General features: G+C 63.8%; 51 protein-coding genes and 1 pseudogene (1 of these 52 cut by a window edge). 28 read left to right on the top strand and 24 right to left on the bottom strand.

The window, feature by feature from the left end:
• Nucleotides 1-1,514 carry the 5' portion of a primosomal protein N' gene (locus NKI32_RS11835; RefSeq protein ID WP_353002679.1) on the bottom strand. The gene continues 670 nt to the left of window position 1, outside the view, so the window shows 1,514 of its 2,184 coding nt (coding positions 1-1,514); its start codon is at nt 1,512-1,514; its stop codon lies off the left edge, out of view.
• A 90-nt stretch (nt 1,515-1,604) separates the two neighbouring features.
• Between NKI32_RS11835 and fsa the strand changes: the two genes are divergently transcribed.
• Entirely contained in the window at nt 1,605-2,261 is a 657-nt protein-coding gene (fsa, locus tag NKI32_RS11830) for a fructose-6-phosphate aldolase (RefSeq protein ID WP_023688874.1), read from the top strand.
• Nucleotides 2,262-2,344: 83 nt separating this feature from the next.
• On the opposite strand, the gene NKI32_RS11825 is transcribed toward fsa, so the two are convergent.
• Together NKI32_RS11825 and leuS are read right to left on the bottom strand one after the other, a co-directional pair.
• Nucleotides 2,345-2,941, bottom strand: coding sequence for an LPS assembly lipoprotein LptE (locus NKI32_RS11825; RefSeq protein WP_023698237.1), 597 nt, complete (start codon nt 2,939-2,941; stop codon nt 2,345-2,347).
• Nucleotides 2,928-5,555, bottom strand: a complete 2,628-nt coding sequence (gene leuS, locus NKI32_RS11820; protein ID WP_023827097.1) for a leucine--tRNA ligase — start codon at nt 5,553-5,555, stop codon at nt 2,928-2,930. The genes NKI32_RS11825 and leuS overlap by 14 nt, the downstream gene beginning before the upstream one ends.
• Nucleotides 5,556-5,703: 148 nt before the next feature.
• Between leuS and NKI32_RS11815 the strand changes: the two genes are divergently transcribed.
• From NKI32_RS11815 to NKI32_RS11800, 4 genes are all read left to right on the top strand, one after another.
• Nucleotides 5,704-6,366 (top strand): YggS family pyridoxal phosphate-dependent enzyme, encoded by a 663-nt coding sequence (locus tag NKI32_RS11815; protein ID WP_353002678.1) that lies wholly within the window; start codon nt 5,704-5,706, stop codon nt 6,364-6,366.
• An 89-nt stretch (nt 6,367-6,455) separates the two neighbouring features.
• On the top strand, nt 6,456-6,710 hold the full coding sequence (locus NKI32_RS11810) for a type II toxin-antitoxin system Phd/YefM family antitoxin (protein WP_023684084.1): 255 nt from the start codon (nt 6,456-6,458) through the stop codon (nt 6,708-6,710).
• Nucleotides 6,710-7,111 (top strand): type II toxin-antitoxin system VapC family toxin, encoded by a 402-nt coding sequence (locus NKI32_RS11805; RefSeq protein ID WP_023684083.1) that lies wholly within the window; start codon nt 6,710-6,712, stop codon nt 7,109-7,111. The genes NKI32_RS11810 and NKI32_RS11805 overlap by 1 nt, the downstream gene beginning before the upstream one ends.
• A gap of 134 nt (nt 7,112-7,245) precedes the next feature.
• Nucleotides 7,246-8,295: an aldo/keto reductase gene (locus NKI32_RS11800; RefSeq protein WP_023668653.1), complete on the top strand. Its 1,050-nt coding sequence runs from the start codon at nt 7,246-7,248 to the stop codon at nt 8,293-8,295.
• A 51-nt stretch (nt 8,296-8,346) separates the two neighbouring features.
• Here NKI32_RS11800 and NKI32_RS11795 read toward each other — a convergent pair whose 3' ends face one another.
• Complete coding sequence (locus NKI32_RS11795; protein ID WP_353002677.1) at nt 8,347-9,255, bottom strand: LysR family transcriptional regulator; 909 nt, start codon at nt 9,253-9,255, stop codon at nt 8,347-8,349.
• 127 nt (nt 9,256-9,382) lie between these two features.
• On the opposite strand from NKI32_RS11795, the gene NKI32_RS11790 reads away from it, so the two are divergent.
• Nucleotides 9,383-10,564 (top strand): MFS transporter, encoded by a 1,182-nt coding sequence (locus NKI32_RS11790; RefSeq protein ID WP_353002676.1) that lies wholly within the window; start codon nt 9,383-9,385, stop codon nt 10,562-10,564.
• A gap of 44 nt (nt 10,565-10,608) precedes the next feature.
• On the top strand, nt 10,609-11,643 hold the full coding sequence (locus NKI32_RS11785; RefSeq protein ID WP_352519143.1) for an aldo/keto reductase: 1,035 nt from the start codon (nt 10,609-10,611) through the stop codon (nt 11,641-11,643).
• A 59-nt stretch (nt 11,644-11,702) separates the two neighbouring features.
• On the opposite strand, the gene NKI32_RS11780 is transcribed toward NKI32_RS11785, so the two are convergent.
• Nucleotides 11,703-11,975, bottom strand: coding sequence for an usg protein (locus tag NKI32_RS11780; RefSeq protein ID WP_023668649.1), 273 nt, complete (start codon nt 11,973-11,975; stop codon nt 11,703-11,705).
• A gap of 305 nt (nt 11,976-12,280) precedes the next feature.
• Between NKI32_RS11780 and acs the strand changes: the two genes are divergently transcribed.
• The gene (gene acs / locus NKI32_RS11775; RefSeq protein ID WP_352747332.1) at nt 12,281-14,236 is read left to right on the top strand and encodes an acetate--CoA ligase; all 1,956 of its coding nucleotides are present in this window, start codon (nt 12,281-12,283) and stop codon (nt 14,234-14,236) included.
• Nucleotides 14,237-14,245: 9 nt separating this feature from the next.
• Nucleotides 14,246-14,983, top strand: coding sequence for an MOSC domain-containing protein (locus tag NKI32_RS11770; RefSeq protein ID WP_023742201.1), 738 nt, complete (start codon nt 14,246-14,248; stop codon nt 14,981-14,983).
• Nucleotides 14,984-15,049: 66 nt separating this feature from the next.
• On the opposite strand, the gene NKI32_RS11765 is transcribed toward NKI32_RS11770, so the two are convergent.
• Nucleotides 15,050-16,318: a class I SAM-dependent methyltransferase gene (locus NKI32_RS11765; protein WP_023742200.1), complete on the bottom strand. Its 1,269-nt coding sequence runs from the start codon at nt 16,316-16,318 to the stop codon at nt 15,050-15,052.
• 387 nt (nt 16,319-16,705) lie between these two features.
• A complete protein-coding gene (locus NKI32_RS11760) occupies nt 16,706-17,575 on the bottom strand; it encodes a transglutaminase-like domain-containing protein (protein WP_023693194.1) in 870 nt (289 codons plus the stop codon).
• 180 nt (nt 17,576-17,755) lie between these two features.
• Here NKI32_RS11760 and NKI32_RS11755 point away from each other — a divergent pair, with 180 nt between their 5' ends.
• Complete coding sequence (locus NKI32_RS11755; RefSeq protein ID WP_023668644.1) at nt 17,756-18,421, top strand: HAD-IA family hydrolase; 666 nt, start codon at nt 17,756-17,758, stop codon at nt 18,419-18,421.
• A 118-nt stretch (nt 18,422-18,539) separates the two neighbouring features.
• Here the strand turns inward: NKI32_RS11755 and NKI32_RS11750 are convergent, their stop codons facing one another.
• The gene (locus NKI32_RS11750; RefSeq protein WP_353002675.1) at nt 18,540-18,746 is read right to left on the bottom strand and encodes a DUF1674 domain-containing protein; all 207 of its coding nucleotides are present in this window, start codon (nt 18,744-18,746) and stop codon (nt 18,540-18,542) included.
• A 105-nt stretch (nt 18,747-18,851) separates the two neighbouring features.
• Here NKI32_RS11750 and htpX point away from each other — a divergent pair, with 105 nt between their 5' ends.
• Both htpX and NKI32_RS11740 read left to right on the top strand, forming a co-directional pair.
• The gene (htpX, locus tag NKI32_RS11745; protein ID WP_023688861.1) at nt 18,852-19,877 is read left to right on the top strand and encodes a zinc metalloprotease HtpX; all 1,026 of its coding nucleotides are present in this window, start codon (nt 18,852-18,854) and stop codon (nt 19,875-19,877) included.
• Nucleotides 19,868-21,253, top strand: a complete 1,386-nt coding sequence (locus NKI32_RS11740) for an RsmB/NOP family class I SAM-dependent RNA methyltransferase (RefSeq protein WP_023688860.1) — start codon at nt 19,868-19,870, stop codon at nt 21,251-21,253. Before htpX ends, NKI32_RS11740 begins: the two co-directional genes overlap by 10 nt.
• A gap of 19 nt (nt 21,254-21,272) precedes the next feature.
• On the opposite strand, the gene NKI32_RS11735 is transcribed toward NKI32_RS11740, so the two are convergent.
• Complete coding sequence (locus NKI32_RS11735) at nt 21,273-22,211, bottom strand: phytanoyl-CoA dioxygenase family protein (protein WP_023668640.1); 939 nt, start codon at nt 22,209-22,211, stop codon at nt 21,273-21,275.
• Between the two features lie 78 nt (nt 22,212-22,289).
• Between NKI32_RS11735 and NKI32_RS11730 the strand changes: the two genes are divergently transcribed.
• The 3 genes from NKI32_RS11730 (at nt 22,290) to purH (ending at nt 26,808) form a co-directional block, all read left to right on the top strand.
• A complete protein-coding gene (locus tag NKI32_RS11730) occupies nt 22,290-23,144 on the top strand; it encodes a helix-turn-helix transcriptional regulator (protein WP_502897940.1) in 855 nt (284 codons plus the stop codon).
• A 216-nt stretch (nt 23,145-23,360) separates the two neighbouring features.
• Nucleotides 23,361-25,085, top strand: coding sequence for a heparinase II/III family protein (locus tag NKI32_RS11725; protein WP_023704963.1), 1,725 nt, complete (start codon nt 23,361-23,363; stop codon nt 25,083-25,085).
• 106 nt (nt 25,086-25,191) lie between these two features.
• The gene (purH, locus tag NKI32_RS11720; RefSeq protein WP_023704964.1) at nt 25,192-26,808 is read left to right on the top strand and encodes a bifunctional phosphoribosylaminoimidazolecarboxamide formyltransferase/IMP cyclohydrolase; all 1,617 of its coding nucleotides are present in this window, start codon (nt 25,192-25,194) and stop codon (nt 26,806-26,808) included.
• 44 nt (nt 26,809-26,852) lie between these two features.
• On the opposite strand, the gene NKI32_RS11715 is transcribed toward purH, so the two are convergent.
• The gene (locus NKI32_RS11715; RefSeq protein WP_352596782.1) at nt 26,853-28,232 is read right to left on the bottom strand and encodes an MFS transporter; all 1,380 of its coding nucleotides are present in this window, start codon (nt 28,230-28,232) and stop codon (nt 26,853-26,855) included.
• Nucleotides 28,233-28,495: 263 nt separating this feature from the next.
• Nucleotides 28,496-33,286, bottom strand: coding sequence for an NAD-glutamate dehydrogenase (locus tag NKI32_RS11710; protein ID WP_352666480.1), 4,791 nt, complete (start codon nt 33,284-33,286; stop codon nt 28,496-28,498).
• Nucleotides 33,287-33,417: 131 nt separating this feature from the next.
• Between NKI32_RS11710 and NKI32_RS11705 the strand changes: the two genes are divergently transcribed.
• Together NKI32_RS11705 and NKI32_RS11700 are read left to right on the top strand one after the other, a co-directional pair.
• On the top strand, nt 33,418-33,981 hold the full coding sequence (locus NKI32_RS11705) for a peroxidase-related enzyme (RefSeq protein ID WP_023736824.1): 564 nt from the start codon (nt 33,418-33,420) through the stop codon (nt 33,979-33,981).
• 3 nt (nt 33,982-33,984) lie between these two features.
• Nucleotides 33,985-34,425: a hypothetical protein gene (locus NKI32_RS11700; protein ID WP_023736823.1), complete on the top strand. Its 441-nt coding sequence runs from the start codon at nt 33,985-33,987 to the stop codon at nt 34,423-34,425.
• 25 nt (nt 34,426-34,450) lie between these two features.
• Here the strand turns inward: NKI32_RS11700 and NKI32_RS11695 are convergent, their stop codons facing one another.
• The gene (locus tag NKI32_RS11695) at nt 34,451-35,065 is read right to left on the bottom strand and encodes a LysE family translocator (protein ID WP_023818262.1); all 615 of its coding nucleotides are present in this window, start codon (nt 35,063-35,065) and stop codon (nt 34,451-34,453) included.
• A gap of 141 nt (nt 35,066-35,206) precedes the next feature.
• Here NKI32_RS11695 and NKI32_RS11690 point away from each other — a divergent pair, with 141 nt between their 5' ends.
• Together NKI32_RS11690 and NKI32_RS11685 are read left to right on the top strand one after the other, a co-directional pair.
• Nucleotides 35,207-36,241, top strand: coding sequence for an L-idonate 5-dehydrogenase (locus tag NKI32_RS11690; protein WP_353002672.1), 1,035 nt, complete (start codon nt 35,207-35,209; stop codon nt 36,239-36,241).
• A gap of 340 nt (nt 36,242-36,581) precedes the next feature.
• A complete protein-coding gene (locus NKI32_RS11685) occupies nt 36,582-37,211 on the top strand; it encodes a DUF1062 domain-containing protein (RefSeq protein ID WP_023807703.1) in 630 nt (209 codons plus the stop codon).
• A gap of 55 nt (nt 37,212-37,266) precedes the next feature.
• Here NKI32_RS11685 and typA read toward each other — a convergent pair whose 3' ends face one another.
• Complete coding sequence (gene typA / locus NKI32_RS11680) at nt 37,267-39,096, bottom strand: translational GTPase TypA (protein WP_023681424.1); 1,830 nt, start codon at nt 39,094-39,096, stop codon at nt 37,267-37,269.
• A 197-nt stretch (nt 39,097-39,293) separates the two neighbouring features.
• Here typA and NKI32_RS11675 point away from each other — a divergent pair, with 197 nt between their 5' ends.
• Nucleotides 39,294-39,572 carry a hypothetical protein gene (locus tag NKI32_RS11675; protein ID WP_023753187.1) on the top strand — a complete coding sequence of 93 codons (279 nt, stop codon included), beginning with the start codon at nt 39,294-39,296 and terminating at the stop codon, nt 39,570-39,572.
• 100 nt (nt 39,573-39,672) lie between these two features.
• On the opposite strand, the gene NKI32_RS11670 is transcribed toward NKI32_RS11675, so the two are convergent.
• Nucleotides 39,673-40,956, bottom strand: a complete 1,284-nt coding sequence (locus tag NKI32_RS11670; protein ID WP_023835196.1) for an MFS transporter — start codon at nt 40,954-40,956, stop codon at nt 39,673-39,675.
• 73 nt (nt 40,957-41,029) lie between these two features.
• Between NKI32_RS11670 and NKI32_RS11665 the strand changes: the two genes are divergently transcribed.
• A complete protein-coding gene (locus tag NKI32_RS11665) occupies nt 41,030-41,647 on the top strand; it encodes a TetR/AcrR family transcriptional regulator (protein ID WP_023668625.1) in 618 nt (205 codons plus the stop codon).
• A 255-nt stretch (nt 41,648-41,902) separates the two neighbouring features.
• The gene (locus tag NKI32_RS11660; RefSeq protein ID WP_023824316.1) at nt 41,903-42,499 is read left to right on the top strand and encodes a hypothetical protein; all 597 of its coding nucleotides are present in this window, start codon (nt 41,903-41,905) and stop codon (nt 42,497-42,499) included.
• 227 nt (nt 42,500-42,726) lie between these two features.
• Here the strand turns inward: NKI32_RS11660 and ppa are convergent, their stop codons facing one another.
• The 7 genes and pseudogenes from ppa to NKI32_RS11625 form a co-directional block, all read right to left on the bottom strand.
• A complete protein-coding gene (ppa, locus tag NKI32_RS11655; protein WP_023668623.1) occupies nt 42,727-43,260 on the bottom strand; it encodes an inorganic diphosphatase in 534 nt (177 codons plus the stop codon).
• 123 nt (nt 43,261-43,383) lie between these two features.
• Nucleotides 43,384-43,890 carry a GNAT family N-acetyltransferase gene (locus NKI32_RS11650; RefSeq protein WP_023688843.1) on the bottom strand — a complete coding sequence of 169 codons (507 nt, stop codon included), beginning with the start codon at nt 43,888-43,890 and terminating at the stop codon, nt 43,384-43,386.
• A 168-nt stretch (nt 43,891-44,058) separates the two neighbouring features.
• Nucleotides 44,059-44,697 carry a TPM domain-containing protein gene (locus tag NKI32_RS11645; RefSeq protein WP_023668621.1) on the bottom strand — a complete coding sequence of 213 codons (639 nt, stop codon included), beginning with the start codon at nt 44,695-44,697 and terminating at the stop codon, nt 44,059-44,061.
• 6 nt (nt 44,698-44,703) lie between these two features.
• Nucleotides 44,704-45,594, bottom strand: a complete 891-nt coding sequence (locus tag NKI32_RS11640) for a TPM domain-containing protein (RefSeq protein WP_353002670.1) — start codon at nt 45,592-45,594, stop codon at nt 44,704-44,706.
• A 35-nt stretch (nt 45,595-45,629) separates the two neighbouring features.
• A pseudogene (locus tag NKI32_RS11635) lies at nt 45,630-46,085 on the bottom strand (TPM domain-containing protein); the annotation flags it as partial.
• Between the two features lie 49 nt (nt 46,086-46,134).
• Nucleotides 46,135-46,905: a TPM domain-containing protein gene (locus NKI32_RS11630; protein ID WP_198020358.1), complete on the bottom strand. Its 771-nt coding sequence runs from the start codon at nt 46,903-46,905 to the stop codon at nt 46,135-46,137.
• Nucleotides 46,906-47,144: 239 nt separating this feature from the next.
• Nucleotides 47,145-47,777 (bottom strand): LemA family protein, encoded by a 633-nt coding sequence (locus NKI32_RS11625; protein WP_023681434.1) that lies wholly within the window; start codon nt 47,775-47,777, stop codon nt 47,145-47,147.
• A gap of 150 nt (nt 47,778-47,927) precedes the next feature.
• Here NKI32_RS11625 and NKI32_RS11620 point away from each other — a divergent pair, with 150 nt between their 5' ends.
• From NKI32_RS11620 to NKI32_RS11595, 6 genes are all read left to right on the top strand, one after another.
• Nucleotides 47,928-48,179: a hypothetical protein gene (locus NKI32_RS11620; RefSeq protein WP_023698736.1), complete on the top strand. Its 252-nt coding sequence runs from the start codon at nt 47,928-47,930 to the stop codon at nt 48,177-48,179.
• A gap of 132 nt (nt 48,180-48,311) precedes the next feature.
• A complete protein-coding gene (gene pdxY, locus NKI32_RS11615; protein WP_352445039.1) occupies nt 48,312-49,196 on the top strand; it encodes a pyridoxal kinase PdxY in 885 nt (294 codons plus the stop codon).
• On the top strand, nt 49,193-49,957 hold the full coding sequence (locus NKI32_RS11610) for a DUF429 domain-containing protein (RefSeq protein WP_353002669.1): 765 nt from the start codon (nt 49,193-49,195) through the stop codon (nt 49,955-49,957). The genes pdxY and NKI32_RS11610 overlap by 4 nt, the downstream gene beginning before the upstream one ends.
• Before the next feature lie 149 nt (nt 49,958-50,106).
• Nucleotides 50,107-50,751 (top strand): carbonic anhydrase, encoded by a 645-nt coding sequence (locus NKI32_RS11605; protein WP_023681438.1) that lies wholly within the window; start codon nt 50,107-50,109, stop codon nt 50,749-50,751.
• Nucleotides 50,752-50,818: 67 nt separating this feature from the next.
• Nucleotides 50,819-51,232 carry a hypothetical protein gene (locus NKI32_RS11600; protein WP_023688839.1) on the top strand — a complete coding sequence of 138 codons (414 nt, stop codon included), beginning with the start codon at nt 50,819-50,821 and terminating at the stop codon, nt 51,230-51,232.
• An 88-nt stretch (nt 51,233-51,320) separates the two neighbouring features.
• Nucleotides 51,321-53,375: a M3 family metallopeptidase gene (locus NKI32_RS11595; RefSeq protein WP_353002667.1), complete on the top strand. Its 2,055-nt coding sequence runs from the start codon at nt 51,321-51,323 to the stop codon at nt 53,373-53,375.
• A 31-nt stretch (nt 53,376-53,406) separates the two neighbouring features.
• Here the strand turns inward: NKI32_RS11595 and NKI32_RS11590 are convergent, their stop codons facing one another.
• Genes NKI32_RS11590 through NKI32_RS11580 form a run of 3 tightly spaced genes read right to left on the bottom strand, consistent with a single transcriptional unit; the run spans nt 53,407 to nt 56,598 of the window.
• Nucleotides 53,407-54,882, bottom strand: a complete 1,476-nt coding sequence (locus NKI32_RS11590; protein ID WP_023688837.1) for a M81 family metallopeptidase — start codon at nt 54,880-54,882, stop codon at nt 53,407-53,409.
• A 25-nt stretch (nt 54,883-54,907) separates the two neighbouring features.
• Complete coding sequence (locus NKI32_RS11585; RefSeq protein ID WP_023668609.1) at nt 54,908-55,732, bottom strand: carbohydrate ABC transporter permease; 825 nt, start codon at nt 55,730-55,732, stop codon at nt 54,908-54,910.
• Nucleotides 55,729-56,598, bottom strand: coding sequence for a carbohydrate ABC transporter permease (locus NKI32_RS11580; RefSeq protein WP_023726098.1), 870 nt, complete (start codon nt 56,596-56,598; stop codon nt 55,729-55,731). The genes NKI32_RS11585 and NKI32_RS11580 overlap by 4 nt, the downstream gene beginning before the upstream one ends.
• Nucleotides 56,599-56,875 lie beyond the last annotated feature (277 nt).

Below are 56,875 nucleotides of genomic sequence, written 5' to 3'. Positions count from 1 at the left end.
GAGTCGGGGAAATGCGCCACGACTTCTTCAGCTATCCGCTCGACGCCGGGCCCGCAGGCGACCAGATGGTCGAGCGTGCCGCATTCCGGACAAGCCTCCGGCCGCTTCTCATTGTGCCCGCAATGATGGCAGACGAGTTGGCCGCGAAAGCGGTGCTCGACCAGCCAGGCCGAACAAACCGGGCAGCCGAAGCGGTGGCCGCAGACACGGCACAGCGTCAGCGGCGCGTAGCCGCGCCGGTTGAGGAACAGCAGCGACTGTTCCTTCTTCTCCAGCGTACGTTGCATCTCACCGATCAGCAGCGGCGACAGAAACCCCCCGCGCGCCGGCGGCGCGCGGCGCATGTCGATCGATTTGAGATGCGGAAGCGCCGCCTCCGCGAAGCGGGCAGAGAGAACCGCTCTATCGTATTTACCTTGGCTCGCATTGACCCGGCTTTCGACCGACGGCGTCGCCGACGCCAGCACCACCGGGAAGCCGCTGATATGGCCGCGCACCACCGCCATGTCGCGGGCATTGTAGAAGACACGGTCCTCCTGCTTGTAGGCGGGGTCGTGTTCCTCGTCGACGACGATCAGCCCGAGCTCGCGGAACGGCAGGAACAGCGCCGAGCGTGCGCCGGCGACGACGCGCACGCCGCCTTCCGCCACCTGTCGCCAGACCTTTTCGCGCATTCGGGGCGGCAGGTCGGAATGCCATTCCGCCGGCTTGGCGCCGAAGCGCTGCTGAAAGCGTTCGAGGAAGGCATGCGTCAGCGCGATCTCCGGCAAAAGGATCAACACCTGCTTGCCCCGGTCGAGGGCTGCCGCCACCGCCTCGAAATAAACTTCCGTCTTGCCCGAGCCGGTGACGCCGTCGAGCAGCGTGACGTTGAAAGCAGCGGCCGCGACATTGGCGCGCAGCATGGCGGCCGCGTATGCCTGGTCCGGCATCAGCTCCGGCATGGCGTAGGAGGGATCGGGCGCGGCGACCACCGGTCGAGGCGGGATCATCGCCGTCTCGAACACGCCTTGCGCCTTGAGTCCCTCGATAACCGTCGACGACACGCCCGCCGCATGCGCCAGGCCGGATCGCGTCCAGGCAAGCCCCCCTTCCGCCGTCTCCAGCACGCGCGTCCTGGCATCCGTCATCCGGTCCGGCATGACGAGGGTTCGCTGCAGGCCCTCGATCCACGGTTCTGGATCGAACGCCTCCGGCGCGCGCAACAGCATGCGCGCCACCATGCCGGGCGGCGACAGCGTGTACTGCGCCAGCCAGTCGACAAAGCGGCGCATGCCGCGGTCGATCGGCGGGCAGTCGAAGACCTGTTCGATCGGGCGCAGCTTTTTGGCGTCGATATTCTCGACCGCACCATCCCAGACGATGCCGGCAACCTGGCGCGGACCGAGCGGCACGCGCACGATCGAGCCCGGCACCACGCGCATGCCGGCGGGCACAGCGTAGGTGTAGGGCCGTTCGGCGGGCATCGGCACCAGCACCGGCGCGGCTGCGACAAAGGGCGAATCTTCGATCATCGGGCGTGACCTTGCCCCGACTTTGGTCTAGATCAAAGGGCAACCCCGAATGTGCATGGCATGCACATGGAAATCTTTCAGGAGACCCCCATGAAATTTTTTGTCGACACCGCTGACATCAAGGACATCAAGGAACTGAACGACCTGGGGCTGCTCGACGGCGTGACCACCAATCCCTCGCTGATCCTGAAATCCGGCGGCAAGATCGCCGAGGTCACCAAGCAAATCTGCGACATCGTCAAGGGCCCGGTTTCGGCCGAGGTTGTTGCGGTCGAATACAAGGACATGATGGCCGAGGCCAACATCCTGGCCAAGATCGCCGACAATGTCTGCATCAAGGTGCCGCTGACGCTCGACGGCCTGCGCGCCTGCAAGACGATCCGCACCGAGATGAACCGCATGGTCAATGTAACGCTGTGCTTCTCGGCCAACCAGGCGCTGCTGGCGGCCAAGGCCGGCGCCTCGTTCATCTCGCCCTTCGTCGGCCGCGTCGACGATACCGGCGCGGACGGCATGGAACTGATCCAGGAGATCCGGCAGATCTACGACAATTACGATTTCGACACCGAGATCCTCGTCGCTTCGGTTCGCACCGTGAACCACGTCAAGCAGGCAGCCCTGATCGGCGCCGATGTCGTTACCGCGCCGGCCGCGACGCTGAAGGCGCTGGTCAAGCACCCGTTGACCGACAAGGGCCTGGATCAGTTCGCTGCCGACTGGGCCAAGACCGGCCAGAAGATCGGCTGAGATCGGGTTCGATACAAAAAGGCCGGGAAACCGGCCTTTTTATTGCGGACTGCTAAAGTCGAGTTGGCAAGGCTAGGAAACGCTCAGGCCTTCTTGCCGTGCCTGACCAAATCCTGGGCGACCGACAGGCTCACCATTTCAGCCAGTTCGCGTGCGGCGCGGTTCTCGGCGTCGAGCTGCGCCCGGTAGGAGGCGAACTCCTGCGTCGGCTTGTCGAAAGATGATGGGATCGACCGCTTGCCGGTTGCGATCACCACGCCGGTCCTGGCATCGGTCAGCACATAGTTTGCGGTCAGCGTCACCGTGCCTGCCGTCGGCTCGTCTTCGTCGGTCTGAATCTGCACCACCGCGGCCGATTCGACCAGTTCGGTGACACCGAGATCGAGCATGTAGACCGGTGCCGTCGTCTCGCCGGCACCCTGGCCGAAGGCGAAGATCAGATTGTTGCGGACCTGCTGGGCATAGCGGGTCTTGACCGGCTTGACCGCGATCGAGGCGAGCTCCGCCGACGCGCTGACAGTCGAGCCTGCCGTCAGCGGCGCGCTCGAATAGAGCGGCCTGACCGTGCAGGCCGAAACCAGCGTCATCGAGGCCACCAGCCCGCAGAGCGCGGTGCGGCGCAGCACATGCGTCGTCTTTCCGAAGTCAAGCCCCGTCTTTTTGAAATCAGGCAACGACATTGACGATCCTCTGCGGCACGATGATCACCTTGCGGGGCGCCTTACCTTCCAGCGCTTTCTGCACGAAGTCGAGAGCCAGAACCGCTTTTTCGACCGCACCTTGGTCCGCGTCGCGGGCAATTGTCAAATCGCCGCGCTTCTTGCCGTTGACCTGAACCGGCAGCACGATCTCGTTGTCGACCACCAGCGCCGGGTCGTAGACCGGCCATGGCCGTTCGGCGACCAGATCGGTGCCGCCGAGCGTGTGCCAGCACTCTTCGGCCAGATGCGGCATGACCGGCGCGACCACATGCACAAGGATCTCCACCGCCTCGCGGCAGGCGCCTTTCAGCGCCGCATCGGCCTTGCCCTCGGCAACGTCGTTGAGCGGCGCGGTCAAGGCATTGGCAAGTTCGTAGATGCGGGCGATGGCCCGGTTGAAGCCGAGCTTCTCGATATCCTCGCCGATCGCTTTCAGGATCTTGTGCGCGGCCTTGGAAACGGCACCGGCCTCGCCATCCTGCGCCGCCTGTGGCTTGACGCCATCGAGCGTCTCGGCGGCGATCGACACCAGGCGCCAGACACGCTGGATGAAACGGTGCGCGCCGGCGGCGCCATCGTCCGTCCACTCGACGTCGCGCTCGGGCGGCGAATCCGACAGCATGAACCAGCGTGCGGTGTCGGCGCCGTAGCCGTCGGTGATGTCTTCCGGGCTTACCGTATTCTTCTTCGACTTCGACATCTTTTCGAGTGAGCCGATCGCCGCCTCTTCGCCGGTGGCGATCTCGATGGCGCGGCGCTTGCCGCCGACATCCTCGATCCTGACCTCAGCCGGCGACAGCCAGCGGCCATTGTTCGACGCACCGCCGACGCGGTAGGTCTCATGCACCACCATGCCTTGCGTGAACAGGCCCTTGAATGGCTCGGCCAGGTCGAGATGCCCGGTCGCACGCATGGCGCGGGTGAAGAAGCGCGAATAGAGCAGATGGAGGATCGCGTGCTCGATGCCGCCAATATACTGGTCGACGGCCAGCCAGTCATCGGCAGCCTTGGGCTCCGTCGGCTCATTGGCCCAGGGCGCGGTGAAGCGCGCGAAATACCAGGACGAATCGACGAACGTGTCCATCGTGTCGGTCTCGCGGCGCGCATCCTTGCCGCATTGCGGGCACTTCACATGCCGCCAGGTCGGGTGGCGGTCGAGCGGATTGCCGGGACGGTCGAACTCGATGTCGTCGGGCAGCTTGACCGGCAGGTCGGCCTTCGGCACCGGCACGACGCCGCAATCCTCGCAATGGATCATCGGGATCGGGCAGCCCCAGTAGCGCTGACGCGAAATGCCCCAGTCGCGCAAGCGGAAGTTCACCTTGCGCTCCGCCATTGGCCGCCCGCCTATGGTCTTCTGCTCCAGGAGCTTTGCCACCTCGTCGAACGCCTGCTCCGGCTTCAGGCCGTCGAGGAAACGCGAATTGATCATCACGCCGTCATCGACATAGGCCTCTTCCGTGACATGGAAGGTCTTGGCGTCGGCATCTTCCGGCATCACCACCGGGATCACCGGCAGGCCGTATCTGTTGGCGAAATCGAGGTCGCGCTGGTCGCCCGACGGGCAGCCGAATATGGCGCCGGTGCCGTATTCCATCAAAACGAAATTCGCGACGTAGACCGGCAGGGTCCACGAGTCGTCGAACGGATGCACGACGCGGATGCCGGTGTCGAAACCTTTCTTCTCGGCCGTCTCCAGTGCGGCCACCGACGTGCCCATATGCCTGATTTCGTCGATGAACTTGGCCAGATCGAGATTGGTCTCGGCGGCCTTCCTGGCCAGCGGATGGTCGGCGGCAACCGCCATGAACGACGCGCCGAAAATGGTGTCGGGCCTGGTCGTGTAGACCTCCAGTTCCTTCGCATCGCCAACCGGAGCGGCCAGCGGCCAGCGGATCAGCAGCCCTTCCGAGCGGCCGATCCAGTTCTGCTGCATCAGCTTGACCTTTTCCGGCCACTCGCCGAGACCATTCAGCGAGTCCAGCAGGTCCTGCGCGTAGTCGGTGATCTTGAAGAACCACTGCGTCAGCTCGCGCTGTTCGACCAGCGCGCCCGAGCGCCAGCCACGGCCGTCGATGACCTGCTCGTTGGCGAGCACCGTCATGTCCTCCGGGTCCCAGTTGACCTTGGAGGATTTGCGCGTCACCAGCCCCTTTTCGACGAAGTCGAGGAACAGCATCTGCTGGCGGTGGTAATAGTCGACGTCGCAGGTGGCGAACTCACGCGCCCAGTCCAGCGACAGGCCCATCATCTTGAGCTGCTCGCGCATGGCGGCGATGTTGGCGTAGGTCCATTCCTTGGGATGGACCTTGTTCTGCATCGCCGCGTTTTCGGCCGGCATGCCGAAAGCGTCCCAGCCCATCGGGTGCAGCACGTTGAAGCCCTTGGCCCGCTTGTAGCGCGCCACCACATCGCCCATCGTGTAGTTGCGGGTGTGGCCGATATGGATCTTCCCCGAGGGATAGGGGAACATCTCCAGCACGTAGTATTTCGGCTTTGGATCGTTGTTATGCGCTTCGAACAGCTTCTTTTCGGCCCAGGCCTTCTGCCATTTGGGCTCTGACGCGCGCGGATTGTATCGTTCGGTTGCCATCGGATGATTTTCACTTAAAAGCAGGCGCAGACCGCCGGACAAGGCCCGGTGGCCAAGGTAAATGTCGTCGCGGTGTTCACCATGGATTGCCGGACCCGTCAACTGCGGCGAGCCGGCCAAGACGATTAAAGACAGGCAGGATATGGACATGGCCAGCGCCGTCGAACAGTTTTTCGCCGTCAAGACGAGGATCGCTGCCGCCGAGCGCGAGGCCGGCCGCGACGCCGGTTCGGTGACGCTGGTTGCGGTGTCGAAGACTTTTAAGGCCGACGTCATCCGCCCGGTCATCGAGGCTGGCCAGCGCGTCTTCGGCGAAAACCGCGTGCAGGAAGCGCAAGGCAAATGGCCGGCCTTGAAAGCCGAATTCCCCGACATCGAGCTTCATCTCATCGGCCCGCTGCAGTCGAACAAGGCGAAGGAAGCCGTTGCGCTCGCCGACGTCATCGAGACGGTCGACCGCGAGAAGATCGCCGCCGAGCTCGCCAAGGAGATCGTGCGCCAGGGCCGCGCACCAAAGCTTTATGTCCAGGTCAATACCGGTTCGGAGCCGCAAAAGGCCGGCATCGACCCGCGCGACGCCGTCGCCTTCGTCGCCCGCTGCCGCGATGTCCATGGCCTCGCCATCGAAGGCCTGATGTGCATCCCGCCGGCCGACGAAAACCCCGGCCCGCATTTCGCCCTGCTGGAAAAGCTCGGCAAGGAGGCCGGGGTCGCAAAACTGTCGATGGGCATGTCCGGCGACTTCGAGACCGCCATAGCCTTCGGCGCCACCAGCGTCCGCGTCGGCTCGGCGATTTTCGGCGGCCGATAAACCTCGGTGATCTCGCCGCCCTAACAGTAGCATTGTTGCTGCATCGCTGCAGCGATGCTATATCTAGCCAAGCTAGCTAGGTACCTTCCATGAACTGGCATCTGCAGGACGCAAAAAACAATCTCTCGAAGCTGGTTCAGCAGGCTCGTGAAAAGGGCCCGCAGACCATCACCTTGCGTGGAAAGCCCGCTGCTGTCGTGTTGGCCGCTGAAGAATACGAAAGGCTCGTCGGCTCTAAGCCCTCACTTGCGGAATACCTTCTTTCCGGTCCCGAATGGGACGACGACTTCGTCGAAGAGGTCAATCGCCGCTCCAAGGGGCCCGGCCGAGACGTGGACCTCTGATGTTTCTTCTGGACACGAACGTCGTGTCGGATGCGCGAAAGCGAGGGGGGCCAGTGGCGGATTGGATAATCAAGCAAGAGCGCCAGTCTCTGTTTCTAAGCGTCATCACGCTCGGTGAAATCGCACGCGGAATCGAAATGAAGCGGCGAAACGACCCCGACACTGCAAACCATTTAGCAACGTGGTTCCACGGTCTGCGCCACAGCTACGAAAACCGAATTCTCGGCATAGACGAGAACATCGCTGCCCAATGGGGTCGCATCTCCGCGATCCGCACGCGCGGCGACGCAGATGGGCTTATAGCCGCGACGGCGCTCTTCCACGATCTCATACTGGTCACACGCAACGTCGCCGATTTCGACGATACTGCCGTCACAATGTTCAACCCTTGGGAAGCCTGACCCGCCTGTGTTGATCCGGTGTTGGGTCGGCCGCAGGTTGAGCCAGAGCCGGTCCATCATTGTGCCACCACTGGAAACGAAACGCACCGTTCCTATTTGCTTGGCGTCATCACCAATCTGCTGGAGCCGCCACCATGCGCTACAATCAACTCGGAAATACGGGGATGTTCGTCTCCGAACTGTGCCTCGGCACCATGACCTTCGGCGCCGCGGGCGAGAATGCCCAATGGGGCCTGATCGCCAGCCTCGACCAGAAGGGCGTCAACGACATCGTTGCCCGTTCCATCGCCGCCGGCGTCAATTTCTTCGACACGGCCGACGTCTATTCATTCGGCCAGTCCGAACGCCTGCTTGGCCAGTCGCTCAAGGATCTTGGCGTCAAGCGCTCGGACGTCGTCATTGCCACCAAGGTGCATGGCGCCATGGGCCAGGGCCCGAACGAGCGCGGCTCTTCGCGCGGCCACATCATGGATTCGGTCGAGGGCAGCCTGGAGCGGCTGCAGCTAGACCATATCGATCTCTACCAGCTGCACGGCACCGACACCGTGACGCCAGTCGACGAGACGCTGCGGGCGCTCGACGATCTCGTTGCCAGCGGTAAGGTCCGCTATGTCGGCGTCTCCAACTGGGCGGCCTGGCGCATCGCCAAGGCGCTGGGCGTTGCCGAGCGCAAGGGATTTTCCCGCTTCGAGACCATCCAGTCCTATTACTCGATCGCCGGCCGCGACCTCGAGCGCGAGATCGTGCCGCTCATCAACGAGGAAAAGCTCGGCCTGATGGTCTGGTCGCCAATGGCCGGCGGCCTGCTGTCGGGCAAATACGGCCCCGGCGCGCCCGGCAATGGCGAAGGCCGCCGCGCCGCCTTCAACTTCCCGCCGGTCGATGAGGACCGCGCCTGGGCGGCTGTCGCCGTGATGCGCGAGATCGCCCAGAAGCACGGCGTCAGCGTCGCCACGGTGGCGCTCGGCTATGTCCTGGCCAAACCTTTCGTCATGAGCGTCATCATCGGCGCCAGCCGCATGGAGCAGCTCGAGCAGAACCTTGCCGCGGCCGAGGTGAAGCTCGACGCCGACGATCTCGCCAGACTGGATGAGGTCAGCGCGCTGCCGGCCGAATATCCCGGCTGGATGCTGGAGCGTCAGGGCGCCGGTCGCCGCCCGGCGCCGTTCACCCCGAAGAAATAGTCACTGCTGTCGCCTGATGCTTGGGGGGTCATCTGGCTCCCCAACGTCTTTTCAGCTCATCCGCACGCTCTCGACCAGAAAGTCGAGAAACGCCCGCACCCGTGCGGGCAAATGCCGGCCCTGGCCGACATAGACGGCGTGGGTAGGCTCCTCGTCGCCCGGATTGATATCCTCCAGCAGCGCCGTCAGCCGCCCCGCCGCGATGTCATCGGCCACATGCCAGTGTGCCAGCCGGGCGATGCCGGCGCCGCCGACCGCCATCAACCGCATCGACTCGCCATCGCCGACCAGCGTGTTTCCCACGATGGGAACCGTGATGGCATTGTCAGCTGCGTCGACAAACTGCCAGCCATCGACATGCCGGACAAAGCCGAAAGCCATGCGATTGTGCCGGCTGAGATCGGCTGGAATCAGCGGTGTGCCATGTGTCTTGAGATAGGACGGTGCGGCAACGACCGTCATCCGGGTTTGCCCGAGCTTGCGCGCCACCAGCCGCGATTCGCCGAGCGGCCCGGCGCGGATGGCGACGTCGGCACGCTCAGCCATCAAATCGATGACGCTGTCGGTCAGCACCAGATCGACCGAAATCTCGGGATAGCGTTCGAGGAAATCAGGCAGCAGCGGGATCAGCCGATGCACCCCGAAGGGCACATAGGAGTTGACGCGCAGCCGTCCGCGCGGCGCGGCACCCACGGCCGCCTCGCGTTCGGCCGCCGCCATATCGGCCAAGATGCGCACCCCGCTGTCATAGAACGCCGTCCCTTCCGGCGTCAGCTGCAGCTTGCGCGTCGAGCGGGTGACCAGCCGCGCGCCGAGCCTTGCCTCCAGTCGCGCGATCAGCTTGCTCACCGCCGACGGTGTCATACGCAGCGAACGAGCCGCAGCCGAGAAGCTGCTCGCCTCGACGACGCGGACGAACACTTCGATCTCGCCGGAACGGTTGATGTCGGGTCTGGCCATCTGTGAATCTATTTCACAGGAAATATGCCCAAGGCAAGTCTGGTTCACAAGGCATGGCAACACGATCTCTGCGGTCGGGGCGCGGGTCTGGATAGCGCGCTCATTCGAGTTCGAACTGGAAACCGCCATGCCTCTTGCTCTCTACGCCCTCGCTGCCGGCGCCTTCGGCATCGGCGTCACCGAATTCGTCATCATGGGGCTGCTGATCGATGTCAGCAAAGATCTCGGAGTCTCGATCTCGGCCGCCGGCCAGTTGATTTCGGGCTACGCGTTGGGCGTCGTCATCGGCGCGCCGCTTTTGACCATCGCCACCGGCAACTGGCCCCGCAAGACCGTCCTTCTGGCCCTTATGGCGATCTTCACGCTCGGCAACCTCGCCTGTGCGATCGCCCCCGACTACTGGACGCTGATGGGCGCCCGCATCATCACCGCCTTTGCCCATGGCACTTTCTTTGGCGTCGGCTCGGTGGTCGCCACCGGCCTGGTCGCGCCCAACAAGAAAGCCTCGGCGATCGCGCTGATGTTCACCGGACTGACTATCGCCAACATCCTCGGCGTGCCCTTCGGCACCTGGCTAGGCCAGGCCTTCGGCTGGCGCGCCACCTTCTGGGCGGTAACCCTGGTCGGCTTGGCAGCCTTTGCCGTCATCCTGCTTCTGGTGCCGCGCAGCAAGGAAGCGCCCGAGAAGACCAATCTGCGCGCCGACCTCGCCGTGCTGCGCCGCACGCCGGTGATGCTCGGCCTCGCCACCACCGTGCTCGGCTATGCCGGCGTCTTCGCCGTCTTCGCCTACATCGCCCCGCTGCTCACCGAGATCACCGGTTTTGGGGAAGCCGCCGTGTCGCCGATCCTGCTCGTTTTCGGCGGCGGTCTTATCGCCGGCAATCTGCTTGGCGGCAAGGTCGCCGACCGCTGGTTGGTGCCGGCGGTGCTCGGCAGCCTCGTGGTGCTGGCGTTGGTGCTGGCCACAATGACCTTCGCCGTCCACAGCCAAATCCTGGCCGTCATCTATGTCGGCCTGCTTGGTGCCGCCGCCTTCGCCACCGTGGCGCCGCTGCAGATGTGGGTGCTGGACAAGGCGCAAGGCGCGGGCCAGAGCCTCGCCTCGTCCTTCAACATCGCCGCCTTCAACCTCGGCAATGCCGCCGGCGCTTGGCTTGGCGGCGCGGTGATTGCCCATGGCCTCGGCCTCGGCTCACTAACTTGGATCGCCGCTTTGCTGCCGGTCGCGGCTCTTGGCGTCGCTGCCCTGGCGCTGCGCCTCGATCGCGCCCCCAGAATCGGGGCGCCGGTCTGCGCCCAGTCATGAGCATCACTCGCAAATCCGTCTTCGACATCATCAAGGAGCATAAAATGGATTATCGACGTCTCGGCGCATCGGGCCTGAAAGTGCCCGCACTCTCTTTCGGCGCCGGCACTTTCGGCGGCTCCGGGCCGCTGTTCGGGGCGTGGGGCAACAGCGACGCCAAGGAAGCGCGGCGGCTGATCGACATCTGCCTCGAGGCCGGCGTCAATCTGTTCGACACCGCCGATGTCTATTCGAACGGCGCCTCCGAGGAAGTGCTTGGCGAAGCCATCAAAGGCCGCCGCGACGCGGTGCTGATCTCGACCAAGACTTCGCTGCCGATGGGCGACAGACCGGCCGACTACGGCTCGTCGCGCTCGCGGCTGATCAAAGCCGTCGACGCCGCCCTGAAGCGCATGGGCACCGATTACATCGACCTGTTGCAGCTGCACGCCTTCGATGCAGGCACGCCGATCGAGGAGGTGTTGTCGACGCTGGACGACCTCGTGCGCGCCGGCAAGCTGCGCTATGTCGGCGTCTCCAACTTCTCCGGCTGGCAACTGATGAAGTCGCTGGCCGAGGCCGACAAGCATGGCTACCCGCGCTATGCTGCGCACCAGGTCTACTACTCGCTGGTCGGCCGCGACTATGAGTGGGAGCTGATGCCGCTCGGTATCGACCAGGGCATCGGCGCGCTGGTGTGGAGCCCGCTCGGCTGGGGCCGCCTGACCGGCAAGATCCGCCGCGGCCAGCCCCTGCCGGAAACGAGCCGGCTGCACGACACCGCCGATTTCGGCCCGCCGGTCGCGGACGAACATCTCTACCGGGTCATGGATGCGCTTGATGCGATGGCTGAAGAGACCGGCAAGACCGTGCCGCAGATCGCCATCAACTGGCTCTTGCAGCGCCCGACCGTGTCCTCGGTCATCATCGGCGCCCGCAACGAGGAACAGCTGCGCCAGAACCTCGGCGCCGTCGGCTGGGCGTTGACGCCGGAGCAGGTCAAAAAGCTCGACGCCGCAAGCGAAGTGACCGCGCCCTACCCGTACTTCCCCTATCGCCGCCAGGAAGGTTTCGCCCGGCTGAACCCGCCTGCGGTGTGATCGCCGACGTTGAAGCTGCCAATCTCCCCCCTCGCGGGGGAGATCAGCTATACTGCCGCTCAGTGCAGCACGAACTCCCCATCCACCTTCCGCCATTCGTTCGGCGCGATCAGCTTCTGGTGCGTGTAGCTGATCGAATGCAGCGGCCCGTCGAGCCTGGCCTTCCAGAACTCGATGAACTTGATCAGCACCGGAAACTTCGGCGCCAGATCGTAATCCTGCCAGATGAAGCTCTGCAGCAGATGCGGGTGGTCGGGAAAATGGTATAGAATCTTGGCCGTGGTCAGGCCATACCCCTTGAGCATCAGGTCCATTTCGGAATGATCGCGCATGACAGCCCCTTGGCCTAGTTGATTCTCCATTCCTCCCAACACCGAATTGTGCGCGCCGTTCCTTAACTGTCTATTATTTTCCTGATCCCAGTCGGGTTTTATGCACGAAAACATGCAGTTAGCAGCGACCGCTGCCGAGTGCTGATACAACCGAAACGGGAGCTGCGGCATCCCGCCACGCGAATCCAACGTCTAATGTTGCCGTCAGCGCGGAACTGTTAATAATGCCGCCGAATTCGCGGCTGCGTCGCCGTGATCCTGGCTGTGGTCAAGCCGGCGGGGTGGTTTGGGAGGAAAGTGAAGACATGTCCGAGGTGAAGATCCACCGCGTCCAGCCGGCGTGGAAGAAGAATGCGCTGATCGACAATGACACCTACCTCAAATGGTATGCTGACAGCGTGAAGAATCCGGACAAGTTCTGGGGCAAGCACGGCAAGCGCATCGACTGGTTCAAGCCGTTCAGCAAGGTCAAGAACACCTCCTTCGAGGGCAAGGTCTCGATCAAATGGTTCGAGGACGGCGAAACCAACGTCTCCTACAACTGCATCGACCGCCATTTGAAGAAGCGCGGCAACCAGACAGCCATCATCTGGGAAGGCGACAATCCCTACGACGACAAGAAGATCACCTATAACGAGCTCTACGAGCATGTCTGCCGGCTCGCCAATGTGATGAAGAAGCACGGCGTCAGGAAGGGCGACCGCGTCACCATCTACATGCCGATGATCCCGGAAGCGGCCTACGCGATGCTGGCTTGCACCCGCATCGGCGCCATTCACTCGATCGTCTTCGGCGGCTTTTCACCGGACGCCTTGGCCGGCCGCATCGATGACTGCAAGTCGACCTTCGTCATCACGGCCGACGAGGGCTTGCGCGGCGGCAAGCCGATCCCGCTGAAGGAAAACACCGACAGAGCGATCGAAATCGCCGCCAAGGCCGGCACCAAGGTCGAAAAAGTGGTCGTCGTTCGCCGCACCGGCGGCAAGACCGGCTGGGTCCAGGGACGCGACATCTGGTACCATGACGAGATCGCCACGGTGAAAGGCGACTGCAAGCCGGAGAAGATGAAGGCCGAGGATCCGCTGTTCATCCTCTATACCTCAGGCTCGACCGGCAAGCCGAAGGGCGTGCTGCACACCACCGCCGGCTATCTCGTCTATGTCTCGATGACCCACCAATATGTCTTCGACTACCATGATGGCGATATCTACTGGTGCACCGCCGATGTCGGTTGGGTCACCGGCCACAGCTATATCGTCTATGGCCCGCTCGCCAACGGCGCCACCACGCTGATGTTCGAGGGCGTGCCGAACTACCCCTCGCAGTCGCGCTTCTGGGAAGTCATCGACAAGCACAAGGTCAACATCTTCTACACTGCGCCGACGGCACTGCGCGCGCTGATGGGCGCCGGCGACGAACCGGTGAAGAAGACCTCGCGCAAGTCGCTGCGCGTGCTGGGCTCGGTCGGCGAACCGATCAATCCGGAAGCATGGGAGTGGTATTTCAACGTCGTCGGCAACGGCAAGGTGCCGATCGTCGACACCTGGTGGCAGACCGAGACCGGCGGCATCCTGATCACGCCGCTGCCCGGCGCCACCGACCTCAAGGCCGGTTCGGCGACGCGGCCCTTCTTCGGCATCAAACCGCAACTGGTCGACGGCGAAGGCAAGGTGCTGGAAGGGGCGGCCGACGGCAATCTCTGCATCGCCGATTCCTGGCCCGGCCAGATGCGCACGGTCTATGGCGATCACGACCGCTTCGTGCAGACCTATTTCTCCACCTACAAGGGCAAATACTTCACCGGAGACGGCTGTCGCCGCGACGCCGACGGCTATTACTGGATCACCGGCCGCGTCGACGACGTCATCAACGTTTCCGGCCACCGCATGGGAACGGCCGAGGTCGAATCGGCGCTCGTCAGCCACGAGAAAGTGTCGGAAGCAGCTGTCGTCGGCTATCCCCACGACATCAAGGGCCAGGGCATCTACAGCTACGTTACCTTGATGAAAGGCGTGGAGCCGAGCGAGGAACTGCGCAAGGAGCTCGTGGCCCATGTCCGCAAGGAGATCGGCGCCATCGCCTCGCCCGACAAGCTGCAATTCGCGCCCGGACTGCCGAAAACCCGCTCCGGCAAGATCATGCGCCGTATCCTGCGCAAGATCGCCGAGGACGATTTTTCCGCGCTCGGCGATACCTCGACACTGGCCGATCCGGCCGTGGTCGATGATCTGATCGCCAACCGCCAGAACAAGAAGGGCTGAGGGGATTTGATGGCTGCACTGGGCGCAGTCACGGAGCTCTGGCGTTACCCTGCAAGTTCGCTTGCCGGCGAACGCCAGGACGCCATTTCGGTCGGCCTTGAAACCATCGACGGCGACCGGCTGTTCGGCCTTGTCGATGTCTCGGACAATGAGATCGCGCGGCCCGACCGCGACGCCAAGTGGCACAAGGTGCCGCGCATCCGCACCCGGCTGAGCATGGACCGCAAGCTGGAGATCGCCGTTCCCGACGGCGACTGGCTGGTAGCGCCGGGCGCTGAATGCGACAGCGCCGTCTCGACCTATCTCGGCTTCGCCGCCTCGATCCGGCCGTTCAGCCAGGACAACGCCCCCGGCTACACCGGCCCGCTCACCGCGGCGCGCTACCGCAAAGCGCCGATCCATCTCTTGACCACCGCATCGCTGGCGCGGCTCAAGGCGCTGCACCCTGAAGGCATTCCCGATCCGCGCCGCTTCCGCCCCAACATAGTCGTCGACATGGCGGCGGTCGAAGGCTCGTTTCCCGAGACCGAATGGATTGGCCGCAAGCTCGCCATCGGCGATCTGCTGGTGACCGTCTCGGAGCCGTGCCGCCGCTGCGGCTTCACCATCATCAGCCAGGACGGCTTCGACCACGATCCCGGCATCCTGCGCAATCTGGTCCGCCACAACGCGCACAATCTTGGCGTCTATTGCACTGTGTACAGGCCGGCGCGCGTCGAGATCGGCGCGCCGATGCGGTTCGTGTAGGCCCCTACCGCGAGGCAGCAAATCGCAGACCTTGGAAAGCGTGGGGTTCGGCCCCGAATCCTATCCCTACCGATACAGATCCGCCCGTGTCGGCGGTAGCCCGCTCGGGCCGCGTGCGCGTTTGGTGACGACGGTCTGAAAAATCTGCGCCGAGGCGCGCTCGAAGGTGATCGAGCAGCCGGTGAGATAAAGCAGCCACAGCCGTGCCTTGGCCTCGCCGACTTCGGCGACCGCCTCGTCGAAGCGAGCCTGCAGCCGCTCGGCCCACAGCCGGCAGGTGCGCGCATAGTGCTCGCGCAGATTCTCGACGTCGTAGACCAGGAAACCATGCGCCTCCAGATTGCCCAGCGTCATGCCGATCGTGTCGAGTTCGCCGCCTGGGAAAATGTATTTGAGCAGCGCCTTGAACTCCGGCCCCTTGCGCAAGGTTTTCTTCAAGTCGCCCTTGCTGCGCCTGGTGATGGCGTGGTGCAGATAGATGCCGCCGGGCTTCAGCAAGCGATCGATGGTCTTGAAATAGGTGGCGTGGTTGGCGAGGCCGAGATGCTCGAACATGCCGATCGACGATATCTTGTCGAAGGAGCCTTTGAGTTCCGCATAGGATTTGATCTCGATGGTGATGCGGTCCTGCAGCCCTTCGGCGCGGATGCGCTCGCGGGCGAGATCGGTCTGCGCCTGCGACAGCGACACGCCATGGCCGACGACGCCATAATTTTTGGCCGCATGGATCAGCATGGCGCCCCAGCCGCAGCCGATGTCGAGCAGCTTTTCGCCCGGCTTCAGCCGCAGCTTGCGGCAGATATGGTCGAGCTTGTCGGCCTGCGCCTGGTCGATGCCATCGGCGAAATCCTTAAAGTAGCCGCAGCTGTAGACCATGCGCTCGTCGAGGAAGAGCCGGTAAAAGGCGTTCGAAATGTCGTAGTGATGCTGGATCGCCTCTTGGCTCGACCCGCTGACATAGGGGTTGCGACCCGACAGATCGGTGCGTGCACTCATCTGCTTGCGTGACAGGAGCACCGCCGGCAGGTCGCGCAGGATCGCCAGCTTCGGCAGCGACTTGAGCTTGGTCCTGAGCTTGCCTTGCGACGGCAGTGCATAAAAATCGAAAATCGTCCCGTCTTCGATGTCTATCGTCTTGGAAATCCACATCTCGATCAGCGTCGACAGTGATGGCCGCTTTACCACCTGCCAGACGATGTCCTGGTCGTTGATGGTGAGCACGGGCCCGGTGGCGGGACCGATCCGCTCGCCGGTCCACAGCTTGACCGCAAAACCCGGCTTCAGCGTTTCGATCACCGTTCGCACGATGCGCGCGGCCTTCTCGGCTGCCTCCATGGCCATCCTCCCGAGTCCTGACAATCCACCTTGCATGGATTTTGCCCGCCCTCGCGGCTCTTCGCAACCCGGCGCAAAAGGCGGCTCGCCAGCTATTTCAAATCGGCATCTTGTTTTTTGCTGCAACGCACCCCATCATCTGTACGTGTTCAACAAATCGAAAGGAGGTGATCCGATGTCGAGTGATTTCGTTTTCCAGAACGTGGCCTCAGCGGATTGCACTTTCGGGAAGCAGTCTTCCCGTTAAGGCGCGATAAGCGCGGCGGGTGACCTCGGTCGCCGCCATTGGCCGCGCCACGGACGGAAACACGGAAGGCCGCCGGCTTCGTCAAGAAGCGGCGGCCTTTTCCATTTCCGGATTGTGTGTCGAAGCGGATCAGAATCCGGTCACGCCAGCATCCGCGCGCTCACCGTCTTGTCGACGCCGTGATAGGGCGGGTTGAACAGATTGCCTTCCTGCTCGTAGGTCCAGACCTTGAACAGCGAAAGTTGGTGCGGGCCGAAGCTGTGCAGCAGCGGGACATCCGTGGCATCACGACCGCGCGCGATGACCACGCGGCCTATCCTCGGACGATTATGACGCGGGTCGAACGTGTACCATTTGCCGTCGAGGAACACTTCCATCCAGGCCGAAAAATCCATCGGCGCCGGGTCGGCCGGTACGCCGATGTCGCCGAGATAACCGTTCACATAGCGGGCCGGGATGTTCATGCAGCGGCAGAGCGTGATCGCCAGATGGGCGAAGTCGCGGCATACACCAACCTGCTCCTCATGCGCTTGGGCTGCGGTGCGCGTCGACCGCGCATAGCCATAGCCGAAGGACAGCCGGTTGTGGACATAGTCGACGATCGCCTGCACCCGCGCCCAGCCGGAGGGAACATGGCCGAAAAGCTGCCAGGCCAGACTGCTCAGATGATCGGTCTCGCAATAGCGGCTGCCGAGGAGGTAGCCGAGCACATCGTCCGGCAGTTCCGCCACCGGCACTTCCCTGGCCAGCGTGTTGACCGCGTCAGGCTCCCCGCTGTCCTCGACGGCTGCGTCATAGAGAATGCGGAAACTGCCGGCGGGTGCGGTGAAGCGGCGGCAGGTATTGCCGAACAGATCGTGATAAACCTTGCTCGGCACTGAAGGCGACGTCAGCACGCGCGTCTGCCGTTTGATGTCGGCCTGACGATCCCTGTGGATATCAAGCAGCGAGATGACCGGCGTGGCGCCGACGCATTCAATGGCGATTTCGTAGCCGAGCCGGATCAGCACAATGATTGCCCCTTCGATCCCGTGGAAAACAGTATGCTCAAAACGCCAGAGGCGGGACCATGGTTCCCTGGAACTATCGAAAAGGCTCTCCCGCGGCTTCCCAGGCAGCCGTGGCGACGTTACGGTCGCACGACATGTTTCGACCCTCCCGAAACGATCCCTAACCCCGTGGAAAATCTGATGTTTGCAGGCAGAAAATTCGCCGCGTTCCTGTTCGATATGGATGGCACGGTGCTCAATTCGATCGCCTCGGCCGAGCGCGTCTGGGCGGCGTGGGCGCTTAAGCACGGTCTCGACGTCGAAGCCTTCCTGCCGACGATCCATGGCGTGCGGGCGGTCGAGACCATCACCAGGCTGGCGCTTCCCGGCGTCGACCCTGTTCATGAGGCGTTTGTGCTGTTGCAGGCCGAGTCGGACGATGTCGAAGGCGTGCTGCCGATCGCCGGCGCAGTACGGTTTCTCAACGCGCTGCCGGCCGAGCGCTGGGCGATCGTCACCTCCGCGCCGCGCCCGTTGGCGCTGCTGCGCATGCGGGCCGCCGGCATCCCGGTTCCCGCCTTGGTGGTCGCGGCCGAGGATGTGTCGCACGGCAAACCGGCGCCCGACTGTTTCCTGCTGGCGGCAAAACGGCTCGGCGTCGACATCGGCGACTGTCTGGTCTTCGAGGACGCACCGGCCGGTATCGCGGCGGCGGAAGCAGCGGGCGCGTCGGTGATGGTGATCAGCGCCACTCACCAGCATCCAATGACGACTCAGCACAACTCGATTGGCGGCTACGAAACCGTCTCCATCGCCATCGATGACAGCGGCTGGATGACGCTGGGGGCACAGCGCAGCGCGGCCTGAGGAACTGGAGGACTGGAGGACTGGAGGACTGGAGGACTGGAGGACTGGAGAACTGCTATGCGCCTTTTTCTTCAACTCTTCAGTTCACCAGTTCCCCAGTTCTTCCGTTCCTGAACCCCTAGAAATCGCTAGCCAGTCCCTTCAGTTCCCAGTCGCCGTAGCGGCCGGGTTCCTTGCCGCCGCGGCCGCCGATTTCCTTCGGCAACGCAGCTTCCTTCTGGCGATACGCTTCACGGCGCGCCTCGGCTTCAGCCAGCGCTCGGCTGGCCGCCGGCGTCAGGTCCTTCTCCCGGTCGGCATCGGCTTTGCTGGGTTGGTCGGTCATGCGATAGTCCGGGCGGATTGAAACGAAGGGCGGCGTTTCCCATCATATAGCCATGAGTTCACCCCGATCGACCTTTTTTTGCCACGGCCGCACAGGGAGCAGATGATGAGCACGCTACGCACCACCATGCTTCTGGCCGCGATGACGGCGCTGTTCATGGGCGTCGGCTTTCTGATCGGCGGCACCGGCGGCATGATGATCGCCTTCCTGGTCGCCGCGGGCACCAATCTGTTCAGCTACTGGAATGCCGACAAGATGGTGCTGTCGATGAACCGCGCCGTCGAGGTCAACGCGAAGAACGCGCCCGAATTCCACGCCATCGTCGAGGCGTTGGCCAAGCAGGCCGGCCTGCCGATGCCCAAGACTTATCTGATCGACAATCCGCAGCCGAACGCCTTCGCCACCGGCCGCAATCCCGAGAACGCCGCGGTCGCGGCCTCGACCGGGCTGCTGGAGCGCCTGTCGCATGAGGAGGTGGCGGCAGTCATGGCGCATGAGCTGGCCCACATCCAGCATCGAGACACGCTGACCATGACCATTGTCGCGACACTCGCCGGCGCCATCTCGATGCTCGGCAATTTCGCCTTCTTCTTCGGCGGCAGCCGCGACAACAACAACCCGTTCGGCTTTGTCGGCGTGCTGGTGGCGATGCTGGTCGCACCCTTCGCCGCCATGATCGTGCAGATGGCGGTCAGCCGCACGCGCGAATACGAGGCCGACCGGCGCGGCGCCGAAATCGTTGGAAATCCGCTTTGGCTGGCATCGGCGCTTGACAAGATCGCCCGCGGCGCCGAACGCATCCGCAACCAGGATGCCGAACGCAATCCCGCGACCGCGCATCTCTTCATCATCAATCCCCTTCACGGCGAGCGCATGGACAGCCTGTTTTCGACCCACCCGAATACCGACAACCGCATCGCCGCGCTGCAGGCGATGGCGCGCGACATGGCAGGCCGCCAGCCGGCGCCGCGCCAAGCGCCGACGCCCGGGCAAACAGAAGAATTCCCGGCCGATGCCGTGCAAGGCCCGTGGGGCAAGGCAGCACGCCCCACTCCGCCGACCAGACCGGCCAAGCCGAAAGCCAATCCGTGGGGCCGCAATCCGACCGGACCCAAAGGTCCGTGGTCGTGAGCGGCGCCAGATCCCGGCCCGCACATTCAGGCGATCGCGAAAACAGCTCGGACGAATTCGTCGCCGGCCTCGCCGCGCGCAAGGCAGCGGCGCGGCTGCTGGCCGCCGTTATCGACGCCAAGACGCCGCTCGACGGGCTGACGGACCACGAGAACGGCCATCCGCAATACAAGGTGCTCGACCTGCGCGACCGCGGCCTGGTGCGCGCCATACTGGTGACCGCGCTGCGCTACCGCATGACCATTGCCGGGCTCCTCGCCCGCCGCCTTGAAAAGCCGCTGCCACCCAACGCCACAGCTTTGTCGCACATCCTGCATGTTGCGGCGGCGCAGATCCTGTTCCTCGACATCCCCGACAGCGCCGCCGTCGATTTGGCTGTGACCCACGCCAAGTCGGACCCACGCACGCAGCGCTTTTCCGGCCTCGTTAATGGCGTGCTGCGCACTTTGGTGCGCGCCAAGGAGACCGAACTGCCGGCAGCTCTTGCCGCCACCGACGAGGCGCCAAAATGGTTCTCCGACCGGCTGAAGGCCGCCTATGGCGCCGAGATGACCAGACAGATCCTGGCGGCGCATCGCGTTGAGGCGCCGGTCGATTTCACGGTCAAGGCCGATCCCGAATTGTGGGCCGAAAAGTTCGGCGGCATCGTGCTGCCGACCGGCACGGTGCGAGTGGAAAAGCTCAGCGCCTCCGTCACCGAACTGCCGGGCTTCAGCGAAGGCGCATGGTGGGTCCAGGACGCCGCCGCCAGTTTTCCGGCGCGGCTGTTCGGCGATGTCAAAGGATTACGCGTCGCCGACCTCTGCGCCGCCCCCGGCGGCAAGACCGCTCAGCTTATCCTTGCCGGCGCCAAAGTCACCGCCTTGGACACCTCGAAGAACCGGCTGGCGCGGCTGACGCAGAACCTCGAACGGCTTGGGCTGTCCGCCGAGATCGTGCAGGCCGATCTGCTGAAATACCAGCCGGCGGAGCTTTTCGACGCCGTCCTGCTCGACGCGCCCTGCTCTTCCACCGGCACGGTTCGGCGCCACCCGGACGTGCCATGGACCAAGACGGTAGCCGACGTCGAAAAGCTAGCCGATCTGCAAGCAAAGCTGCTCGCCCGCGCCGTCACTTTGGTCAAACCGGGCGGCCGGATTGTTTTTTCCAACTGTTCGCTGGACCCGATCGAAGGCGAGGATCTGTATCGCGCCTTTCTGGCCGGCAACAAGACCGTCGCCGACGATCCGCTGCAGCCCGGCGAAATCGCTGGCATCGACGCCTTCCTGACCCCGCAAGGCACGCTGCGCACCACACCCGCCGATCTTGACCTTGGTTCGCCAGGGGTTTCCGGCCTGGACGGCTTCTTCGCCGCCCGCATGCGACGTCTGGCCTGACTCCGACGCGACGACATGCCTAAAGCATGTCGTTCAGACTCCAGTGCTTCCCCCACCTTGCATCGATCTCATCATCGACATTCTGGTAGCGGATATCGGTGGAGAGCCGGATACGCCCCTCCGCACTCTGGTTGGTCGTCGAGGCGTGGATCATATAGGGCGAGTGGAGGACGACATCGCCGGCCTCGAAGTCCGCGATCAGCCAGCGTGTATCGAACCGCTCCGCCATGTCGGGCAGGTCCTTCGACACCCAGCCGCCCTCGCTCATGTTCCTGTTGTAGGCGCTGATGCGCTCCTGCGGGCTCAGCCCGGCATTTTCCCTGGCGAACCGGGCCTCCATGTCGAGGCCGATGGCGTGCGATCCCTCGAGATAGACCAGGCCGCCCATGTCGACGGGAACGTCGCCGATCGGGATCCAGGCCGTGACGATGCGGCTGGTGCCGCCGCGCAGATAAACGAGGTCGTAATGCGCCGGCGTCGCCACAGTGGTGCCCGGTTGGGTGAAACGCATGATCTTGCGCTTGTGCAAATAGGACAGCCCGCCGACGAACGCATCCATCAGCCGGGCCATCAGGGGCTGTGCGCAGAACCCTTCATAGGCGGTGGAGCGAACCAGCGCCATCAACCGGCGATCGGCGAGCTGACGGTCGAACGTGCCGGCGGCCGCCGCTAGGCCAAGCGCGGGATCGGACCCGGGCTGCAGCAAGCCGGTGTCGGCCAGATACGAAAACACCCAGCCGCGAAAATCGATGACGTCGCGGCGCGGCAGCATACTTTTCAGCCAGACATAGCCTTGCTCGGCAAGGAGGCCGCGAATGGCATCGATGCCGACCCCGGCGTCGGTTGGCACGAGATGACCCAACCGGTTCGGCGCCATCGATAATGTCTTGCCGTTGGCGTTCAGATCGATTGACGCAACAGGAATCCGTCGTTGCGTGCCACCTGTTGAGCTTGACATTTCAGCCACCTGCGATTTTCCATCCTTAGCTGGAAATGGCATACTGTTCGCACGCTCGCCCATGGACGGAACGAAGCCATGGACTTTTCGCTCATGAACGATCACCCTTACGCGCTCTACAGATCCGCACCGGCCGCGGCCGGCGGCCTGTCGGTTACAGGGATTGGTCGGCATCGCGTCACGCAGGCGATCCAAGCGCGCAAATTGCCGGAATTCGCCGTGGTGCTGATTGAGGATGGTCAAGGCTGGCTTGAAACCAGGACAGCCGGCATGCAGACGATCCGAGCGCCGGCCCTGTTCTGGCTGTTTCCCGGGAGGATGCATTCCTACGGGCCGGATGCATCGGGATGGCTCGAACGCTGGGCGCTCTTCGACGGCGCCTTGATACGCGATTTCACCCGGCTGCGGCTGATCGCCGAGGACGCCCCTGTCGTCCCCTTGCGCGACCTCGGCAAAATGCAGCGGCTGTTCGACAGGCTGCATGGTGAGCTGTCGCTCGATACGATGCTGAGCCAGGCAGAAGCCGCCGCCACGATGCATCGCATCGTCGTGCGTGCTGCCCGCCAGGCAATGGATTGGAACAACCGTCAACGAAATCCCGGCTTCCAGCATGCCGACATGCAGCCCATCATCGACGAATTGCGCCGCTGCGCGTGCGACCCGGTCGATCTCGATGCCTTCGCCGCGAAATTCTCGATGTCGCCGGCAACCTTGCGGCGCAGATTTGCGCGGGCAGCCGGCATGTCGCCCAAGGCCTTCCAACTGCGCACGAGGCTCGACCGCGCCAAACAGATGCTGGCCGCCTCCGATTCGCCCATCGAGTCCATTGCGGCCGCCGTCGGCATCCACGACGCCTTCTATTTCTCCCGTCTGTTTCGCGACCGGGAAAACTGTTCGCCCAGCGAATTTCGGTCTCGCCACAACCGCAAGTGAGTGCCGGATTGCCGGGCATAAACCCGCGAAGCGCTTGACTTTTTTCGGGGCGGGTCGGTGGCCGGCAGCGTGAGGCGCTTCACGTCGGCGGAATTCGACTTCGCACAAGTTCTTGAATCATATAAGCTTCGCTGGGGTACCGGAACATGATGCCGAAAAGTGTGACGCGGTTTTCGGGCGACAGCATGCTCTATCTCCAGGCGACGAGGAGGGGTTTTGGCACTGGCTGCCGGCAGCACGACACGTCTGTGGACGCTTGTCGCTAAGGAGTTTTGGCGCAAGACGCGCCGGCGCCTTCGCGCAGGGCCAGTCTATCGCTGGCGCTATTCCGGGCGCACGCCCGAACGCGTCCTGATTGCACCGCCCGACCTCAGGCTCGCCGATCCGCAGATCGCGCTCGAGATCTACTATGGCCGCTATCCGCTGTCGGGACACCTCGTCGAGACCGGCGGCAAATCGCCATTCCAGATCGATGTCGCCAATCGCGGCTGGGTGAAGACGCTGCACGGCTTTCGTTGGCTGCGCCATATGCGCGCCGCCGGCACCGAGCTGGCCGCCGCCAATGCACGCGCGCTTGTCTCCGACTGGGTCGCCATGCATGGCAACCAGATTTCCGGCATAGCCTGGGAGCCCGGCACCACCGCCAAGCGCGTCATTGCCTGGTTGCAACACTCGTCGGTTGTCCTACAAGGGGCCGAATTTCCGTTCTATCGCGCCTTCCTGAAATCGCTCGCCGTGCAGATCCGCTATCTCCGCTCGATGGCGCGCGAAATGCCGGACGGCAAGGACAGGCTGCGCGCTCGCATCGCGCTTGCCTTCGCCGCGCTGTCGCTGCCGGCGCCGGCCTCCGCACTGCGCGGCGCCACCCGCAACCTGGCGGAAGAACTCGACCGCCAGATCCTTCCCGATGGCGGCCATATTTCGCGCAACCCGATGGCGGTGCTCGAACTGCTCGCCGATCTCCTGCCGCTGCGTCAGACCTATGCCAATCAGGCCGAAACGCCACCGGCAGCCCTGATGGGCGCCATCGACCGCATGCTGCCGGCGCTCCGTTTCTTCCGCCATCAGGATGGCAGCCTGGCCCGCTTCAACGGCATGGGCGCGACCATCCACGACCGCATTGCCACCATCTTGCGCCACGACGACACCGCCGGCGCGCCGCTGCTGCACGCGCCGCATTCCGGCTATGAGCGGCTGTGTATGGGCGGCGTTACGGTGATTGCCGATACCGGCCCGTCGCCGGCCGTCGATGTGTCCAACGCCGCGCATGCCGGGTGCCTGGCCTTCGAACTCTCGTCCGGCCGCCAGCATTATATCGTCAATGCCGGCATCGACACCTATGGCGCCGCCGAGTTCCGGCCGCTGGCCCGTGCCACCGCGGCGCATTCGACCGCCACCATCAACGACACTTCGTCGGCGCGGTTTTCCCATTCGCTGCGCGTCAACGACCTGCTCGGCTCACCCTTGCTCGGCGGCCCGCAGCATGTGCCTTGCAAGCGCATCGACCAGAAGGGCACGCAAGGCTTCATCGCCCGCCATGACGGCTATATGCAGCGCTTTGGCTTCCTGCATGAGCGCGAGCTGAAACTGTCGAGCGAGGGCAATGTGCTCGCCGGCAGGGATCGCTTCCTCCGCCCGGGCGGTGCGGCGATCCGCAACAATGGCCGCGACTTCGTCGTGGTGCGCTTCCACATCCACCCTGATATCAACCTTTTGCAGGACGAGCATGACCGCCTGGTGCTGACCGCCGACCAGGCCGACACCTGGGTGTTCACCTGCACCGAAGTGGTGCCGGAGGTCGAGGAATCGATCTATTTCGCCGGCCTTGGCGGCCCGCGCCGCAGCCGCCAGATCGTGCTCGCCTTCAAGGCCTCGGAGATCGCCGAGGTGCATTGGCAGCTCACGCGCACCGGCATCGCCGGCTATCCCGAGAACAGCTGAGCGTCGTTGCCGGCGCCGGCTTGATCGAGCTTCCGGCTTGATTTCCTGACCTCATGTGCTACGGCCCGGCAACGCTCTCCAATCAGCCCTGAAAGGCCGCCAGCCCATGGCCGTCGCCGCCAAGAACATTCCGGCACCCGACCTCGTTCCGGTCCGCCGCGCCCTGCTTTCCGTCTTCGACAAGACCGGCCTGATCGACTTCGCCAAAGGGCTGGTCGCGGCCGGCGTCGAGCTGGTGTCGACCGGAGGCACGGCAAAGGCGATCGCCGAAGCTGGCCTTGCCGTGCGCGACGTTTCCGAACTGACCGGCTTTCCCGAGATCATGGACGGCCGCGTCAAGACGCTGCACCCGTCGGTGCATGGCGCGCTGCTCGGCGTGCGCGACGATCCCGAACACGCCAAGGCGATGCACGATCACGGTATCGAGCCGATCGATCTGCTCGTCTCCAATCTCTACCCGTTCGAGGAGGTCCGCCGTTCCGGCGCCGACTATGCCGCTGTTGTCGAGAACATCGACATTGGCGGCCCGGCGATGATCCGCGCTTCGGCCAAGAATCACGCCTATGTCGCCATCGTCACCGATCCCGGCGACTACGCCTCGGTGCTGAACGCGCTGGAGATGAACATCGGCTCGCTGTCGCTGGATTTCCGCCAGAAGCTGGCGGCCAAGGCCTTTGCCCGCACCGCCAGCTACGATGCGGCGATCTCCGGCTGGTTCGCCGAAACGCTTGAGATCGAGCACCCGACCTGGCGCGCCTTCGGCGGCAGGCTGGAAAGCGTCATGCGCTATGGCGAGAACCCGCATCAGAGCGCCGGCTTCTACGTCAATGGCGACAAGCGGCCGGGGGTCGCCACGGCCCGCCAGCTGCAGGGGAAGCAGCTGTCCTACAACAACATCAATGACACCGACGCCGCCTTCGAGCTGGTTGGCGAGTTCGACCCCAACCGCTGCGCCGCCGTTGCCATCATCAAGCACGCCAACCCGTGCGGCGTCGCCGAGGGCGCTTCGCTGTCGGCTGCCTATGCCAGGGCGCTGGCCTGCGACCCGGTCTCGGCCTTCGGCGGTATCATCGCCATGAACCGCATCCTTGATGCCGAAGCGGCTCAGGAGATCGTAAAAACCTTCACCGAGGTGATCATCGCGCCGAACGCTTCGGAGGACGCTGTCCGCATCATCGCCGCCAAAAAGAATTTGCGACTGCTGGTCACCGGCGGTCTGCCCGATCCGCACGCCGGCGGCATCACTGTGAAATCCGTCGCTGGCGGCATGCTCGTCCAGGGCCGCGACAACGCGGTGGTCGACGATTTCGAACTGAAGGTGGTGACCAGGCGCGCGCCGACGGCGGCCGAGATGGCCGACCTCAAATTCGCTTTCCGCATCGCTAAGCACGTCAAGTCGAACGCCATCGTTTACGCCAAGGACGGCGCCACGGTCGGCATCGGCGCCGGGCAGATGAGCCGCGTCGATTCCTCGCGCATCGCCGCCCGCAAGGCGCTCGACGCGGCGGAAGCAGCTGGCCTCGCGGAGCCGTTGACCAAGGGCTCGGTGGTCGCCTCCGACGCTTTCTTCCCTTTCGCCGACGGGCTCATATCCGCGATCGAAGCCGGCGCCACGGCGGTGATCCAGCCCGGCGGCTCGATGCGCGACGACGACGTTATCGCCGCTGCCGACGCGCATGGCATCGCCATGGTGTTTACCGGCGTGAGGCATTTCAGGCATTGAGCGCCTCTGCCTTTTCCCACAAGGGGAGAAGGAAAAGTGCGGCGCTATTCCACTGGCTGATCCGCCGGGTACGGCGTCCAGATCAATATCGCGATCCCAACGCCCAGGAACAGCACGATGGCCGCCATGCCGAGCCGCGCCGAGCCGCTGGCGAGCGTGATCGACGCCACCATGAACGGCGCCAGGAAACTCGTCGCCCTTCCGGCCAGCGCATAGATGCCGAAATAGCGGCCGGATTCGGCCGCGGTCACGCTGCGCGCCATGTAGGAGCGTGACGACGCCTGCACCGGTCCGAACGCCAGCCCGATCAACAGGCCATAGAAAATGTAGGCCTTTTCCGCCGCCGTGCCGAACAGGCCGCCACTATCGGCTCCCGGCATCATCCAGGCGCCGAACAGCGTGTAGCCTGGCCCGGTCGAAACGATGCCGATGGTGGCGATGCTGAGCAGGACGAGCGAAATCATCACGATGGTCTTGGAGCCAAGCGCGGTGTCCAGCCATGCGGCAACCAGGCAGCCGACGATGGCGACGACGTTGAGAATAATGCCGAACATGCCGATCTCGGTGATCGACCAATGGAACATCGCTGCCGCAAAGGTGCCGCCCAAAGCGAGCAGCGCATTGACGCCGTCCTGATAAATCATGCGGGCGACAAGGAAGCGGAAGATGCCTTTGCGCCGGCGCACTTCAGTCAGCGTCGACTTCAGTTCCGACAGCCCCTCGCGCACCGCCGGCCCGATCGGAATGCCTTTGATGGCGTCTGGCGTGAAGAAGAACATCGGCAGGATGAACAGGAAATACCAGCCGGCCGACAGCGGCCCGGTGGCGCGCGCGTCCTCGCCGAGATTCGGGTCGAGCCCAAAGAGCGGGTCGATGCCGATGATCGTCTTGCCGGTCTCCGGCGAACCCGCCAGACAGGCGACGACAAAGATCAGCGCGATCATGCCGCCGAGATAACCAAGTCCCCAGGCAATGTTGGAGACGTGGCCGATCTCGCTCTTCGGCACCAGGCGCGGCATCATCGAATCGTTGAACACGGTCGAGAATTCCGCCGCGACCGAAGCGAGAGAAAAGAACAGCACCACCAGGAAAAGGTTCGAGCCGGGAGCGGCGAACCATAGCAGGCAAAGGCTGATGATCTTGATCGAGGCGAAGAACGCAATCCACGGCTTGCGCGGCCCGGTCTGGTCGGCAATCGAGCCGAGGATGGGAGACAGCACGGCAATGACCAGGCCCGCAACAGCGATGCCGTAGCCCCAGGCCGCCTGGCCTGAGACCGGATCGCTCGCCATGCGCGAGACGAAATAAGGCCCGAAGATGAAGGTGGTGACGACGGTGAAAAACGGCTGCGCCGCCCAGTCGAAGAACATCCATCCCCAGATGCCGTGCCCGGATGCCCGCTGCACTGTTTCTACCGCCGCCATGATGATTCCCCCGGGACACCGCGCTTGTCGGATGCCATGTCTGCATGTTTCGAATGCTCATGCAAACCGCCAAAGATTCGCGCTGCCCCTCACCTGGATGTCGCCGCTGTCTACCTGCATAGAGACGCGAAGAAAGGCGCCGCGCCTCTACCTCCCCCTTGTGGGGACGTCGGACCGAAGGTCCGGGTGGGGTCGGTGCCGCACCCCCACCCCGCTGCTTCGCAGCGACCCTCCCCACAAGGGGGAGGGTAAAGTCCCGAGCCTCACATCCCCGTCAGATCGCTCATCAGCCCCGAAGCCACCGACAGCCTGGACACGGTGATATCCCCGCCTTCGGTCAGCGCCTGCAGCCGCTCGCGGATGCGCGCCACGCGCTCGCCTCCGGCTTCCAGCCAGGCCGCCACAGGATCCGCCGTCCCGGCATGGCCGGCGAGAGCCGCCACCGCAATGCCGCGCCGCGCCGCGCCGATCGTGTCGGTGGCGCGCGACAGCGCCAGCTGGTCGTAATAGTCCGACGGCGTGATTGAACGCGCCGCCTCTTCGACGCGCGGAATGCGGAAGGCATCGCTGACGGCGAAGAACGCCTTGGCCGAGGCGACGACGTCGGCATTGGCCGTGCGCGCCGTCAGTGCGATGTCGGGGATCAGTCCCGCCACATCGGCCATTGCCAGCTGCCCGGCGAGCTTTTCGGGGGCGCCGGCCTTGAACAGGCCATACCGCCTCTCCTCGACCCGCTCGCGCGAGAAGGCCGGTAGCAGCGAGAGCAGCTTCGGCTCCAGCGCCATGCGCGCCTCTTGCAGTTCGGCAATGCGCTGGCCGAGCGCTGCGGTGCCGGCATCGTTCTTCAGATACCAGCCGCTGGTCACGAAGATAAGCCGGCTGACGGACTGGTAGAGATCGAGCTGCGCCTGGCCGTCGATGTGGCTGTCCAGCGCATCGATCTCCTGATAGAGCGCCGGCAACGCGAAGCCGTCGCGCACCACGGCGAAGGTGCGCACCACGTCGGCCGCGCTGCGCCCCGTGGCTTCCTGCAGCCGGTTGACGAATGACGGTCCGCCGCGATTGACGAGATCGTTGGCGACGACGCGGGCGATGATTTCGCGGCGCAGCCGGTGGCCATGGATCTCGGCCGCATATTTCTTCGCCATCCGGTCAGGGAAATAGCCCATCAGATCGCGGTCGAAATGCGCGTCGTCAGGCACGTCGCTGGCGACGATGTCGGAAAACAGCACGATCTTGGCATAGGCGAGCAGCACGCCAAGCTCCGCCCGGGTCAGCGGCTCGCCACGCGCCTCGCGCTCGGCAAGGGCGGCCGGCGACGGCAGCGTCTCGACAGCGCGGTCGAGCAGGCCCCAAGCCTCCAGCGCCGCCATGAACCGGCTCTGGTGCGCAATGTCGGCAAGGCCGCGCTTGCGGGCGATGGAAAGCGCCAGCGTCTGTTCGTAATTGTTGGACAGCACGAGGCCGGCGACCTCGTCGGTCATCTCGGCCAGCAGCTTGTTGCGCGCCGGCCGGGTCAGCGATCCCTTGCGCATGGCGGACGCCAGCGCGATCTTGATGTTGACCTCGACGTCGGAGCAGTTGACGCCGCCGGAATTGTCGATGGCATCGGAGTTGCAGCGACCGCCATTCATGCCGAATTCGATGCGGGCACGCTGCGTGACGCCGAGATTGGCGCCCTCACCGATCACTTTGGCCCGCACATCGAGCGCGGTGATGCGGATGGCGTCATTGGCGCGGTCGCCGACTTCGGCATTGGTTTCGCCCGAGGCCCGTAAATACGTGCCGATGCCGCCGAACCACAGAAGGTCGACGTTCGCCTTGAGGATGGCGGTCATGATCTCGGCCGGTGTCGCGGTGGTCTTGGCGAGGCCAATCGCCGCCGCCGCTGCCGCAGGCAGCGTGATCGACTTCTGGCTGCGCGAGACGATGACGCCGCCTTCCGACAGCTTGGTCTTGTCATAGTCCTGCCAGGACGAACGCGGCAGCGCGAACATGCGCTCGCGCTCCGCCATCGACGCCACCCTGTCTGGATCGGGATCGATGAAGATGTCGCGATGGTCGAAGGCGGCGATCAGCCTGGTCTGCGGCGACAAGAGCATGCCGTTGCCGAACACGTCGCCCGACATGTCGCCGACGCCGACGACGGTGAAGGGGGTGGTCTGGATGTCGCGGTTGATCTCGCGGAAATGCCGCTTGACCGCTTCCCAGGCACCCTTGGCGGTGATGCCCATCTTCTTGTGGTCGTAGCCGGCCGAGCCGCCGCTGGCGAAGGCATCGTCGAGCCAGAAACCGTGTTTCTCCGAAATGGCATTGGCGGTGTCGGAGAAGGTTGCCGTGCCCTTGTCGGCGGCGACGACAAAGTAGGGGTCGTCAGGATCGCGCCTGACGACACCGGCTGGGGGTATGACGCCATCGAGGCCGATGTTGTCGGTGATCGACAGCAGGCTGGAAACGAAATTCTTGTAGGCCGAGGTGCCGGCCTCGAAGATGGCGTCGCGGCCGGCGCTCATCGGCAGCTTCTTCGGATAGAAGCCGCCCTTGGCGCCGACCGGCACGATGACGGCGTTCTTGACCTGTTGCGCCTTCACCAGGCCGAGCACCTCGGTGCGGTAATCCTGGGCGCGGTCCGACCAGCGCAGGCCGCCGCGCGCAACCGGGCCGAAGCGCAGATGCACGCCTTCGACCTCGGAACCGTAGACGAAGATCTCGCGCCACGGCCGCGGCGCCGGCAATCCTTCGACCGCCTGCGAATCGAGCTTGATCGCCAGTGACTGGCCCCGCTCCTTCGTTCCCGCAACGAAATGGTTGGTGCGCAACGAGGCTTCGATCAGGTTGAGATAGCGGCGGATGATGGTGTCGTCATCAATGTTAGGGACTTCCTCCAGCGCGTCCTTGATCTTGGCCTTGAGGTGCTTGGCGGCGATGACGCCTTCCGTCTCGGCGGTCGGGCCGAGACGAGCGACGAACAGTGCATGCAGGCCGCGCGCAATGTCGGGATAGCGGTTGAGCGCGGCCGCGATGAAATCCTGGCTCTGCGGGATACCGGCTTGCTGCAGGTAGCGGCCATAGGCGCGCAGAATGCTGACTTCGCCCGACCACAAGCCGGCGGTCTGGGCAAGCCCGTTATAGCTGTCATTGTCGATGTCGCCGCGCCAGACCGACAGGAACGCGTCCTCGAACAGCGCGCCGCCATCGCTGAGGTCGATCGGCTTGCCGTAGCTGTTCTCCAGCTCCATGTCGTGGACGAAGACGGTGTCGCCGCCGTCCTCGCCAACCTCGAAGGTGCGCTCGCTGATGACGCGGAAGCCGATGTTTTCCAGCACCGGCACGCGACGCGACAGCGCTACCGGGCTGCCGTGGTGGTAGATCTTCAGCGCTGCCTGATGCGGTTTCTGCTCGGCATGGCGGTAATAGTCGATGGCGATCGGGTTGGCGGTGCTGATGCCGGCGATGCGCCCCGCATCCTTCAGCGCGACGGCCGCGCTGAAGGAATCGCGATAGCTCTCAGGCAGACGCGCGGCGATCGCCTTCAGCGATGGATCGCCGCCGACGGCTTCCGCAGCTTCGGCCAGCGCGTCGTCCCAGGTTCGCACGATGTCGCGGATCGCCGCTTCGATCACCGCCTGCTCGACCTTCGGCGTCTTGCCGCCGGAGCGGCCGATGATGAAATGCACACGCGCCAGCCCGCCCTCGGGGAAAGCCGGATAGTAAGCCGACAAACGGCCTTCGAAGACGGTCTTGAGATAGGTGCCGATCTTCTCGCGCACGACGCTGTCATAGCGGTCGCGCGGCACGAAGACGAGGATCGAGACGAAGCGGTCGAACTGGTCGGCGCGCACCAGCGCCCGCACCCGCGGCCGCTCGACCAGGCCGAGAATGGCCGCGGCGTGCTTCTTCAGGATCGGCACCGGCACCTGGAACAGTTCGTCGCGCGGATAGCTCTCCAGAACGTTGATCAGTGCCTTGCCGGAATGGTCGTGCCGGTCAAAGCCGGACTTGGCGATGATGGTCTCGGCCTTTGACCTCAGATACGGGATTTTCATCACCGAGCGCGTGTAGGCAGTCGAGGTGAACAGGCCGACCATGCGCAACTCGCCGGCAAGCGTGCCCTTGGCGGTGTAGGTTTTGACGCCGATATAATCGAGATAAATGCGGCGGTGCACCAGCGACTTGGCGTTGGCCTTGGTGACGATCAGCGGCTCCGGCCCATGCAGGAAGGCGCGGATTTCGGGCGTCGTCGTCACCGCCTCGGTGCCGCGCCGGAGCACCAGCACATCCGGGTCGGCGAGGATGCCGAGACCGGGTTTGTCGGCGCGCTCTAGATTGCCGCTCTCCGCGCCGCCGGAATATTTGAACTCGCGCATGCCAAGGAAAGTGAAATTGTCGTCGCGCAGCCATTCAAGGAAGGCGATGGCCTCGGCAACGCTCTTCTTGTCGAGCGGCACGGCGGAATAGCGGAATTCGGAAATCGCCTGGTCGAGACGGGCGAGCATCGGCTTCCAGTCGCTGACGGCGGCGCGCACCTGGTTGAGCATCTTGCGCAGGCGGTCGGCCAGCGCGTCGGCCTGCTCCGCCGTCAGGCGCGGAATATGGACATGGACGACGCTCAGGCGGTCGTGATTGCCATCGTCCTTGAGGGCGCTGCCGTCGCCGAGGATCTCGTCGACGCCGGCCTTGCCGTGACGCACGACGATGACCGGATGGGTGACCAAAGTCGGTTCGCCGGCAGTTTCTGTGATCTCGCCGAGGATCGAATCGAACAGGAACGGCATGTTGTCGTTGACGACGGTGATGATCGTCATCGGGCGGCCCTCGCGGGAGACGCCCGACCCGGCATCGACGGCGACGACACTTTGGCCCTTCTTGTGGGCGGCGACCGCACGTCCTGCCAGGTCGGCGGCTCGCTCCAGGTCGGCGGCGTCATAGGCGGCAATGTCTTCGGCCGGCGCGCGGGCCAGCAGATAGTCGGCGAGCCTGGCCGGCTTCCCGTCGGGTTTCACCCCGGCAGTGGCTGTTTTCTTCGGCTTAGCTGCGGATTTCACGCTCGCCATGTTGTCCTCCCGTCACATGCTTTTACGACTATGGTAGCAGATGACCGCTGTTTGGCGACAAAGGTTTGACGGCTCGATAAGAATTACAGGAATTCGACGGTCAGGCGGCGGTGAACGAGGAGGAAGACCCCATGTCCGGCAAAATCAGCGCACTTGACTTGGGTATCGCGGAACTGAGCGAGGCGACAAAAGCCTATTTCGCCAAATGCGAGGAAAAGCTCGGCCTGGTTCCCAACGTGCTTCTTGCCTATGCCTTCGACGAGAAGAAGCTGCGCGCCTTTACCGAAACCTACAATGATCTGATGCTGGGTGAATCCGGCCTGTCGAAGCTGGAACGGGAGATGATCGCGGTCGTCGTCTCCTCGATCAACCATTGCTATTATTGCCTGACCGCGCATGGCGCGGCGGTGCGCCAGATCTCCGGCGATCCGGCTCTCGGCGAGATGATGGTGATGAACTTCCGCGCTGCCAATCTTTCACCGAAACAGACGGCGATGCTCGAATTCGCCGTCAAGCTGACGGAAGAGCCGGCAAAGATCGTCGAGGCGGACAGGGAAGCACTGCGCAACGCCGGCTTCACCAACCGCGACATCTGGGACATCGCCTCGACCGCCGCCTTCTTCAACATGTCGAACCGCGTGGCGGCGGCCATCGACATGCGCCCGAACGACGAATACCACGCCATGGCGAGGTGACCAATGACGATAGATACGTCAGGCAAGTGGTGGGTTGGCAGCGAGCCCACTGACATCGGAGAATACTTGGAAGCCTATGGCGCCGACAACGCCGAGGTTCATGACTTCAGGCTCGCCCGCTGCAAGTGCGGTTCCATCTCGTTTCTCCTCGATGCCGACGATGACGAGGGTGTGGCGCGACGAACGTGCACGGTCTGCGGATCCGAGCATCTTATCTGCGACAGTGCGGAATTTTGGGACGAAGCCCAGCCGGAACGATGGGCGTGCACCGAGTGCGGCTCCGAAGCTGCAAACATCGGCGTCGGGTTTTCCATCTACCCGGAACGTGACGGCGTTCGCTGGCTGTATGTTGGCGTACGATGCGCGGCCTGTGGCGTTTTGGGATGCTTCGCCGGCTGGAAAGTTGGCACGTCTGATAGCATGGATCTATTGGACAAAGTCTAGCTTTGAGGTTCCCATAGAAAGGCGGTCAGGATCGCGCCGCGATGGCCCCGGCAGCGCCGGCCATCGTCGTGGCGCTGATGCGGTTGGCGATCTTCATCGCACGCTTGCTCTTCAACAGTTTGCGCGCCTGTGAGGCCGCGACGACCCAGGCGAGATCGATGGCGATCAGAACCACCGCCATCGTCGCCGTCAGTTCGACCCAGCCGATGACACTCACCGAAGCGAGGTCGATGATCGTCGGCAGCAGCGCCAGATAGAACATCATGATCTTGGGATTGCCGAGCGTCACCGCCATGCCGGCAAAGAACAGCTTTGTCGCCGAATCCTCGCGCGGCATCTCGCCTTCTTTTGCGTCGACAGGTGCGGTCCACATCTTGAAGGCGAGGTAGGTGAGGTAAGCGACGCCGATCCATTTCACGACGACGAAGGCGAAATGGAAGGTCTGCGCCACGACCGCCAGCCCGAACACCGCCAGCGACAGCCAGATGGCCTCGCCGATCCACATGGCGAGCAGGAACGGAAACACGTCACGAAAGCCCTTCGAGATGACGCGGGCAACCAGTGCCGCGATCGATGGGCCGGGCGAGCCGGCGGCAACGAAGAGAGCGGCGGCGAAGATCAGCAGCGAGGTGAGGTGCATGGCGGAGCCTTCGAGCGTTGGATGGCAAATGATATCCGATCGGTGGCGATTTGGCACCCCTCGGCCTGATGGGCCAACGAACGCAACATATTTCGGAGATCGGACTTGCCCGTGCCAGTGGTTTGAGAAAGGATCGCGGCCATGAAATCAATCGTCATCCACGCGGCAAAAGACCTTCGCATCGAAGAGACCGATCCCGGCGCGCCTGGCGCAGGACAGGTCGAAATATCGGTCGAGGCCGGCGGCATCTGCGGCTCGGACCTGCACTATTACAATCATGGCGGCTTCGGCGTGGTGCGCCTGCGCGAGCCGATGATCCTCGGCCATGAGGTCGCCGGCACGGTGAAGGCACTTGGCGCCGGCGTTTCCAGCCTTGTCGTCGGCGACCGCGTTGCGATTTCGCCCAGCCGGCCCTGCAATGCGTGCCGGTACTGCCTGCAGGGCGTGCAGAACCAATGCCTCAACATGCGATTCTACGGCAGCGCCATGCCGATGCCACATATACAGGGCGCCTTCCGCCAGTGCCTCGCCGCCGAGGCCTGGCAGTGCCACAAGATCGCCGACCATGTCTCCATCAACGAAGCCGCCTTTGCCGAGCCGTTCGCGGTAACGCTGCATGCCGTCAACCGCGCCGGCTCGCTGCTCGGCAAGCGGGTCTTGGTCACCGGCTGCGGGCCGATCGGTGCGCTCAGCATCCTTGCCGCACGTGTCCACGGCGCGCGTGAGATCGTCGTCACCGATGTCATGGACGCGGTTCTGGCCAAGGCCAACGAGATCGGCGCCGACCGCACCATCAATGTCGCCACAGATGCCGACAAGCTCGCTGGCTACAATGTCGAGAAGGGCAGTTTCGACGTCATGTTCGAATGCTCCGGCGATGAGCGCGCGGTGCGAGCCGGGCTCGATGTGCTGAAGCCGCGCGGGGTGCTCGTGCAGCTCGGCCTAGGCGGCGACATGTCGCTGCCTCAGAATCTCATCGTCGCCAAGGAGATCGAAATGCGCGGCTCCTTCCGTTTCCACGACGAGTTCGCGCTGGCCGTCGATCTGATCAACAACCGTCGCGTCGACGTCAAGCCGCTGCTGACCGGCATCTATCCGATAGACGAGGCGGTTGCGGCTTTCGAGATCGCCGGCGACCGCAACAAATCGATGAAGGTACAGATCGCCTTCGCCTGAGCAGGGCGAGACACCCTATGAACCTTGCCCGCTCGGCATCTTGCCGCTAGAAGAACCGTCCCGACATTCATTTCGAGCTTCATTTTGCCTCAGTAACCGCCGGTCTCGCCAACTCCCCTGATCACACTTGGCAGGGCGCCGCATTAAGCGGTGCCTGCTCCATTTCACGTGTTCCTCAGGCGGCGGTTCGAGACCGGTTTGGCACTGCTGAACCGTTGTCGCGCGCTTTGCCGCCCGTGACAGCTGATTTCCGACATAGCTAGCTCTCGCCACGCCGTGCCCGCATGGGCATCTCGCCATTGCCGACCTGAAGAACTTCCACACTGGAAGGTCTTCCGGCTTGTCCCAACATCTCGCTATCCACTGGGCAATCACGCCCGAAATCGCGCCTCGACCCCTGGTCCACTGCAACCGCTGCAGCGCGGTGAAAGCCTACCGCTGCAGCGACAAATTCCGCGTCAACGCCAATGGCAAACGCATTGATGTCTGGCTGATCTATCGCTGCATCGACTGCGACAATTCGTGGAATTTCGGCATTTTCGAACGCTGCAACCGCCGCGACATCGAACCCGCGCTGCTGGCAGCGCTCGAAAGCAACGATCCGGCCCTCGCCCGCCGCCATGCCTTCGATGTCGTGGCTTTGCGAAACCGGGTCGGCCGCGTCGAGGAGTTTCCCGATGTCGCCGTTCACAAACACCGGCTCGGCGGCGAAGGCCGACCCGCAGCCGCGCTTGAAATCAGGCTTGGGCTGGAAATGCCGACATCGCTGCGGCTCGACCGTCTGCTCGCCGGCGAACTCGGCATCTCCCGATCAAGGCTTCAGGCGCTGGAGGAGAAACGATTGCTGGTTGTTGTTCCCGAAGGCGCCAGAGCTTTGCGCAAGCCGGCCCGCGACGGCACGGCGATTCGCATTGACCTGGCCGACGAGCCGGATCGTGAAGCCATCATTTCGGCTGCCGTGGGTGAATGACAAGAGGGGCGAAGCACCGGTGCTTCGCCCCTCTCGAATTTAGACAATCAGACGATTACGCCGCGCCCACAACCTTGGCCGACTTCTCGAAGCGCTTGCGCTCGTTCGGGTCGAGATAGAGCTTGCGCAGGCGGATGGTCTTAGGCGTCACCTCGACCAGCTCGTCGTCCTGGATCCAGGCCAGCGCGCGCTCCAGCGTCATGCGGATCGGCGGCGTCAGCTTCACCGCCTCGTCCTTGCCGGCGGCGCGGATGTTGGTCAGCTTCTTGCCCTTCAGCACGTTCACTTCGAGGTCGTTGTCACGGCTATGGATGCCGATGATCATGCCCTGATAGACCTTGACGCCCGGGTCGATGACCATCGGGCCGCGGTCTTCGAGGTTCCACATGGCATAGGCCACTGCCTCGCCCTGTTCGTTGGAGATCAGCACGCCGTTGGTGCGGCCCGGCAGTTCGCCCTTGTAGGGCTGGTAGGCGTGGAACAGCCGGTTCATCACGGCGGTGCCGCGCGTGTCGGTCAACAGTTCCGACTGGTAGCCGATCAGTCCGCGCGTCGGCGCGTGGAAGACGATGCGCTGACGGTTGCCGCCCGAAGGCCGCAGCTCGACCATCTCGGCCTTGCGCTCCGACATCTTCTGCACGACGATGCCGGCGTGCTCCTCGTCGACGTCGATGACGACTTCCTCGACCGGCTCCAGCAATTCACCGTTCTCGCCCTTCTGCATGACGACGCGCGGACGCGACACGGCGATTTCAAAGCCTTCGCGGCGCATCGTCTCGATCAGCACGGCCAGCTGCAATTCGCCGCGGCCGGAAACGAAGAACGAATCCTTGTCGGGCGATTCCTCGATCTTGAGCGCGACATTGCCTTCGGCTTCTCGCAGCAGGCGGTCGCGGATGACGCGGCTGGTCACCTTGTCGCCTTCGGTGCCGGCGAGCGGCGAATCATTGACCAGGAAAGACATGGTGACGGTCGGCGGATCGATCGGTTGCGCATGCAACGCCTCGGTCACCGCCAGGTCGCAGAACGTGTCGGCGACAGTGCCCTTCGACAGGCCGGCAATTGCCACGATGTCACCCGCCTGCGCCTCTTCGATCGGCTGGCGCTCGAGGCCACGGAACGCGAGGATCTTGGAGATGCGCCCGGTTTCGATCTGGGTGCCGTCATGGTGGAGCACCTTGACCGCCTGGTTGGACTTCAGCGTGCCGCTCTCGATACGGCCGGTAATGATGCGGCCGAGGAATGGATTGGCTTCCAGGATGGTGCCGATCATGCGGAACGGGCCGGGATGAACGGTTGGCTCCGGCACATGCTTGATGACGAGGTCGAACAGCGGCGCCAGGCCCTGGTCCTTCGGGCCTTCCGGATTTTCCGAGACCCAGCCATCGCGGCCAGAACCGTAGAGGATCGGGAAGTCGAGCTGCTCGTCGGTGGCGTCAAGCGCTGCAAACAGGTCGAACACCTCGTTGACCACCTCGACGTGGCGGGCGTCCGGACGGTCGATCTTGTTGATGACGACGATCGGCTTCAGACCGACCTTGAGCGCCTTGCCGACGACGAATTTGGTCTGCGGCATGGGGCCTTCGGCGGCGTCGACCAGCACGATCGCCGAATCCACCATCGACAGGATGCGCTCGACCTCACCGCCGAAATCGGCGTGGCCGGGTGTGTCGACGATGTTGATGCGGGTGTCCTTCCAGTCGACCGAGGTCGCCTTGGCCAGGATGGTGATGCCGCGTTCCTTCTCGAGGTCGTTGGAATCCATGGCGCGCTCGGCGACGCGCTGATTGTCGCGGAAGGAGCCGGATTGCCGCAGCAATTGGTCGACGAGGGTGGTTTTTCCATGGTCGACGTGCGCGATGATCGCGATATTACGAATTTTCATTTTGTGGTCTCGGGAGCGTTGCAGGCAGCAGGCCAAAAGGCGCCGCCTCTTTCGGTTGCGCGGCTCATACAGGGTTTTTCGCAATTGCGAAAGAGGAGGCGCACCACCAAATACTCATCAAATCTTAAGCATCTCGGTGTGAGATGGTTTTGTTAACCAAGGCGGGAACCTTTCTGGGCCCGGGTAGTTCGAAATTCATGACCGACAAACTCAACCGATTTTGGCCCCTCATCGCTTCGGTCGCATTCGCTGCCGTGCTGGCGGCCAATGCCGCTCAATCGGCCGCCACGGTGAAGGAAGCCAATCCGGCTTCGTCGTCCGACCGGACGGCCGAGCAGATGTTTGCCGACGCCCCTGATGGCGTCGACCCCGTGGTCACCGGCCCGGTCAGCGCCTCTTTCAAGCAGAGGCAGCAGGTTGCAGGCTGCGACAGCGCGGTGTGGCCGAAGATTCCGACGGTTTGCTACCCGGACTGACGGTTGCCCATTCCAGGCATAGCGATCCTTCGCGCCGACCCAAAGGCTTACGCCGACCGCACCGGATCGAGCGTCACCAGCGGGAGATTAGTACCGCGCCCTACGCCGCTTGCGGCTCCGGATCGAAAGCCGGCCTGCTCGTATTGATCAGCAGCGACAGACACGCAGCCACGATCGCCGTCATGCCGGCGATCAGGAAAGCCAGTTCGTAATTGCCCTGCAGTTCGCGCATGGTGCCGCCGAAGGCGGCGGCGGTGGCGGCGCCGACTTGGTGGCCGGCTACGATCCAGCCGAACACGATCGGGCCGCTGCGGTCACCGAAGGCCTCGTTGGCGAGCCTGAGCGTCGGCGGCACGGTGGCGATCCAGTCGAGACCGTAGAGCACGGCGAAGATGATCAGGCTGGTCGCCGAGAAGCCGGAATAGGGCAGATAGATCAGCGCCAGACCGCGAATGCCGTAGTAGACGCCGAGCAGCTTGCGCGGGTCGAAACGGTCGGTGAGCCAGCCCGAGAGCGTCGTACCGATCAGGTCGAAAATACCCATCAGTGACAGCAAGCCTGCGGCCTGTACCTCGGGGATGCCCATGTCGCCGCAGAAGGAGATCAGATGCGTGCCGACCAGCCCGTTGGTGGTGAAGCCGCAGATGAAGAACGTGGCGAACAGATACCAGAAGACGCGGGTGCCGGCGGCGCGGCGCAGCGTGTTGAGCGTATGCGCCAGGAAATTGCCTTGCGATGCCGGCGATACCGGCGGCACGTCATCCGCCCCGGCGCCATAGCGCACCATGCCGATCGAAGCGGGACGCTCCGGAACCAACAGCCAGACCAGCGGCAGAAGACAGGCGGTGGCGATCGAGACGGCGGTAGCGACGGGCTGCCAGCCGCCCGACTGGGCGAGCGATGCCAGCAGCGGCAGGAACACCAACAGGCCGGTGGCGCTGGAGGCCGACATCAGCCCCATCACCAAGCCGCGATTGGTCTTGAACCAGCGGTTGACGATGGTGGCGCCGAGCACCGTGGCGACCGCGCCGGAGCCGATGCCGGAAAACACGCCCCAGGTGAGGAACAGGTGCCAGGGCTCGGTCATCAGTAGGCTGAGCGCGGTCGAGCCCGACATGATCACAAGCGAGGCAAGCAGCGTGCGGCGCAAGCCGATACGCTCCATCAATGCGGCGGCAAACGGCCCGGTCAGGCCGTAAAGGAAGATGCCGATCGCAGCGGCAATCGAAACCGTATCGCGCCCCCAGCCGAAGCTTTTATCCAACGGCAGCATCATCACCGAGGGTGCGGAACGAAGCCCGGCCGCGATCAACAGGCAAAGGAAGATGACGCCAACCACGACGAAAGCGTAGCGCTGGCCAAAGGGACGGGATTGAGCTATCATGTTACTGACCGGTACGTTGCAGGGTGAGGACATGTATACGTACCGATCGGTAACACGTCAATCGAGTCATACCATGCCAACGGACAAAAATATTGAACTGACCATCAAGGACGGTCATGCAGCCGCACCGCCCAAGGCTGCCAAGAAAATCCTCGACGTGGCCTACGACCTGTTCTACCGCCGCGGCATCCGGGCGATCGGCGTCGACGAGATCGTCAAGCGCGCCGGCGTCACCAAGCCCAGCCTCTACCGCAGCTTTCCCTCCAAGGACGAGCTCGCCGCTTCCTATCTCAGGCAATATGACCGTGAGTATTGGGAGCGTTTCGACGAAGCCGTGGCTGCCCATCCCGGCGACCCGCGGGCACAGCTCAGGGCTTTTCTGACTCGCGTCGGCAAGCGCACGCAAAGGCCGGACTATCGCGGCTGCGGCATGACCAACGCGGCGGTGGAATATCCCGAACATGGCCATCCGGCGCGTGTCGTCAGCGAGGCCAACAAGCAGGAGTTGCGCCACCGCCTGCGCGCCATGGCCGCAGCGATGGGCGCTAAAGACCCTGACACGCTCGGCGACGGCCTGCTGCTGTTGATCGAAGGCGCCTATATCAGTGGCCAGCTCTTCGGCCTCGGAGGCCCGGCGGCGGCGGTCGCCCACAACGCCGACCTGCTGATCGAGGCGAGCTTGAAGAAATAACATTTCGAACGTTGGCGCCGCCCCTCACCTGCCGGCATCCTTTCCCGGAAATGGGGCGAGGAACGCTCTCATCACGATTTCGCCAATTGCCAGCGTTGCAAGGTTGTCGCCAGCGGCGCAGCCGGCCACTTTCTCCCGTTCAGGGGGAGAATTGCCCGGCAGGGCGATTTGGGCGGCGCCAACGTTGAGATTGGCACGCTAGGCCGGCCGCAAATTTGGCGATAGGCTGGGGCCAACCTCAAGGGAAAAGTCCGCATGCGAACCCTGCTGCTTGTTCCATTCGCCCTCGCCGCCCTCTGCCAGGCAGCCCATGCCGATGGCATATCCAGCGTCTACACCGACCTCGACTCGCAAAAGGATTGCGTGACCTATGCGCAGGCCGAGGAAGGCGATGGCGACTGGGCCGAACTCGCCTGCTCCGGCTATCGCGGCTATCCCGTGCTGATCGCCTACGACGACGCCCGTGAATCGCTATTCTACGGGTTTCCGCCCGGCGGCGAGATGACCTCGGTCTGGGAGAGCTTTTCCGGCTTCAACTCGTCCGGCGCCAAGGTCGAATGGCGCATCGAGACCAAGGGCGACGTTGCCGTTCCCTTCGCGGTGATCCACCGCCGCTCGATCAGCAATCCCGAGGATGAGAACAAGCCGACCGAAGTGCTGCTCGTCGCCAAGGTCGCCCAGATGGAAGCCCGCGACGGCTGCACCATCGGCCTCGTGCTCGCCACCGGCAACCCTCAGGCCAACGACCAGGCGCGCAAGCTGGCGGACGAAAAGGCGAAGAGTTTCGCCTGTGGCAAGGACAAGCACGCCGTCATCGGCAACGTGCCGGCGTTTGGTCGGGTGGATAACTAGCCACGTGGGTGCAAGGCACCCCCCTCTGCCCTGCCGGGCATCTCCCCCTCAAGGGGGGAGATTGGCAGCTTCGCTGGCGGCGCTTTTCTTTCGGCGCTGAAAATTGACGAAAGCCGTTGCGACATCCGATCTCCCCCCTTGAGGGGGAGATGGCCGGCAGGCCAGAGGGGGGTGCCTCGCGCTGGCGTTTGCCGCTTACTTGAACGAGACGCAGGCCTCTCTCGGCGCTACTTCGCCGCCTTCGCCCGTGCGATCGCGTCGACGATCATCTTCTTGGCGTATTTCGAATCGTGCCAGCCTTCGATCTTGACCCATTTGCCGGGCTCGAGATCCTTGTAGTGCTCGAAGAAGTGCTGGACCTGGTCGCGGGTGATCTCGGGCAGCTGCGTGTATTCGGTGACGTTTTCGTAGCGCAGCGTCAGCTTCGGCGAGGGCACGGCAATGACCTTCTCGTCCTGGCCGGCATTGTCTTCCATCACCAGCACGCCGATCGGCCGCACATTGATGACGCAGCCCGGCACCAGCGCGCGCGTGTTGCAGACCAGCACGTCGATCGGGTCGCCGTCGCCCGACAGCGTGTGCGGCACGAAACCGTAATTGCCGGGGTAGCGCATCGACGTATGCAGGAAACGGTCGACGAACAGCGTGCCGGCCTCCTTGTCCATCTCGTACTTGATCGGCTCGCCGCCGATCGGCACCTCGATGATGACGTTGATGTCCTCGGGCGGGTTCTTTCCGATGGCAATGGCTTCGATTCGCATGGCTTAAATCCCTCTCTCGATGTCCAAGATCGATAGCGGGCGGCGCGGCATGGTGCAATGCGGCGATTGGTGCGAAGCGCTAACGGAAGCGCACGGTTTATGATGATTTGTAACCGAGGCCGGTCATTCCCAGACGAAGGCGACCTTCTTGAGCGCCCTCTGCTCGAAAATCTCGACGCCTTCGGCGACGTCACGGCCACCCGCGCCGGCATAGAAGGAAAGTGCGTTCTGGTTGTCTTCCAGCGCCCACACCACCATTCCCTTCAGCCCGTGGTCGGCAAGCCGCGCCCGCGCCGCCTTGAACAGCCGGCTGCCGAGCCCGATGCCCTGATATTCCGGACGCAGGTAAAGTTCGTAGATTTCGCCCTGTTGCTTCAGCTCGCGGGCGCGGTTCTTGCCGATCGTGGCATAGCCGGCGATGGTGCCGCCGATCTCGACCACCAGAACGGTGGCGGCGCGGCGGATGGCGTTGGCCCACCAGTCGGCGCCGCGGCGGTTGATCATCGAGGTCAGCGAGCGATGCGGGATGATGCCGGAATAGGCGCCCTCCCAGGCCAGCTGGTGCACGTCGGCAATGGCGCCGGCGTCGCGCGGTTCGGCTTTCCTGATGTCGATGCTCAGCGTATTCATGATTTGTTAACCATAAACCCGCATCGGCCATTTGCAAGACTCGAGGTCAGCCCGCCGACCGCTTTCTCACAGCCGATCGCGACACTGCTGACAATGGGCAAAGCCTGCCTGGAAAACGCGCCCAGCCGGCGCGGTCAGGCGTCCGTCCGGGTAGCGCGTGCAGGCTCTTCAGATCTCGACGAGATGATCGTCCAGCTCATTGGCGTCGCCCGACGTCACCGGGAAATGCTCGGCCAGCACCGCGCCGACCTGCCCGATCGCCTTGACGAAGCCGTCGGCGAGCCGGTCGTCACCGGCATGCTGCAGGAGATCGCGCACCACGCCGTCCCAGACATGCTGGCCGACCTTGCTGTCGATGCCCGAATCGGCGACCACTTCGGCATAACGCTCGGCGATCGACACGAAGACCAACACGCCGGTGCGCGCCGTGGTGCGGTGGACATTGCGGGCGAGGAACTGCCTGAGCGCATTGTGATGTGCCGCCTGATAACGCTGCCGGCGCGGCACCAGATGGATGCGCAAGCCCGGCAGCGCCCACAAAAGCACCAACACCGAGGCCAGTGCCAGCAGTTGGACAATGACGAAATGCGGCAGCCGGATCGACAGCCACCAGGCTTCCAGCCCATAAGCGACGGCGAGGCTGGCAATCAGCATGCCTGATGTCGCCATGAAGGCGGCGGGAAAGAAATAGCCATCGCTGGCATGCGCAACGACGCAGTAGATCTCGCCGTCGGTTTTGGCCTCGGCCGCGCGGATCGCGGTGGCGATGCGCTCATGGTCCTGTGGGCTGATCGGTCGTGTTGCCATCTTCTCTCACCAGCTCCCTGAAGACCCGCCACCGCCAGACGAACCGCCGCCGCCTGAAAACCCGCCGCCGCTGCTTGAGCCCGAAGACCAGCTGCTGCCCGAACTTCCCGATGACCATCCGCTGCCCGACGACGAACTTGTTGTCCAGCTGCTGGAGCCCGAGGACGATCCGCTCGGCCCCTGGCCGTAGCGAAAGGTCATGCCCAGCCATTTATACACGCCCGGCGACAGCTTGGTGCCGAAGATCGGCGGCAGGAAGGCCATCGCCAGGCCGCCGAAGAACATCGCCGCCCACAGGATCAGGAAGACCGCGACGACGGGATCGATGGGCGTGCTGCGGTCGGCCGGGTTGCGCTTGCCGCGCGCCTCCAGCTCTTCCGGGTTGCCTTCCAGCACCATGACCATGTCGTCGACGGCCTTGGAAATGCCGCCGGAGAAATCACCGGCGCGGAACGCCGGCACCATGTCGTTTTCGATGATCAGTTTGGTGTGCAGGTCGGTCAGCGTGCCTTCCAGCCCGTAGCCGACCTCGATGCGCATCTTGTGGTCGTTCTTGGCCACCAGCAGAAGCACGCCGTTGTTTTCGCCGGCCTGCCCGAGTTTCCAAAAGCGGAACAGCCGGTTGGCGTAGGGTTCGATCTCCTCGCCGTCGAGGCTGTTGATCGTGGCGACGACGATCTGGTCGGAGCCTTTGGTCTCGAAATCCGCGAGCTTCTGCGTCAGTGCCGCCTTGGTCGCGGCGTCGATAATACCGGCATTGTCGACCACCCGCCCGGTGAGTGCCGGCAGGTCTGCCGCCAAAGCTACAAACAGCATGGTGAGCATCGTCAACAGCGCGATGCCGATCGTCGCGGCTGCGCGGCCAGGTTTTGGCGGATTGAAGACGCGTACTGTCATGCCGTCACCAGCTCCCCTCAACCACCATGACCGTCCTCGATCACCATGATCATGTCGTCGACCGCTTTGGAAATACCGCCGGAGAAATCCCCGGCGCGGAAGGCCGGCACCATGCCTTCAATGATCCGTGTGGCGTGCTGGTTGGTGAGCGTGGCTTCCAGCCCGTAGCCGACCTCGATGCGCATCTTGCGGTCGTTCACGGCCACCAGCAGAAGCACGCCATTGTTCTTGGCCTTCTGGCCGAGCTTCCAGGCGTTGAACAGCCGGGTGGCGTAAGGCTCGATCTCCTCGCCGTCGAGGCTGGGAACCGTCGCGACGACGATCTGGTCGGAGCCTTTGGTCTCGAAATCGGCCAGCTTCTGCGTCAGCGCCGCCTCGGTCGCAGCGTCGATGATGCCTGCATTGTCGACGACACGACCGGTGAGGGCGGGCAGTTCCGCCGCCAGCGCCGCGAAGCTGACGAGCAAGACCAGCAAGGCAGCGCCGGTCATCGTGGCGAAGCGGCCATGCCAGGGATTGGCGATGCGTGTTGTCATCTCGTCACCAGCTTCCCGAGGAGCCGCCGCCGCCGGACGAACCGCCGCCGCCGGAAAAGCCGCCACCACCGCTTGAACCCGACGACCAGCCGCCCCCGCCCGAAGACCAGCCGCCGCTGGACGACCGCCGGCCCGGCTCGAATGTCATGCCGAGCCAGCGATAGCGGCCGGGACCGAGTTTTTGGCCGAAGATCGGCGGCAGGATGGAGGCGGCCATGCTGCCGAAGAAGATGATTGCCCAGATGCTGATGAAGACGCCGAAGAACAGATTGTCGGTATTGATGGGCGGCTTCTGGTTGCGCTCGCCGCGCGCCTCCAATTCCTCCGGATTGCCTTCCAGCACCATCACCATGTCGTCGACGGCCTTGGAAATGCCCCCGGAGAAATCGCCGGCGCGGAACGCCGGCACCATGTCGTTTTCGATGATCAGCTTGGTGTGCAAATCGGTCAGCGTGCCTTCCAGCCCATAGCCGACCTCGATGCGCATCTTGCGGTCGTTCGGCGCCACCAGCAGCAGCACGCCGTTGTTTTCCTTGGCCTGGCCGAGCTTCCAGAAGCGGAACAGCCGGTTGGCGTAAGGCTCAATCTCCTCGCCGTCGAGGCTGGGGATGGTTGCGACGACGATCTGGTCGGAGCCTCTGGTCTCGAAGTCGGCGAGTTTCTGGGTGAGCGCGGCTTTGGTGCCTGCATCGATGATCCCGGCATTGTCGACGACGCGGCCGGTCAGCGCGGGGAGGTCGGCGGCGAAGGCGGTGAGGGGCAGGAAGACGGCCAGAAAGGCGAGAAGAACACCAAGGTTGGCGTTCCTTCGCGTCCCCCTCTGTCCTGCCGGACATCTCCCCCTCGAGGGGGGAGATTGGCAATCTCGCTGCCGACGCTCAGCCGGCAACGCTGATAATTGGCGCAAGGACAGAAGACAGCTGATCTCCCCCCTTGAGGGGGAGATGTCCGGCAGGACAGAGGGGGGTGTGAAGGAACGCAAGGCTGGCAAAGGCCAAGCTCACCCAGACGTCATCACCCGCCCTGCTTCGTGCCGAAATCGACCTTCGGCGGCTGCATCTTGTCTTCTTCGACGGTGAAGTTGGCGAAGGGCTCGTTGCTGCGGAACCAGAAGGTTGCCCATAGCACCGACGGAAAGGTCCTCAGCGTCAGATTGTAATCCTTGACCGCCAGGATGTAGTCGCGCCGCGCCACGGCGATACGGTTTTCGGTGCCTTCGAGCTGCGCCTGCAGCGCCAGGAAATTCTGGTTGGCCTTGAGGTCGGGATAGGCCTCCGACACCGCGATCAGCCGCGACAGCGCGCTGGTCAGCCCTGATTGCGCATCCTGGAACTTCTTGAGCGCTTCGGGGTCCTTCAGCGTTTCCGGCGTCACCGTGATCTGCGTTGCCTTGGCGCGCGCCTCGACCACCGCATCGAGCGTGTCCTTTTCATGCGAGGCATAGCCCTTCACCGTCTCGACCAAATTGGGAATGAGGTCGGACCGACGCTGATACTGGTTCAGCACCTCGCTCCATGCCGCCTTGGCGTTTTCCTCCGCCGTCGGGATGGTGTTGAAGCCGCAGCCGGCGAGCAGAGGCAGCACGACGGCCATCATCAGCACGGCCGGCAGACTGCGGAAAGGGAAGGCAAGGCGCTGGGCAAACATGGTGAGGTCCCTCGACAGAAGTTGCATGCGAAGCATTAGCACAATCCGCGCTCAAGAAAATGTCTGCCGCTGGCGCGCATTCATGCGCCGGCGAGGCCCTGTGATTGATCGCGCGAACACGGTATGGTTGCCGGCAAACAGGACAGGACCATGGCGGAAGGCCGCGACGATGACAGCGAATCGCGCCGCATTATCGAGCGCGTTGCGAACGAGGGCGGCCTTGGCGGCGCATCGCTGGTGTCACGGGCAGCGAAAGGCGCGCGCGATCATGTTACCGCAGCGGAGGCCGACCGATCCGATCCGATCGAGGTCTGGGGCACCCGCATCGGTCGCGCACTTGGGCTCATCGTCGCCCTCGGCCTTTTGATCTGGCTCGTGTACTACGTCTCCCGGGGCAGCTAGAGCATGATCCTGAAAAGTGGGAACCGGTTTTCTCGGACAAGCGGGAACCGTTTTGTCCGGAGATCATGCTCCAACCAAAGAGATAGATCAGGATGACGATTCAACGAAAAATTATCCGTATCTAGGATTTCCATGAACAGCGAAAAAGCCGACGCGCCGCGCGCGGTCATCGTCATTTCCAGCCATGTCGCCCGCGGCTCGGTCGGTAACCGCGCCGCCGTGTTTGCGCTGGAGACGCTGGGCTTTCCGGTGTGGGCGGTACCGACGGTCATCCTGCCCTGGCATCCGGGCCATGGCCGCGCCACGCGCATCGTGCCGCCGCTCGACCAGTTCAAGGCGCTGATGGCCGATCTCGAGCGCGCGCCCTGGCTGGGCGAGGTGGGCGCGGTGCTGTCGGGCTATCTCGGCGAGGCCGGCCAGGCCGAGGCCGTCGCCTCGCTGGTTGCGGCAGTCAAGGCCAAGACGCCGGACGCGATCTATATATGCGATCCGGTGATGGGCGATTCCGGCGGGCTCTATGTGCCCGAGCCGACGGCCGCCGCGATGCGCGACCGGCTGATGCCGGTCGCCGACATCGCCACCCCCAACCGCTATGAGCTGGAATGGATGGCCGGCGCGCCTTTGCCCGATCTGAAATCGGTGATCTCGGCCGCCCTCCATGCCGGACCGTCAACAATGCTGGTGACGTCGGCACAGTCGATGATGACCGGCGGCACCGGCAATCTGCTGCTTGACGGCACCCAGGCGCTGCTGGCCGAACACCGCCTCATCGACAAGCCGCCGAATGGCCTCGGCGACCTGACTGCGGCCGTCTACCTCGCCCGCATCCTGTCGGGGCAGCCGCCGATCAAGGCGCTGCAATCGACCACCGCCGCCGTCTACGAAATCCTGGCGCGAACCGCCAAGCGTGGCGGCGACGAGTTGCAGCTTGAAACCGATGCCCAGAGCCTGTCGCATCCGATGGCGATGGTGCAGCTGCGCCACCTCACGCATCCGGGGCGGGACCGCCGGGCGTGACCTCGACCGTGGTCGTCGGCGTAGACGGCTGCAAGGCCGGCTCGATCGCCGTCCGCCGGGATCTGAATGCCGCGCCGTCAGTCCGCGTCTTTCCCAGCTTTGCGGCCCTGCTCGACGCCTTGCCCGCCGATGCGACAGTGGCCGTCGACATGCCGATCGGCCTGCCGGACGTCTCGCAAAGAGGCGGGCGCGGGCCGGAGACCTTGGTACGGCCAATGCTCGGAGCACGGCAATCCAGCGTCTTCTCTATCCCGTCCCGCGCGACCCTCTACGCCTACATCAGCGACTTCACCACGGTCGAGGCCTGGTATGAGGCGCATCGGCGCGCCAGCGAGGTGGCCAAGGCGACCTCCGATCCGCCACGCGGCGTCTCGATCCAGGCCTTCGGCATCTTTGCCAAGATCCGCGAGATCGACGCGCTGCTGATCGCACGTCCGCAACTGCGCCGCCGCGTCTTCGAATCGCACCCCGAAGTGGCCTTCTGCCGGCTGAACGGCGAAAAACCCATGACGCTGCCGAAGAAGATCAAGGGCGCAGTCAATCGTGCCGGGATGGAAGAGCGCAAGGCACTGCTCTGCCGGCACGGCTATACCAGAGCTTTCCTTGACCAGCCGCCGCAACGCGGTGCTGCCGCCGACGATTTCCTCGACGCCGCAGCGATGATGCTGATTGCCGGACGCATTGCCGGCGGCGAGGCAAAGCCGTTTCCCGACCCGCCGCTTGCCGACCGTTTGGGCATTCCCCTGGCGATCTGGGCGTGAGGCAAGCGGCGAGCCATGCGTGCGGCATGGCGATTTGGGACGAAGCCATCCGCAATTCGGCATTGCCCGCGACGGGCATTTGCCGTTAGAGCCTTTCTAACTTGAAATGAGCTGCCGTCGCTAACCCCGAAAGGCTTCATCCCTAGCCCATGCCCCATCTCCCCGAACATCTTTGGACCGGCTACCGCAACTTCATGAATGGCCGCTATCTCACCGAGAGCGGACGCTATCGCGAGCTCGCCCGCGAGGGGCAGGCGCCCGAAACCATGATCGTTGCCTGCTGCGATTCCCGCTCTGCCCCCGAGGCGATCTTCGACGCCGGTCCGGGCGAACTGTTCGTCCTGCGCAATGTCGGCAATCTGGTGCCGCCCTATGCACCGGACGGCGAGTTCCACTCGACCTCGGCCGCGCTCGAATTCGCCGTGCAGAGCCTGAAGGTGAAAAACATCGTGGTGATGGGCCATGGCCGCTGCGGCGGCATCCGCGCCGCGCTCGACACCAATTCGGCGCCGCTGTCGCCCGGCGACTTCATCGGCAAATGGATGAGCCTGATCGCGCCGGCGGCCGAAACCGTTTCGTCCAGCACGTTCATGACGGCAACCGAACGGCAGACGGCGCTGGAGCGGATTTCCATCCGCTATTCGATCGCCAATCTCAGGACCTTCCCTTGCGTCTCCATCCTCGAAGGCAAGGGGCGGCTGTCGCTGCATGGCGCCTGGTTCGACATCTCGACCGGCGAGCTCTGGGTGATGAACAAGGACACCGGCGACTTCGAGCGGCCGGATTTGACGTAGACCCATGATCCCGAAAAGTGGGAACCGGTTTTCGGATAAGGGCATGGTCAAATAAGAGGAGGCAAGAATGCGGGTTTGGCCTGCGATCGCTTTCGCCGTAGCGGCGCTGCTGATTTCGCTCGTCCCTGCCCGCTCCGATGACGGCGCCATTATCGACCGCTGGTATTCGGCGCTGCTGGTCGCCGATCGCACCGAATTGTCGGACCTGCTCGCCGACGATGTCCGCATCAAGCTCGACGATCTCGGCGTCGTACAGTCGAAGCAGGAGTTCATCGCGTCGATCGACGAATGGAAGGGCGCGGTCGCCGGCGCCGCAATCCGGCATCGCGTCGAAAAGAGCGAGGCCGGCGTCACCACTGTCATCGCCTGCTATGATTTCCCCAACAATGACATGCTGATGCAGGAAACGTTCGCCGTCACCGGCAACCGCATCACCGCCAGTTCGCAAGCGGCGATCGCGGAAAATTGCGACGGCTTCTGACGCGGGCTTGAACGGCCGCGCTGTTGCGCCGCGCCAGTCATCGCCCTACATCGGTCAGCAAGCTCCGCCAATCACCGAAAGATCCCCCATGCCGTCCACGAAAACCGCCGATCTCGCCGCCCATCCGCTGACCAAATGGCAAGGGCCGCTCGGCCTGCCGGATTTTGCCAGCATCGGCGACGACGATTTCTCCTCGGTGTTCGACGCGGCGCTGAAGGCACATGAGGCCGAAATCGATGCGATCGCCGGCAACAAGGATGCGCCGACCATCGAGAATACGCTGGCAGCCCTCGAGCTCGCCGGTGAGCCGCTCGACCATGTCTCGTCGATCTTCTGGTGCCGGGCCGGCGCCCACACCAACGATGCGATCCAGGCGCTGGAGCGTGAGATCTCGCCGAAGATGTCGCGGCATTTCTCGGCGATCTCGATGAACGAGAAACTGTTTGCCCGCATCGACGACCTCTACCAGCGCCGGGAGACGCTAAAACTCGACGTCGAGACGCTGCGGGTGCTGGAGAAGACCTGGAAAGGCTTTGTGCGATCGGGCGCAAAACTCGACGCCGACGGCAAGAAGCGGCTGGCCAACATCAGCGAGGAGCTGTCCTCGCTCGGCACGACCTTCGGCCAGAACGTGCTGGCCGACGAGCGCGACTGGGCGCTTTTCCTCGACGAGGCTGATCTTGCGGGCCTGCCGGACTTCGTGAAGAGTTCGATGGCCGAAGCCGCCGAGACGCGCGGCCAGAAAGGCCGCTACGCAGTCACCTTGTCGCGCTCTATCTATGAGCCGTTCACGACCTTCTCCGAACGCCGCGACCTGCGCGAGAGCGCCTTCCGCGCTTTCACCATGCGCGGCCAGAATGGCGGCGCCAGCGACAACACCGCAGTGGTGCGCGACATGCTGAAACTGCGCGCCGAAAAGGCCAGGCTGCTAGGCTATGCCTCGTTCGCCGCGCTGAAACTCGACGACACCATGGCCAAGACGCCGAAGGCGGTGCACGACCTCCTCGACCCGGTCTGGGAGAAAGCGCTGGAGAAGGCCGCCGCCGACCAGAAGGAGCTGGAGCGGCTGGCGACCAAGGCAGGCAGCAACGAAAAATTCGCCGCCTGGGACTGGCGCTTCTACCAGGAGAAATTGCGCGCCGAAAAATTCGCCTTCGACGAGGCGGAACTGAAACCCTATCTGCAACTCGACCGCATCATCGACGCCTGCTTCGACGTCGCCACAAAACTGTTCGGCATCACTTTCGAGGAGAAGAAGGGCATCGCCGCCTGGCATCCCGACGCGCGCGTCTTCGTGGTGAAGAACGCCGATGGCAGCGAGCGCGGCCTGTTCCTCGCCGACTATTTCGCCCGGTCCTCGAAGCGCTCCGGCGCGTGGATGAGCGCGCTGAAGTCGGGCTACAAGCTTGGCGATGGCTCCAAGCCGGTGATCTACAATATCATGAACTTCGCCAAGCCGCCGGCCGGGGAAGCAGCGCTGTTGTCGGTCGATGAGGCCAAGACCCTGTTCCACGAGTTCGGCCATGCTTTGCACGGCATGCTGACCGACGTCACCTGGCCGTCGGTGGCGGGCACCTCGGTTTCCCGCGATTTCGTCGAACTGCCTTCGCAGCTCTACGAGCACTGGCTGACGGTGCCCGCAGTGCTGGAAAAGCATGCGCTGCATGTTAAGACCGGCAAGCCGATGCCGAAGTCGCTGCTCGACAAGATGCTGGCCGCCCGCACGTTCGGCGCCGGTTTCGCCACGGTCGAGTTCACAGCGTCGGCGCTGATCGACATGGCGTATCACGCGCGGCCGGATGCGCCGGCGGAACCGCTGCGTTTCGAAGCCGAAACGCTGGAAAAGCTTGATATGCCCGACACCATCGCCATGCGTCATCGCACCCCGCATTTCGGCCATATCTTCTCCGGCGACGGTTATTCAGCCGGCTACTATTCCTACATGTGGTCGGAAGTGCTCGACGCCGACGCCTTCGCCGCCTTCGAGGAGACCGGCGATCCCTTCAACCCGGCGCTGGCGGAACGGCTTCGGAAGAATATCTATGCCGCTGGCGGGTCGAAGGATCCGGAGGAGCTGTACACGGCGTTCCGCGGCAAGATGCCTTCGCCGGAAGCGATGATGGTGAAGCGGGGATTGCTATAGCGCCGCCTTATCTCCCCCCTCGAGGGGGAGATCACCAGCGCCAAGGATCCGCCACCCGTGGCCACACCGGCCGCGTCAGCTTCCTGTAATCCGTCACCGCCGGATTGCTCGGATACGAGCTCGGCGCCGAGACATAGATGATCTCCGCCGCGATCGGTTCAAAGCCGGCGTAGAAATGGTTGGTTGACTTGATCAGCAATATGTCCTTCGACAACGGATCGACACCGATGTTGGAGAAGACATCCGGCTCGAAGGTCTGCGTGCGGTTGGTGTTGAGGATGATGTCGATTTCGGTGCCTTCGAGCCGCACCAGCGCCGTCGGTCCGAGCGTCACCCGGCTCGGCCCGAAGCTCTGCCAGCCCTCGGGGACGGCTTTCAACACCTTGACGCGCGCATCGATCGGTTCGCCGGCCAGCGGCCCGGCCTTGCCGCCGAAGCGCAGGTCGATGACGGCGCCTTCGCCTGCCGCCTGGCAAAAGGTGACAGCGATCGGGTCCCAGATCGTCGCCACGCCAAAATTGTCCACGCCCTGTTCCAGCATGGCGCGCAGCACGACCGTACCGTCGCCGGCGACGCCACCGCCGGGATTGTCCCAGATGTCGGCAATCACAACCGGCTTGCCGGGATTTTCCTTGCGCACGGCCAGTGCCCGCGCGATGCCGTCCTCGGTGTTCAGCATCGTCATCGCCGTCCTTTCGCGGATGGCGTAAAGCTCGTGCCCTAGCCTCTCCGCCAGCGCATCGCCCTTGGCCTTGTCATTGTCAGTGACGACCAGGATGCGCGTGCCCATTTCCGGCACGTCCGCGGCCATGAAGCCATGGATGACCGAGACCGACAGCACGCCGTCCTTGCCGTGCAGCGCCTTGATGCGGTCGACGAAGGAGCGCATCGGCTCGCGGCTGGTCGGCAGCACCTGGATCATGCGGCAGTCGAACGTCGAGATCACCGGCTTGATCTCGTCGCGCGCCGCCGCCAATCCAAGCTCGACGACATGTTCGCCGCGCTCATAGAAGTCGGTGTGCGGGAATTCGAGGAAATAGGCCATGACATTGCATGCCGCGACGCGCTTTGGGGTCAGATGACTGTGCGGGTCGAGCTCGACCGCGATCACCACGTCGGGCCCGACGATTGCGCGAACCCGTTCCAGCAGATCGCCTTCGCAATCGTCATAGCCTTGCGCCACCATGGCGCCGTGCAGGCCGAGGATGACGGCGTCGACCGGCAAGGCTGCCTTCAACTGGCCGAGAATCTCGTCGCGCAACGACTCATAGGTCTGCCGCTGCACCAGCCCGCCCGGCTCCGCCCAGGTGGCGGTGCCTTCGATGACGGTCAGCCCTTCGGCAGCCGCACGCCGGCGCAGCGCGACCATCGGCGAGGAGCACAAGGTCGGCGTGTCTGGATGCTTGCCCGGCCCGGCATAGAACGCCATCTCGAACGACGCCCGGTCGGTCGGCACCGGCGAGAAGGTGTTGGTTTCGGTCGCCAGCGAGGCGGTGAAGATGCGCATGAAAGCTCCGTTGTGAATGGCGCCGTTATTTGACCGCCCCGAGCGCCAGCCCGCGGACGAGATAGCGCTGCAGCCAGATGAACAGGATTGCCACCGGCAGCGTCGCCAGCAGCGTCGCCGCCATTACATGGTGCCATTCGATCGTGTAGCGGCCGGCGACCAGCGAGAACACCTGGATAGGCAGCGTGTAACTTTCCTGGCTGCGCAGCATTGTGAGCGCAACGACGAACTCATTCCATGCGTTGATGAAGGTGAAGATGGCGGTCACCGCTATTGCCGGCAGGCAAAGCGGCAGAAACACTTTTCGCAAGGTCAGCCATCGGCCGGCGCCTTCCATCCACGCTGCTTCCTCGAGATCGCGCGGGATGGTGTCGAAATAGCTTTGCAGCATCCACACGGTGAAGGCGACGTTGAAAGCCATGTAGATGACGCCGAGCGCGGTCGTGGATTCGATCAGACCCCAGGCCGCCATCAGCCGGAACAGGCCGAGCACCAGCACGATCGGCGAGATCATCTGCGAGATCAGCAGGAACTGGCGGAAGGCGCCATAGCCGGCAAAGCGAAACCGCGACATGGCATAGGCGGCCGGCACCGAGATCAGGATGGCGCCGACGGTGGCGATAACAGAGACATAGAGCGAATTGGCCAGCGCCTGGCCAAAGCCGGTCGCCACCCACATGTCGGCAAAATTCGACCAGTGGAATTCGCTTGGCCACCAGGTCGGCGACAGCACCTCCTGCCGCGGTTTGACCGCGGTCAAAAACATTACCGCGAAGGGGAAGATGGTCACCACGAGCAGCGGCGAAAGCAGCAGCCAGGCAATGATCGTGCGCTTCAGCTTGGGCGTCATGCGCGTTGCTCCCGCATGGCGAGGCGCACATAGATCATGGTGAAGATCAAAAGGATGGCGAACATCAGCAGCGACACTGCCGATGCTTCCCCCAGTTTGCCGATGCGGAAGGCCAGCTTGTAGAGATGGGTGACCAATATGTCGGTCGAGTTGGCCGGCCCGCCCTGCGTCATCACCCAGATGATCGGGAAGGAATTGAAGACGTAGATGGTGTTGAGCACGATGGCGATGTTGATGAACGGCTTCAGCAGCGGAAAGGTGATCTCGCGGAACTGCTGCAGCGGCGTCGCCCCCTCCAGGGCCGCCGCCTCGTAGAGGTCGTCGGGGATCGACGACAGGCCGCCGAGGAAGATGGTCGTGGTGAACGGTACCGTCACCAATATGCCGATCAGCACCTGCATCGGGAATGCCGTCTCGGCGCGCGCCAGCCACTGGATGTTTTCATGGATCAGGCCAAGCCCGATCAGCGCCGAGTTCAGCATCCCGCTTTCGCCGTTGAGCGCCCAGCGCCAGACCACTGCCGTCATCGTCAGCGACACCGCCCAGGGCAGCATGATGATGACGCGGGCAATGCCGCGGCCGTAGAAATCGGTGTTGAGGATCATCGCCACGGGGACGGACAACAGCAGCGCGCCGCCGACCACCAGCACGGTCCACAGGCCGGTGCGCCAGAGTGCCGCCAGAAAATCGGGATCGGCGAGGAAGGCGGAATAATTGGCGAAATCGTTGAAGTCCCGCAGCTGCCCAAAACGGCTGACATCATGCGTTGATATCTGGATCAGGTCCCAGACCGGCCAGAAGATGACGACTGCGGCCAGAAACAGGCTGGGCAAGGTCAATAAATAGGGCAGGTAACGATTTTGCATCGGCCGGATTCGTACCGTGTTGGACATAAGTGGCGCTGGCGCGCCAGCTCGGATCAATCTCGCATATCGGTCTAAGGCAGCGCTTCAGGGTTTGAATTTCCTGCGACGTTTGCGCTGCCCCTCACCTGCCTGCCCATCCTCCGCAACGGTTGCGGAAGGGGCCTTTCCTCTCCCCCGTCGATCGGGGGAGAGGTGGGGTGCCCGGCGCGCGCCGGGGGGGGGGTCCGGGGGTGGTGGGTCACCCAGGGGGGCGGGGGGGATTTAAAAAAAGAAACGA

It is taken from the genome of Mesorhizobium sp. M0761, assembly GCF_040320205.1.
Classification (GTDB): Bacteria; Pseudomonadota; Alphaproteobacteria; order Rhizobiales; family Rhizobiaceae; genus Mesorhizobium.
Note: the sequence above shows the minus strand (reverse complement) of the source record. Positions and strands in the feature narration are given on the sequence as shown.

Excerpts from the sequence above, each read along its gene's own strand:
- fsa (WP_023688874.1), top strand. The coding sequence starts at position 1,605 with ATGAAATTTTTTGTCGACACCGCTGACATCAAGGACATCAAGGAACTG.
- NKI32_RS11825 (WP_023698237.1), bottom strand. The coding sequence starts at position 2,941 with ATGTCGTTGCCTGATTTCAAAAAGACGGGGCTTGACTTCGGAAAGACG.
- leuS (WP_023827097.1), bottom strand. The coding sequence starts at position 5,555 with ATGGCAACCGAACGATACAATCCGCGCGCGTCAGAGCCCAAATGGCAG.
- NKI32_RS11815 (WP_353002678.1), top strand. The coding sequence starts at position 5,704 with ATGGCCAGCGCCGTCGAACAGTTTTTCGCCGTCAAGACGAGGATCGCT.
- NKI32_RS11810 (WP_023684084.1), top strand. The coding sequence starts at position 6,456 with ATGAACTGGCATCTGCAGGACGCAAAAAACAATCTCTCGAAGCTGGTT.
- NKI32_RS11805 (WP_023684083.1), top strand. The coding sequence starts at position 6,710 with ATGTTTCTTCTGGACACGAACGTCGTGTCGGATGCGCGAAAGCGAGGG.
- NKI32_RS11800 (WP_023668653.1), top strand. The coding sequence starts at position 7,246 with ATGCGCTACAATCAACTCGGAAATACGGGGATGTTCGTCTCCGAACTG.
- NKI32_RS11795 (WP_353002677.1), bottom strand. The coding sequence starts at position 9,255 with ATGGCCAGACCCGACATCAACCGTTCCGGCGAGATCGAAGTGTTCGTC.
- NKI32_RS11790 (WP_353002676.1), top strand. The coding sequence starts at position 9,383 with ATGCCTCTTGCTCTCTACGCCCTCGCTGCCGGCGCCTTCGGCATCGGC.
- NKI32_RS11785 (WP_352519143.1), top strand. The coding sequence starts at position 10,609 with ATGGATTATCGACGTCTCGGCGCATCGGGCCTGAAAGTGCCCGCACTC.
- NKI32_RS11780 (WP_023668649.1), bottom strand. The coding sequence starts at position 11,975 with ATGCGCGATCATTCCGAAATGGACCTGATGCTCAAGGGGTATGGCCTG.
- acs (WP_352747332.1), top strand. The coding sequence starts at position 12,281 with ATGTCCGAGGTGAAGATCCACCGCGTCCAGCCGGCGTGGAAGAAGAAT.
- NKI32_RS11770 (WP_023742201.1), top strand. The coding sequence starts at position 14,246 with ATGGCTGCACTGGGCGCAGTCACGGAGCTCTGGCGTTACCCTGCAAGT.
- NKI32_RS11765 (WP_023742200.1), bottom strand. The coding sequence starts at position 16,318 with ATGGAGGCAGCCGAGAAGGCCGCGCGCATCGTGCGAACGGTGATCGAA.
- NKI32_RS11755 (WP_023668644.1), top strand. The coding sequence starts at position 17,756 with ATGTTTGCAGGCAGAAAATTCGCCGCGTTCCTGTTCGATATGGATGGC.
- NKI32_RS11750 (WP_353002675.1), bottom strand. The coding sequence starts at position 18,746 with ATGACCGACCAACCCAGCAAAGCCGATGCCGACCGGGAGAAGGACCTG.
- htpX (WP_023688861.1), top strand. The coding sequence starts at position 18,852 with ATGAGCACGCTACGCACCACCATGCTTCTGGCCGCGATGACGGCGCTG.
- NKI32_RS11735 (WP_023668640.1), bottom strand. The coding sequence starts at position 22,211 with ATGTCAAGCTCAACAGGTGGCACGCAACGACGGATTCCTGTTGCGTCA.
- NKI32_RS11730 (WP_502897940.1), top strand. The coding sequence starts at position 22,290 with ATGGACTTTTCGCTCATGAACGATCACCCTTACGCGCTCTACAGATCC.
- purH (WP_023704964.1), top strand. The coding sequence starts at position 25,192 with ATGGCCGTCGCCGCCAAGAACATTCCGGCACCCGACCTCGTTCCGGTC.
- NKI32_RS11715 (WP_352596782.1), bottom strand. The coding sequence starts at position 28,232 with ATGGCGGCGGTAGAAACAGTGCAGCGGGCATCCGGGCACGGCATCTGG.
- NKI32_RS11710 (WP_352666480.1), bottom strand. The coding sequence starts at position 33,286 with ATGGCGAGCGTGAAATCCGCAGCTAAGCCGAAGAAAACAGCCACTGCC.
- NKI32_RS11705 (WP_023736824.1), top strand. The coding sequence starts at position 33,418 with ATGTCCGGCAAAATCAGCGCACTTGACTTGGGTATCGCGGAACTGAGC.
- NKI32_RS11700 (WP_023736823.1), top strand. The coding sequence starts at position 33,985 with ATGACGATAGATACGTCAGGCAAGTGGTGGGTTGGCAGCGAGCCCACT.
- NKI32_RS11695 (WP_023818262.1), bottom strand. The coding sequence starts at position 35,065 with ATGCACCTCACCTCGCTGCTGATCTTCGCCGCCGCTCTCTTCGTTGCC.
- NKI32_RS11690 (WP_353002672.1), top strand. The coding sequence starts at position 35,207 with ATGAAATCAATCGTCATCCACGCGGCAAAAGACCTTCGCATCGAAGAG.
- typA (WP_023681424.1), bottom strand. The coding sequence starts at position 39,096 with ATGAAAATTCGTAATATCGCGATCATCGCGCACGTCGACCATGGAAAA.
- NKI32_RS11675 (WP_023753187.1), top strand. The coding sequence starts at position 39,294 with ATGACCGACAAACTCAACCGATTTTGGCCCCTCATCGCTTCGGTCGCA.
- NKI32_RS11670 (WP_023835196.1), bottom strand. The coding sequence starts at position 40,956 with ATGATAGCTCAATCCCGTCCCTTTGGCCAGCGCTACGCTTTCGTCGTG.
- NKI32_RS11665 (WP_023668625.1), top strand. The coding sequence starts at position 41,030 with ATGCCAACGGACAAAAATATTGAACTGACCATCAAGGACGGTCATGCA.
- NKI32_RS11660 (WP_023824316.1), top strand. The coding sequence starts at position 41,903 with ATGCGAACCCTGCTGCTTGTTCCATTCGCCCTCGCCGCCCTCTGCCAG.
- ppa (WP_023668623.1), bottom strand. The coding sequence starts at position 43,260 with ATGCGAATCGAAGCCATTGCCATCGGAAAGAACCCGCCCGAGGACATC.
- NKI32_RS11650 (WP_023688843.1), bottom strand. The coding sequence starts at position 43,890 with ATGAATACGCTGAGCATCGACATCAGGAAAGCCGAACCGCGCGACGCC.
- NKI32_RS11645 (WP_023668621.1), bottom strand. The coding sequence starts at position 44,697 with ATGGCAACACGACCGATCAGCCCACAGGACCATGAGCGCATCGCCACC.
- NKI32_RS11640 (WP_353002670.1), bottom strand. The coding sequence starts at position 45,594 with ATGACAGTACGCGTCTTCAATCCGCCAAAACCTGGCCGCGCAGCCGCG.
- NKI32_RS11625 (WP_023681434.1), bottom strand. The coding sequence starts at position 47,777 with ATGTTTGCCCAGCGCCTTGCCTTCCCTTTCCGCAGTCTGCCGGCCGTG.
- NKI32_RS11620 (WP_023698736.1), top strand. The coding sequence starts at position 47,928 with ATGGCGGAAGGCCGCGACGATGACAGCGAATCGCGCCGCATTATCGAG.
- pdxY (WP_352445039.1), top strand. The coding sequence starts at position 48,312 with ATGAACAGCGAAAAAGCCGACGCGCCGCGCGCGGTCATCGTCATTTCC.
- NKI32_RS11605 (WP_023681438.1), top strand. The coding sequence starts at position 50,107 with ATGCCCCATCTCCCCGAACATCTTTGGACCGGCTACCGCAACTTCATG.
- NKI32_RS11600 (WP_023688839.1), top strand. The coding sequence starts at position 50,819 with ATGCGGGTTTGGCCTGCGATCGCTTTCGCCGTAGCGGCGCTGCTGATT.
- NKI32_RS11595 (WP_353002667.1), top strand. The coding sequence starts at position 51,321 with ATGCCGTCCACGAAAACCGCCGATCTCGCCGCCCATCCGCTGACCAAA.
- NKI32_RS11590 (WP_023688837.1), bottom strand. The coding sequence starts at position 54,882 with ATGCGCATCTTCACCGCCTCGCTGGCGACCGAAACCAACACCTTCTCG.
- NKI32_RS11585 (WP_023668609.1), bottom strand. The coding sequence starts at position 55,732 with ATGACGCCCAAGCTGAAGCGCACGATCATTGCCTGGCTGCTGCTTTCG.
- NKI32_RS11580 (WP_023726098.1), bottom strand. The coding sequence starts at position 56,598 with ATGCAAAATCGTTACCTGCCCTATTTATTGACCTTGCCCAGCCTGTTT.